This is a genomic window from Bradyrhizobium sp. LTSP885 (assembly GCF_000938305.1).
Lineage (GTDB): Bacteria > Pseudomonadota > Alphaproteobacteria > Rhizobiales > Xanthobacteraceae > Bradyrhizobium.
In genome coordinates this window covers 1-57,671 of record NZ_JYMT01000032.1, presented here as the reverse complement: position 1 = coordinate 57,671, position 57,671 = coordinate 1, and the positions used below count along the sequence as shown (strand labels likewise).

General features: G+C 63.9%; 51 protein-coding genes (1 of these 51 running past the window's edge). 10 read left to right on the top strand and 41 right to left on the bottom strand.

All coding sequences use genetic code 11. From position 1 onward, the window contains the following. The 4 genes from acnA to UP09_RS20100 all read right to left on the bottom strand — a co-directional run. Positions 1–1,635: the 5' portion of an aconitate hydratase AcnA gene (acnA, locus tag UP09_RS20115; RefSeq protein WP_044540019.1), read on the bottom strand. Its footprint begins 1,062 nt before the window's first position; the window shows 1,635 of its 2,697 coding nt (coding positions 1–1,635); the start codon lies at positions 1,633–1,635; its stop codon lies off the left edge, out of view. Between the two features lie 64 nt (positions 1,636–1,699). Next, on the bottom strand, positions 1,700–3,103 hold the full coding sequence (locus UP09_RS20110; RefSeq protein WP_082070211.1) for a 2-hydroxycarboxylate transporter family protein: 1,404 nt from the start codon (positions 3,101–3,103) through the stop codon (positions 1,700–1,702). A 180-nt stretch (positions 3,104–3,283) separates the two neighbouring features. Further along, positions 3,284–4,597 carry an MFS transporter gene (locus tag UP09_RS20105; RefSeq protein ID WP_044540018.1) on the bottom strand — a complete coding sequence of 438 codons (1,314 nt, stop codon included), beginning with the start codon at positions 4,595–4,597 and terminating at the stop codon, positions 3,284–3,286. Positions 4,598–4,695: 98 nt separating this feature from the next. Beyond that, on the bottom strand, positions 4,696–5,823 hold the full coding sequence (locus UP09_RS20100; protein WP_082070210.1) for an ABC transporter substrate-binding protein: 1,128 nt from the start codon (positions 5,821–5,823) through the stop codon (positions 4,696–4,698). Between the two features lie 58 nt (positions 5,824–5,881). On the opposite strand from UP09_RS20100, the gene UP09_RS20095 reads away from it, so the two are divergent. Together UP09_RS20095 and UP09_RS20090 are read left to right on the top strand one after the other, a co-directional pair. Next, positions 5,882–6,547 (top strand): response regulator, encoded by a 666-nt coding sequence (locus tag UP09_RS20095; protein WP_044540017.1) that lies wholly within the window; start codon positions 5,882–5,884, stop codon positions 6,545–6,547. Continuing rightward, positions 6,544–7,959 (top strand): sensor histidine kinase, encoded by a 1,416-nt coding sequence (locus UP09_RS20090; RefSeq protein WP_044540016.1) that lies wholly within the window; start codon positions 6,544–6,546, stop codon positions 7,957–7,959. The genes UP09_RS20095 and UP09_RS20090 overlap by 4 nt, the downstream gene beginning before the upstream one ends. Before the next feature lie 33 nt (positions 7,960–7,992). Here the strand turns inward: UP09_RS20090 and UP09_RS20085 are convergent, their stop codons facing one another. The 10 genes from UP09_RS20085 to UP09_RS20040 all read right to left on the bottom strand — a co-directional run bounded on the left by UP09_RS20085 (position 7,993) and on the right by UP09_RS20040 (position 18,618). Then, positions 7,993–8,991, bottom strand: a complete 999-nt coding sequence (locus tag UP09_RS20085) for an ABC transporter ATP-binding protein (RefSeq protein WP_044540015.1) — start codon at positions 8,989–8,991, stop codon at positions 7,993–7,995. Beyond that, positions 8,988–9,977: an ABC transporter ATP-binding protein gene (locus UP09_RS20080; protein WP_044540014.1), complete on the bottom strand. Its 990-nt coding sequence runs from the start codon at positions 9,975–9,977 to the stop codon at positions 8,988–8,990. Before UP09_RS20080 ends, UP09_RS20085 begins: the two co-directional genes overlap by 4 nt. A gap of 33 nt (positions 9,978–10,010) precedes the next feature. Beyond that, on the bottom strand, positions 10,011–10,934 hold the full coding sequence (locus UP09_RS20075) for an ABC transporter permease (RefSeq protein WP_044540013.1): 924 nt from the start codon (positions 10,932–10,934) through the stop codon (positions 10,011–10,013). Next, a complete protein-coding gene (locus UP09_RS20070; protein ID WP_044540012.1) occupies positions 10,931–11,872 on the bottom strand; it encodes an ABC transporter permease in 942 nt (313 codons plus the stop codon). The genes UP09_RS20075 and UP09_RS20070 overlap by 4 nt, the downstream gene beginning before the upstream one ends. A 17-nt stretch (positions 11,873–11,889) precedes the next feature. Continuing rightward, positions 11,890–13,494: an ABC transporter substrate-binding protein gene (locus UP09_RS20065; RefSeq protein ID WP_044540011.1), complete on the bottom strand. Its 1,605-nt coding sequence runs from the start codon at positions 13,492–13,494 to the stop codon at positions 11,890–11,892. Between the two features lie 282 nt (positions 13,495–13,776). Then, the gene (locus UP09_RS20060; protein ID WP_044540010.1) at positions 13,777–14,817 is read right to left on the bottom strand and encodes a 5-oxoprolinase subunit C family protein; all 1,041 of its coding nucleotides are present in this window, start codon (positions 14,815–14,817) and stop codon (positions 13,777–13,779) included. After that, the gene (locus tag UP09_RS20055) at positions 14,814–15,569 is read right to left on the bottom strand and encodes a 5-oxoprolinase subunit B family protein (protein ID WP_044540009.1); all 756 of its coding nucleotides are present in this window, start codon (positions 15,567–15,569) and stop codon (positions 14,814–14,816) included. The genes UP09_RS20060 and UP09_RS20055 overlap by 4 nt, the downstream gene beginning before the upstream one ends. Then, positions 15,566–16,336: a LamB/YcsF family protein gene (locus UP09_RS20050; RefSeq protein WP_044540008.1), complete on the bottom strand. Its 771-nt coding sequence runs from the start codon at positions 16,334–16,336 to the stop codon at positions 15,566–15,568. The genes UP09_RS20055 and UP09_RS20050 overlap by 4 nt, the downstream gene beginning before the upstream one ends. Before the next feature lie 29 nt (positions 16,337–16,365). Then, positions 16,366–17,625, bottom strand: a complete 1,260-nt coding sequence (locus tag UP09_RS20045) for an ABC transporter substrate-binding protein (protein WP_044540007.1) — start codon at positions 17,623–17,625, stop codon at positions 16,366–16,368. A 69-nt stretch (positions 17,626–17,694) separates the two neighbouring features. Continuing rightward, entirely contained in the window at positions 17,695–18,618 is a 924-nt protein-coding gene (locus UP09_RS20040; RefSeq protein ID WP_044540006.1) for a dihydrodipicolinate synthase family protein, read from the bottom strand. Positions 18,619–18,880: 262 nt separating this feature from the next. Between UP09_RS20040 and UP09_RS20035 the strand changes: the two genes are divergently transcribed. Further along, on the top strand, positions 18,881–19,780 hold the full coding sequence (locus UP09_RS20035; protein ID WP_044540005.1) for a GntR family transcriptional regulator: 900 nt from the start codon (positions 18,881–18,883) through the stop codon (positions 19,778–19,780). A 44-nt stretch (positions 19,781–19,824) separates the two neighbouring features. Here the strand turns inward: UP09_RS20035 and nikE are convergent, their stop codons facing one another. From nikE to hydA, 8 genes are all read right to left on the bottom strand, one after another. Then, on the bottom strand, positions 19,825–21,492 hold the full coding sequence (gene nikE, locus UP09_RS20030; protein WP_044540004.1) for a nickel ABC transporter ATP-binding protein NikE: 1,668 nt from the start codon (positions 21,490–21,492) through the stop codon (positions 19,825–19,827). After that, the gene (locus UP09_RS20025) at positions 21,489–22,337 is read right to left on the bottom strand and encodes an ABC transporter permease (protein WP_044540003.1); all 849 of its coding nucleotides are present in this window, start codon (positions 22,335–22,337) and stop codon (positions 21,489–21,491) included. The genes nikE and UP09_RS20025 overlap by 4 nt, the downstream gene beginning before the upstream one ends. Before the next feature lie 7 nt (positions 22,338–22,344). Next, positions 22,345–23,376 (bottom strand): ABC transporter permease, encoded by a 1,032-nt coding sequence (locus UP09_RS20020; RefSeq protein WP_156164686.1) that lies wholly within the window; start codon positions 23,374–23,376, stop codon positions 22,345–22,347. An 11-nt stretch (positions 23,377–23,387) separates the two neighbouring features. Beyond that, a complete protein-coding gene (locus UP09_RS20015; RefSeq protein WP_044540001.1) occupies positions 23,388–25,004 on the bottom strand; it encodes an ABC transporter substrate-binding protein in 1,617 nt (538 codons plus the stop codon). 121 nt (positions 25,005–25,125) lie between these two features. Next, a complete protein-coding gene (locus tag UP09_RS20010) occupies positions 25,126–26,562 on the bottom strand; it encodes an NAD(P)-binding domain-containing protein (RefSeq protein WP_044540000.1) in 1,437 nt (478 codons plus the stop codon). After that, positions 26,559–27,317, bottom strand: coding sequence for an SDR family oxidoreductase (locus UP09_RS20005; RefSeq protein WP_044539999.1), 759 nt, complete (start codon positions 27,315–27,317; stop codon positions 26,559–26,561). Before UP09_RS20005 ends, UP09_RS20010 begins: the two co-directional genes overlap by 4 nt. Position 27,318: 1 nt before the next feature. Beyond that, positions 27,319–28,296, bottom strand: a complete 978-nt coding sequence (locus tag UP09_RS20000) for an NAD-dependent epimerase/dehydratase family protein (RefSeq protein ID WP_044539998.1) — start codon at positions 28,294–28,296, stop codon at positions 27,319–27,321. Between the two features lie 31 nt (positions 28,297–28,327). Next, complete coding sequence (gene hydA / locus UP09_RS19995; RefSeq protein ID WP_044539997.1) at positions 28,328–29,797, bottom strand: dihydropyrimidinase; 1,470 nt, start codon at positions 29,795–29,797, stop codon at positions 28,328–28,330. A 197-nt stretch (positions 29,798–29,994) separates the two neighbouring features. On the opposite strand from hydA, the gene UP09_RS19990 reads away from it, so the two are divergent. After that, entirely contained in the window at positions 29,995–30,657 is a 663-nt protein-coding gene (locus tag UP09_RS19990) for an aspartate/glutamate racemase family protein (protein WP_197082704.1), read from the top strand. Here UP09_RS19990 and UP09_RS19985 read toward each other — a convergent pair. Genes UP09_RS19985 through UP09_RS19940 form a run of 10 tightly spaced genes read right to left on the bottom strand, consistent with a single transcriptional unit; the run spans position 30,651 to position 40,418 of the window. Continuing rightward, positions 30,651–31,295, bottom strand: a complete 645-nt coding sequence (locus UP09_RS19985; RefSeq protein WP_044539996.1) for a flavin reductase family protein — start codon at positions 31,293–31,295, stop codon at positions 30,651–30,653. The two genes, UP09_RS19990 and UP09_RS19985, sit on opposite strands and share 7 nt — an antisense overlap. Continuing rightward, on the bottom strand, positions 31,295–32,227 hold the full coding sequence (locus UP09_RS19980; protein ID WP_044539995.1) for an N-carbamoyl-D-amino-acid hydrolase: 933 nt from the start codon (positions 32,225–32,227) through the stop codon (positions 31,295–31,297). Before UP09_RS19980 ends, UP09_RS19985 begins: the two co-directional genes overlap by 1 nt. Before the next feature lie 51 nt (positions 32,228–32,278). After that, complete coding sequence (locus UP09_RS19975) at positions 32,279–33,652, bottom strand: amidohydrolase family protein (RefSeq protein WP_044539994.1); 1,374 nt, start codon at positions 33,650–33,652, stop codon at positions 32,279–32,281. After that, entirely contained in the window at positions 33,649–35,232 is a 1,584-nt protein-coding gene (locus tag UP09_RS19970; protein WP_044540029.1) for an ABC transporter substrate-binding protein, read from the bottom strand. Before UP09_RS19970 ends, UP09_RS19975 begins: the two co-directional genes overlap by 4 nt. A gap of 23 nt (positions 35,233–35,255) precedes the next feature. Beyond that, the gene (locus UP09_RS19965; protein ID WP_044539993.1) at positions 35,256–36,167 is read right to left on the bottom strand and encodes a polysaccharide deacetylase family protein; all 912 of its coding nucleotides are present in this window, start codon (positions 36,165–36,167) and stop codon (positions 35,256–35,258) included. Beyond that, the gene (locus tag UP09_RS19960; protein ID WP_044539992.1) at positions 36,154–36,969 is read right to left on the bottom strand and encodes an ABC transporter substrate-binding protein; all 816 of its coding nucleotides are present in this window, start codon (positions 36,967–36,969) and stop codon (positions 36,154–36,156) included. Before UP09_RS19960 ends, UP09_RS19965 begins: the two co-directional genes overlap by 14 nt. 13 nt (positions 36,970–36,982) lie before the next feature. Further along, positions 36,983–37,747: an amino acid ABC transporter ATP-binding protein gene (locus tag UP09_RS19955; protein ID WP_044539991.1), complete on the bottom strand. Its 765-nt coding sequence runs from the start codon at positions 37,745–37,747 to the stop codon at positions 36,983–36,985. Next, the gene (locus UP09_RS19950; RefSeq protein WP_044539990.1) at positions 37,744–38,601 is read right to left on the bottom strand and encodes an amino acid ABC transporter permease; all 858 of its coding nucleotides are present in this window, start codon (positions 38,599–38,601) and stop codon (positions 37,744–37,746) included. Before UP09_RS19950 ends, UP09_RS19955 begins: the two co-directional genes overlap by 4 nt. Then, complete coding sequence (locus UP09_RS19945) at positions 38,598–39,422, bottom strand: ABC transporter substrate-binding protein (protein WP_044539989.1); 825 nt, start codon at positions 39,420–39,422, stop codon at positions 38,598–38,600. Before UP09_RS19945 ends, UP09_RS19950 begins: the two co-directional genes overlap by 4 nt. A gap of 39 nt (positions 39,423–39,461) precedes the next feature. Next, positions 39,462–40,418: an N-carbamoyl-D-amino-acid hydrolase gene (locus UP09_RS19940; protein ID WP_082070209.1), complete on the bottom strand. Its 957-nt coding sequence runs from the start codon at positions 40,416–40,418 to the stop codon at positions 39,462–39,464. 152 nt (positions 40,419–40,570) lie between these two features. Here UP09_RS19940 and UP09_RS19935 point away from each other — a divergent pair, with 152 nt between their 5' ends. Next, positions 40,571–41,488 (top strand): LysR family transcriptional regulator, encoded by a 918-nt coding sequence (locus UP09_RS19935; RefSeq protein ID WP_044539987.1) that lies wholly within the window; start codon positions 40,571–40,573, stop codon positions 41,486–41,488. A gap of 54 nt (positions 41,489–41,542) precedes the next feature. Here the strand turns inward: UP09_RS19935 and UP09_RS19930 are convergent, their stop codons facing one another. Continuing rightward, entirely contained in the window at positions 41,543–43,174 is a 1,632-nt protein-coding gene (locus tag UP09_RS19930; RefSeq protein WP_245302074.1) for an ATP-dependent acyl-CoA ligase, read from the bottom strand. Between the two features lie 170 nt (positions 43,175–43,344). Here UP09_RS19930 and UP09_RS19925 point away from each other — a divergent pair, with 170 nt between their 5' ends. After that, complete coding sequence (locus UP09_RS19925) at positions 43,345–44,979, top strand: AMP-binding protein (RefSeq protein ID WP_044539986.1); 1,635 nt, start codon at positions 43,345–43,347, stop codon at positions 44,977–44,979. A gap of 119 nt (positions 44,980–45,098) precedes the next feature. Here the strand turns inward: UP09_RS19925 and UP09_RS19920 are convergent, their stop codons facing one another. The 7 genes from UP09_RS19920 to UP09_RS19890 form a co-directional block, all read right to left on the bottom strand. Next, positions 45,099–46,256 carry an ABC transporter substrate-binding protein gene (locus tag UP09_RS19920; protein WP_044539985.1) on the bottom strand — a complete coding sequence of 386 codons (1,158 nt, stop codon included), beginning with the start codon at positions 46,254–46,256 and terminating at the stop codon, positions 45,099–45,101. A 27-nt stretch (positions 46,257–46,283) separates the two neighbouring features. Continuing rightward, entirely contained in the window at positions 46,284–47,072 is a 789-nt protein-coding gene (locus UP09_RS19915) for a cyclase family protein (protein ID WP_044539984.1), read from the bottom strand. Positions 47,073–47,101: 29 nt separating this feature from the next. Next, positions 47,102–48,283 carry an SDR family NAD(P)-dependent oxidoreductase gene (locus tag UP09_RS19910; protein WP_349643917.1) on the bottom strand — a complete coding sequence of 394 codons (1,182 nt, stop codon included), beginning with the start codon at positions 48,281–48,283 and terminating at the stop codon, positions 47,102–47,104. Between the two features lie 56 nt (positions 48,284–48,339). Beyond that, positions 48,340–49,518: a thiolase family protein gene (locus UP09_RS19905; RefSeq protein WP_044539982.1), complete on the bottom strand. Its 1,179-nt coding sequence runs from the start codon at positions 49,516–49,518 to the stop codon at positions 48,340–48,342. Positions 49,519–49,548: 30 nt separating this feature from the next. Further along, positions 49,549–49,977, bottom strand: a complete 429-nt coding sequence (locus tag UP09_RS19900) for an organic hydroperoxide resistance protein (RefSeq protein ID WP_044539981.1) — start codon at positions 49,975–49,977, stop codon at positions 49,549–49,551. A gap of 8 nt (positions 49,978–49,985) precedes the next feature. Further along, complete coding sequence (locus tag UP09_RS19895; protein ID WP_044539980.1) at positions 49,986–50,786, bottom strand: aspartate/glutamate racemase family protein; 801 nt, start codon at positions 50,784–50,786, stop codon at positions 49,986–49,988. A gap of 479 nt (positions 50,787–51,265) precedes the next feature. After that, entirely contained in the window at positions 51,266–52,090 is an 825-nt protein-coding gene (locus UP09_RS19890; protein WP_044539979.1) for an alpha/beta fold hydrolase, read from the bottom strand. A 72-nt stretch (positions 52,091–52,162) separates the two neighbouring features. Between UP09_RS19890 and UP09_RS19885 the strand changes: the two genes are divergently transcribed. The 4 genes from UP09_RS19885 to UP09_RS19870 are packed head-to-tail and all read left to right on the top strand — an operon-like array spanning position 52,163 to position 56,859. Beyond that, entirely contained in the window at positions 52,163–53,311 is a 1,149-nt protein-coding gene (locus UP09_RS19885) for an ABC transporter substrate-binding protein (RefSeq protein WP_044539978.1), read from the top strand. A gap of 28 nt (positions 53,312–53,339) precedes the next feature. Further along, on the top strand, positions 53,340–54,383 hold the full coding sequence (locus UP09_RS19880) for a branched-chain amino acid ABC transporter permease (protein ID WP_044539977.1): 1,044 nt from the start codon (positions 53,340–53,342) through the stop codon (positions 54,381–54,383). After that, a complete protein-coding gene (locus UP09_RS19875; protein WP_052833144.1) occupies positions 54,380–56,149 on the top strand; it encodes a branched-chain amino acid ABC transporter ATP-binding protein/permease in 1,770 nt (589 codons plus the stop codon). Before UP09_RS19880 ends, UP09_RS19875 begins: the two co-directional genes overlap by 4 nt. Continuing rightward, complete coding sequence (locus UP09_RS19870; RefSeq protein WP_044539976.1) at positions 56,146–56,859, top strand: ABC transporter ATP-binding protein; 714 nt, start codon at positions 56,146–56,148, stop codon at positions 56,857–56,859. Before UP09_RS19875 ends, UP09_RS19870 begins: the two co-directional genes overlap by 4 nt. A 186-nt stretch (positions 56,860–57,045) precedes the next feature. Here UP09_RS19870 and UP09_RS19865 read toward each other — a convergent pair. Then, positions 57,046–57,671: LysR substrate-binding domain-containing protein (locus UP09_RS19865; protein ID WP_044539975.1), on the bottom strand; the 626-nt coding region annotated here is incomplete at its 5' end.

Here is a 57,671-nt window from a genome sequence, read left to right as displayed (position 1 = left end):
CACGTCGGGCGAGACCCGTCCCTCGAAATTCCGATTGCCGGACAGCACCGCCGCGCCGATCACGCCATTATCGTTGATCGACTTCGAAATCTCGGGCGGCAGTGGCCCCGAATTGCCGATGCAGGTGGTGCAGCCGAAGCCGACAAGATAGAAGCCGAGGGCGTCGAGATCCGTTTGCAAGCCGGACTTTTCAAGATACTCGGCCACGACCTGCGAACCAGGCGCGAGCGATGTCTTGACCCAGGGCTTTGCGGTGAGACCTTTGCGCGCCGCATTCCGGGCCAAAAGGCCGGCGCCAATCAGGACCGACGGATTTGACGTGTTGGTGCACGAGGTAATGGCTGCGATGACGACGTGGCCGTGGCCAAGTTTGAAATCCTTGTCTTCGACGACAAATTGCTTCGCGGCGTGGCCCTGCTTGCCATACTCACTTTCAAGCGCGGCGAGAAAGTTGGTCTTGGCGACATCGAGGCTGACCCGGCCCTCGGGACGCTTCGGGCCGGCGAGCGACGGCACCACGTCATCGAGATTCAATTCAAGCGTATCGGTGAAGACCGGATCCGGCATGCCCGGTGTCCGGAACAGGCCCTGCGCCTTGGCGTAGGCCTCGACCAGCGCGATCCGGTCACTCGAGCGGCCGGAGAGATCGAGATAGTTCAACGTCTCCCGGTCGACCGGGAAAAAGCCGCAGGTTGCGCCATATTCCGGCGCCATGTTGCTGATGGTAGCGCGGTCGGCAAGCGTCATGTGGTCGAGGCCTGGCCCGAAGAATTCGACGAACTTTCCAACCACACCCTTCTTGCGCAGCATCTGGGTGACGGTGAGGACGAGGTCGGTTGCGACAACGCCCTCGCGCAGCTTGCCGGACAGCCTGAAGCCGATGACCTGTGGCACCAGCATCGACAGCGGCTGGCCGAGCATCGCGGCCTCGGCCTCGATGCCGCCGACGCCCCAGCCGAGCACGGCCAGACCATTGGCCATGGTGGTGTGACTGTCAGTACCGACCAGCGTGTCGGGATAGGCGAAGGTCTCGCCGTCGCTTTGCTTGGTCCAGACTGTCTGCGCCAGATATTCGAGATTGACCTGGTGGCAGATGCCGGTGCCCGGCGGCACGACGCGGAAATTAGCGAAGGCGCCCTGCCCCCATTTCAGAAAATCGTACCGCTCGCCATTTTGCTCGTATTCACGGGCGACGTTGTCCCGCAACGCATGCGCATTGCCGAAATGATCAACCACGACGGAGTGGTCGATCACGAGGTCGACCGGCACCAGCGGATTGATCCGCGAGGGATCGCCGCCGAGCCTCGCCATCCCGTCGCGCATCGCGGCAAGATCGACGACTGCAGGGACGCCGGTGAAATCCTGCATCAGGACACGCGCGGGACGAAAGCCGATCTCGGCGCCGGCCGATCCGCGGTCCTCGGTCCATCGCGCCAGCGCCTCGATGTTGGCGCGCGTCACCGAGCCCCCGTCCTCGAACCGTAGCAGGTTCTCCAGCAGAACCCTGAGCGAGAACGGCAGGCGCGAAATGCCCGCCAGACCGTTCTTCTCGGCGTCGGGCAGAGAAAAATAGGTGTAGGCCTGTCCGCCGACGGTCAACGTCTTCCGGCATTTGAAGCTGTCAAGGCTGTTCATGGGGTCAACGATCCTTTCGGGCAGACGATCTTCGACGGGTATTGCGGTGATCCGTGCCACGAGGTCATTTCAGGTAACCCATGATGATGAGGACCAGCGTGATGGTGATCGCGCCGCCGATCCGGGTCGCGATCTGGGCAAACGGCATCAGCTGCATGCGGTTGGCCGCGGTCAGAATGGCGACGTCTCCGGTTCCACCTTGTCCGCTGTGGCAAGCGTTCACGATCGCTGTTTCGATCGGATACAGATTCATAAACTTGCCGACCGCGAATCCGGTCGCCATGATCGTGACCACGGTCGACACGATGGTGATGATGTTGGCGAAATGAAACGCCGCGACCAGCTTGTCCCATGGCGTCAACGCGACACCGATTGCGAACAGCAGCGGATAGGTCATGTTGGTCCGTACGAACTCGTAGACCACCAATCCGCCGCGCTGCAGCTCCGGCGATACTGCGCGGGTCAGCTTGGCCAGCACTGCCAGGAACAGCATCGCGACCGGCGCCGGCAAGCCGATCAAATGATGGCAGAGCACGCCGAGGAGATAGAGCGTGATCGCGGTCAGCCCGGCGGCTGCGATCGTGGTCACGCCGACATGGCCGACACCCTGCTCGGCGCCGCCTTCCTCATGCACCGCCTGGACATCGATGTCACCGTCTTGATGCGGCTGAAGTCGGCCCTCACCGGTGAGGCTCGGATATTTCTTGCCGACGAAATTGAGCGTGCCAGCGAGAATGATCGCCGTTAGGCTCCCCAGCATGACCGGCGGAAGGACCTGCGCAAAGACTTCGCCCTGTGGTACGCCCGTCAGCGCGGCGTACCCGATCGACAGCGGAATCGCACCTTCACCAACGCCACCGGCCATGATGGGGATGACCACGTAGAAGAACGTATGCGAGGCGCCAAGTCCGAGCGCGGTGCCGACCGCGGTCCCGACAATTGCGGCCACGACGGAGCCGACCGCGAGCGGCACGAAGATCTTCAGAAAGCCGCGGATCAGGACATCGCGGTCCATCGCAAAGATGCTGCCGACAATGATGGATGCGATGAAGAGGTAGAGGAAATTGGTCGACTTGGTGAAGTCGATGATGGATGTCTCGACCTGCGCCGGGATCAGGTGATAGAAGGCCAGCGCCGACGGAATGAAGGTGGCGAAGATCGCACCGGCGCCGATGCTGCGCAGCACCGGGATCCGCTTGCCGATCTCGGCGCAGGTGAAGCCACCAAGCACCAGCACCACGATCATTGTCGGCCCGTCCGACTTGATCTCGCCGGTATAGACCAGTGCGGCGACGAGAGCGACGAGCAAGGCATAAATCGGAACCGGGACAATTCCGATCCGGATATCGGTGAGACGCCACCACCCCTCAGGCCAGAAACGGCTGATGACGCCCGTCGAATTCTCACCGACCGACCGCGCCGTGCTCTCGTGATGCGAAGCAATCCCGCCTGCGTCCTGCGAGGCCATGTCCGCTCTCCTCCCGGTATTTTTTGCCAGATATCAACAATCGCCTGTGCCGTGTGGGCCGAGGGGCGAACGCCGTTCCGGTCGTCTTATCGGGCGACAGCCTAGATCACTCAACCTGTCAGCAAGCTGTCACGTCGCGTCGTCTGCGATGGATACCTCGTGGCATACGGAAAACCACGATCAATGCGCGGCGCTCGCGGCCGGTGACCCTGATGGCATCTGCTGCCGGCTGAGCGACACGACCAGTACAAATCCAACGGCCGACAAGCCGGCGAGCGGGAGCAGCCCGAGCGCGAAGCTTCCAGTCGCGTCCTTGATGGTGCCGAGCAGATAGCTTCCGAAGAACCCGCCCAGATTGCCAATCGCATTGATCTGCGCGATCGCTGCGGCTGCGACACCTGCCGACATCCATTCGGTCGACAGCGCCCAGAACGGCCCCTTCATGATGTAGGTCGCCGTTACGGCTACACACAGGATGGCGATCGTCGGCACCAGCGCGCCGGTCAGACCGGCCGCAGCAAGGCTTCCGGCCAGCAGCGCCAGCGGAATGGCCGTGTGCCATTTGCGTTCGCCGGTCCGATCTGAATTGCGCCCCCAGAGCAGCATCAGCACCGACGCGACGCCGAACGGTATCGAGTTCAACAGCCCGGTCTGGATATCGCTCAGACCGAAGGATTTGATGATCTGCGGCTGCCACAGCGACAGACACTGGCTCGCGCCGGAAGCCCCGGCGTAGATCAGGGAAGCGGCCAGGACATATTTGTTGGAGAAGACCTGCCAGAGCGAGAGATGGCCGACCTTCGCTTCCGGCGATGAATTCTCCTGGGCTAGACGGCCCGAGAGCCACTGTCGCTGCTCCTCGCTCAACCATCGCGCCCCCTCAGGCCGATCGACCAGAAAGAAGAACGCGACGATGCCGAGAATGACAGCCGGAACCGCCTCAAGCACGAACATCCACTGCCAGCCGTGAAACCCCAGCAAGCCGTTAAACTGAAGCAAGCTGGCCGAAATCGGCGAGCCGAAGAAGCTCGAGAGAGGGATCGCTACCATGAAGAGCGCGACGATGCGGCCGCGGTATTCTTTAGGGAACCAATATGTCAGGTACAGAATCACGCCCGGAAAGAAGCCGGCCTCCGCGGCGCCGAGGAGGAGGCGGACCGCGAAGAATGAATACGGTCCCACCACAAATGCCATGCAGGCGGAGACTAGTCCCCACGACACCATGATCCGTGCGATCCAGATCTTCGCGCCGACCTTCGCCATCGCAAGATTACTCGGCACCTCGAACAGGACGTAGGTGATGTAGAACAGGCCACCGCCAAGCCCGAACGCTGCCGCCGACAGCCCGATGTCACTATTCATCTGCAAGGCGGCGAAGCCCACATTGACCCGGTCAACGAAGGCAATGAAGTAACAGATCATCAGGAAGGGAATGATGCGCAGCGTAACACGCTTCATCGTCACCGCTTCGAGTTGCGCTTCAGTTGTCGCCATGATCAATGTTCCTCCCGGGAAGTTGTTCTTGCTTGATTTTGGCAAGAGGATAGCCGCCTAACCTGTCAACAAGCTGTCATCCGCTTCGCTTGCGGCGTTCAGCGCGCCTGAAGGGACTCTCTCCAGTCCTTCAGGAATCGCTGACGCTTGGCCTGATCAAGATAGGTCATCAGGTCGATGCTCAACGCGATCGGCCGCAGCGCCTTGGCCGCATCGACATAGCCGGGAATGGCCGGCTTCATATCGTCACGAACGGATCCCAGGGAATGCCCGGCCAACGCGGTCTGGCCACCGCGTGACAGCAAGAAATCGACGAAGCGACGGGCCAGTTCCGGTTGCGGCGCCGACTGCGGAATCAGTGCGATCCGCGACAGCAACAGCATGTAATCGCTCGGAAAGACGACGCCGAGATCTGGATCGTGCTTGGCGCGCTCCAGCGCGTAGGAACCCAGCACATTGTATGCCAGCAGCAGCTCGCCGCTACTGACGCGGTTGATCATCGGGTCCGACGAGGCATAAAGCTTGACCCCTGCCTGTCCCATCGCCGCCACCAGCTTCCAGGTCTGGGTCGTGACGCGCACGTCCTGGGTGATGAACAGCAGACCGGTGCCGCTCAGTTCGGGATCGTAGGTCGCGATCTTGCCGCGGAACACCGCCAGGTGATCCGTCAGCAGGCGTAGCAGGTCGGCATGGTCTTTCGGCACCAGACCGCCCTGCAGCAGGCGCTTGTTGTAGACGATCACCACCGGTTCGGCGGTGACGCCGTAAGCGCGATCTTTCCAACGCGCCCAGTCGAAAATCCCGTCGGCTTCAGGCGAGCGATATTCAGCCGCGTACCCATCATTGGCAAGCTTGATCTGGAGGTCCATGGACGAACTCCAGATCACATCGGCCGTGCCCTTTGTCCCGGAATGCTTCACTGCATCGTCGAACAGGTCCGTCGACAACACCTTTGAATACTGAACCAGAACGTCAGGGTTCCGATTCATGAATTCGGTCAGGAGATCGGCGACTTCGGACCTGTCGGTCGTACCGTGCACTGCAAGATGAACCTGCGGGCGACCGGCGTTGGCGTTGCCGTCGACCAGGGTTTCGGCGCGAGGCGCGGTAGCGCCGAACAGAAGATACAATACAAGCCCACACAGGCCGGCGGCTCGATGGTACGCCGGCAAGCGTGGCGACAAGTTCGCATGGACGATACGCAATCTTTTGACCTCGTGGAGCATCTGAACTTACATTGCCGCGTTTGGCAACGCCCGCGGCCCTGACTCGAGGTTCATCGTCTTGCGTATCCTGGTCGTTGAGGATGACACGTCGCTGGTCGAAGGCCTCAGGAAGGCGTTGGCACCGTCGGGCATCGCCGTCGACCACGAGACGAGCGGATCGGACGCAATCGGGATCGTCCCATCCGAAGCCTACTCGCTGATCGTGCTCGATCTCGGTCTGCCGGACCTGCCGGGCCAGGAGGTGCTTCGCAGGCTGCGCAGCAATGGCTGCGAGGTACCGATCCTCATCCTCACAGCGCTCAGCGACGTGAGGGACAAGGTCAAATGTCTCAACCTTGGAGCCGATGATTACCTTACAAAGCCGTTCGACCTGGATGAATTCGAGGCGAGGGTCAAGGCTTTGGTGCGGCGCGGCAAAGGCCGCCTCGATCCGATCTTGCGATGCGGATCCTTGTTGCTGGACACCTCTTCCGCAACGGCCATCATCGACGACCAGCCATTGTTGCTGCGCCGCCGCGAAGTCACCGTTCTCGAGATCCTGATGTCACATGCCGGCCGGCTGGTGCGCAAGGAGCGGCTGATCTCGGAAATCTTCGGCTTCGACGAAGCGGTCGCGCCGAACGCCATCGAACTCTATATCGGGCGGCTCAGGCATAAACTCGGACCCAGGGGACCCACAATCAAGACGATACGGGGCCTTGGCTATCTGATGGAGAACAAGTGACCGCAAAGCGAGTCCCTTCACTACGCCGCGCGCTGCTTCTCAATCTGCTGGTTCCAACCAGCGCGCTCGCCGTTGCGTTTGGGCTCGCCGGTTTGCTGCTGATCAGCAAAACGATCGAAAGCGCCTATGATCGCGTTCTCGACGGCTCGGTGAAGGCGATCGCTGAAAAGGTCGCCGTCGAAGACGGAGAAATCACGGTCGACCTGCCTCAGGTCGCGCTTGGGATGCTCGAGAGCAGAGCTAACGACAGCGTCTATTATAGTGTATCCCACGGCGAGGTGCTCATCACGGGCTATCAGGATCTGCCACGTTCCGACGCCGCCGCGATCCCGGTCGGGAGCGTCAAGCATTTCGATTCCCTCTATCGGGGAGTTGCGGTCCGCGTCGCGGCGATGACCCAAGCGGCTTACGGCAAACCGCACCCGGTCCTGATCGAGGTCGCGGAGACCATGAACGGACGAACGGCAGTGCAGCGTCAGCTCCTGCTCGCGCTGGCGGCGCTGGAAGTCGCCATCATCGCCACCGCCGCCATCCTGGTCTGGTTTGCTGTCCGGCGGGCGCTTTCGCCGCTGGTCGATCTTGGACGCGAGATCGATACGCGGCAATTGGGAACGGGAGCAAGCCTGGACCGGCTCGAGCTCGAACGCATCCCGATCGAAGCACATCCGCCGGTGCGGGCGATGAACGAGCTGTTCGCCCGTCTCGAGGTCGCGATCGAGGTGATCCGGGACTTCATCGCCGATGCTTCGCACCAGATGAAGACGCCGCTCGCTTCACTGCGCGTCCATCTGGCGCTGCTGCAACGCGACACCAGCCAACTGCCAACCAATGTCGAGACCATCGCCGAGATCGAGAGATCGACCAAACATCTGGATCGGCTGGTCGCCCAGCTCATCGTGATGGCGCGGGTGGAGCAGGCTGCGGTTGCCACGCCAACTGAGGATACGCCTTCCACCGATCTCGTCGCGAGCACAAGCGAGGCCATCGTCACCATGGCGCCCTTCGCGGCCGCGAAGAATGTCGAGCTGGCGTTTGACTGCGAGATCGACAATGCACCGCTCCACGCAGATCCATCGGCGCTGCACGACATTCTGACCAACCTGATCGACAACGCGATCAGGTACAATCGCGAGGGTGGTAGCGTGATTGTCGGTGTCGTCGCTAGCCCTGGCCAGTATGGCGTGAAGATCGCAGACAACGGCCCGGGCATTGCGCGAGAGTACCGCGAGCGAGTATTCGATCGCTTTTACCGCATACCTGCGGCCACCCGTCCTCCCGGCTCCGGGCTCGGGCTCTCCATCGTCCGCGCCTTGGTGGAGCAAAGTGCCGGCACGATAACGCTAACGGAAGGCATCGACGGTCGCGGCCTGACTGTCACACTCAATTTTCCTGCGGACGCCGTGGACGACTGAGCTCACCCGCTCGCATCGCAACGCCGACTTTTATTACCCGGCGGAGGCCGATGCCTCCGGAAGGGTTTCGAGATGACACGCTACCCACTGATTGTCTCCGGCCAACCGAAGCTCCGGCTCCTCTGCTCTGCAACGATCGAACACGAATGGACACCTGGTGTTGAAACGGCAGCCGCTCGGTGGGTTGATCGGGCTCGGCACATCACCCTTCAGGATGATCGGGTTTCTGATAGCGCCAGGCTCCGGCACCGGCACGGCCGAGAGCAAGGCCTTGGTGTAGGGATGCCCCGGCGCGGTGAAGATTTGCTGCCTCGGCGCCATCTCGACGATCTTGCCGAGATACATCACGGCGACCCGGTGCGTCATGTGTTCGACGATAGCCAGGTCATGGCTGATGAAGAGCAGCGCAAGACCGAATTGCTGCTGCAGATCCTGCAGCAAATTGACGATCTGGGCCTTGACCGAGACGTCGAGCGCCGACACCGCCTCGTCACAAACGATCAGGTCGGGCTCCGCCGCAAGCGCGCGGGCGATCCCGATGCGCTGGCGCTGACCGCCGGAGAATTCGTGCGGCCGCCGGTTCAGCGCGTCGCGCGGCAGGCGCACGGTGTCCATCAGCGCGACAACGCGCGCCTCGAGGTCGGCAGAGGATTTGGCAAGTCCAAAATTGCGGATCGGCTCGGCCAGGATATCGCGCACGCGCATCCGCGGATTGAGACTGGAGAACGGATCCTGGAACACCACCTGCACGCGGCGGCGCATGACACGCAGCCCGGCAGGTGAAGCATCGTCGATTCGCTGGCCATCAAGCACCACCTGGCCGGCGGTGATGTCGAACAGACGCAGGATGGCCCGGCCGACCGTCGACTTTCCGCAGCCGGATTCACCGACAAGCGACAGGGTCTCGCCACGTTCGACCTCAAAGGACACGCCATCCACGGCGTGGACCAAACCGGAGCGGCGGCCGAACAGGCCGCCGCGAACCGGGAAGTGCTTCTTGAGGTCGTTGACCTGGAGCAGCGGGACGCTCATGCCGCGGCAGTTTCTTTGGCAGCGTAGTGGCACGCGGCGATGTGGCCGGGGCCCTTCTCTTCGAGACCCGGCGCGACCTCACGGCAGAGATCGGTCACGAGCGCACACCGCCCGGCAAACACGCAGCCCACGATTGCCTTCTTGAGGCTGGGCACTTGTCCGGGGATCTCGGCAAGCCGCCGCGCGGCGCCGCTGAGAGACGAGCCGAGCCTGGGCACCGCACCGAGCAGGCCCTGCGTATAGGGATGGCGGGGGGAGCGGAACAACTCGGCCACCGGCGCTTCCTCAACCTTGCGGCCGGCATACATCACCATGACGCGCTCCGCGATCTCGGCGACCACGCCGAGATCATGGGTAATCAGGACGATCGCCGCACCGACCCGGCGCTTGAGGTCCAGCATCAATTGCAGGATCTGCGCCTGGATCGTGACGTCGAGCGCCGTGGTCGGCTCGTCGGCAATCAGGAGCTTTGGATTGCAGGCCAGCGCCATGGCGATCATCACGCGCTGGCGCATACCCCCCGAGAGCTGATGGGGATACTCGCGCACGCGCCGCGCCGGCTCCGGGATGCCGACCAAATTCAGCATCTCGATAGCGCGTGCCTCCGCGGCCTGCTTGTCCAGCCCTTGATGCATCCGCAACGTCTCGCCGATCTGGCGGCCGACGGTCAGCACCGGGTTGAGGCTCGACATCGGTTCCTGGAAGATCATTGAAATGTCGTTGCCGCGGATGGAGCGCATCTCGCGCTCGGAGAGTTGCAGCAAATCCCTTCCCTGGAAACGGACCACACCCGCGATCTTGCCCGGGGGCTCGGGAATGAGCCGCATCAGCGACATCGAGGTGACCGACTTGCCACAGCCGGATTCGCCGACGATCGCCAGCGTCTCGCCTTCGTCGACCTGGAAGGACACGCCGTCAACCGCGCGGTTGATCCCGTCGGGAGTCCGGAAATGGGTCTGCAGATTCTCGACTTCGAGCAATGCCATTGGATCAAAACCCTCGCCTGGCCTACAGGCTCTCTACAGGCTCTTGGCCATGCGCGGATCGAGCGCATCACGAAGACCGTCGCCGAGCAGGTTGACGGCGAGCACGGTGACAGACAGGAACGCGGAAGGAAAGAACACGATGTAAGGCTTGACCTGCCACAGTGCCCTGCCCTCGGCCATGATGTTGCCCCAGGATGGAATGGTCGGCGGCGTACCCGCGCCGATGAAGGAGAGAATGGACTCCACGATCATGGCACTGGCGCAGATATAGGTGGCCTGGACCAGCATCGGCGCCAGCGTATTGGGCAGGATGTGACGCACGATGATCATCGGCGTTCGCGTTCCGGAGGCGACGGCGGCGTCCACATAAGGCTGCTCGCGCAGCGACAGCACCACGCTGCGCACGAGGCGCGTAACGCGCGGGATCTCGGCGACGGTGATGGCCAGGATGACGTTGCCGACGCTGCCGCGCGTCAAGGCCATCAGCGCAACCGCGAGCAGGATCGGCGGTATCGACATCAACCCGTCGATGAATCGCATCAGGATGCCGTCTGCCCACCGCACGAAGCCCGAGACGAGGCCGATGGCAAGACCTGCGAGCGAGGCCAGGATTGCCACCGAAAGGCCAACGGTGAGCGAGACCCGCGCCCCGTAAAGCACGCGTGAATAGATGTCGCGGCCCAGCATGTCGCTGCCGAACCAGAAGTCCGCGGAAGGCGCGCGTGTCCGCTTGGCAGGCGCAAGCGCCGTCGGGTCGACGGTCCCGAGATAGGGCGCGAAGATCGCGATCAATACCAGGCAGAGCAGCAATGCGCCACCGATCGCAACGGTCGGATGGCTGCGGAGAAAGCCTGATACGCCGTGGCGGATTTTCACCGGCTGCAGCAGATCAGGCAGCTGCGGTGCGATCACGAGGCCGGGCGGCAGGGCTGCGGTGCTGATGCTCGATACGGTCAATAGCGGATCCTCGGGTCGACCAGTGTGTAAATGACGTCAACCATCAGATTGACGATCACGTAGAGGAAGCTGAACAGCAGCACGATGCCCTGGATGACCGGATAGTCGCGGCGCAGGATCGCGTCGATCGTCAGTCGGCCAAGGCCCGGGATCGCGAACACGCTTTCGGTCACGACCGCGCCGCCGATCAGCAGGGCAATGCCGATACCAATCACCGTCACAATCGGGACGGCGGCGTTCTTCAGCGCATGAACGAACAGGATGCTGGGCATGCCAAGGCCCTTGGCGCGGGCGGTGCGGATGTAATCCTGCTGCAGCACTTCAAGCATCGAGGCCCGGGTAATGCGCGCGATCAGCGCGATGTAGACGCAGCCGAGCGCGACCGACGGCAGGATCAGATTCTGCAGCCACGGCCAGAAACCCTCGGCCAGCGGCGTGTAGCCCTGCACGGGAAGCCACTCGAACTTGAGCGCGAACACGTAGGCCAGCATGTATCCGACCACGAAGACGGGAAGCGAGAAGCCGAACACGGCGAACGCCATGATGGTGCGATCGATCCAGCTGCCCGCTTTCCACGCCGCCACCACCCCGAGCGGGACCGCGATAAGGATTGTCAGCAGCAGCGTGAGCACCATCAGCGAGAGCGTCGGCTCGATGCGCTGCGCGATCAATTTCGAGACCGGCAGGCTGGTAAAGATCGAGGTGCCGAGGTCGCCATGAAGGATGTGCCAGAGCCACGAGCCAAACTGCACCAGGAACGGCCGGTCGAGACCGAGGCTCTGGCGAATCCGTTCAACGTCGGCGGGACTGGCCTGATCGCCGGCGATCACCACCGCCGGATCGCCCGGCGCAATGTAGAGCAGACTGAAGACGAACAGCGCGACGATTGCCATCACGGGCAACGTCGAGAGAATGCGCCGCAGGATATACGAGACCATGTCGGTTTACCGTGCCGTCATGCGGTCTTCGACACGCCCCAGAAGAACGGCAGCGGCCCCTTCGTGACACCGGCAACGTTCTTGCGCCACGCTGTGTAGCCGAGGAAGAATCCGGTCGGCGCATAGACCACGTCATCGAGTGCCGCCTTGTTGAGATTATTGATCGCGGCCTTCTCTTCATCGAGATTCTTGGCGTCGAACCATGCCACGACATCCTTCTCCACGGCCTCGCTCGACGGCCAGCCGAACCACGCCTTGTCGCCGTTGGCGCGAATGGCGTTGTAGGGCGCGGGATTGATGCAGTCCGCGCCAGCGTGCCAGGTGTGGAACATACTCCAACCGCCCTGCCCCGGAGGCGTCTTCACGGCGCGGCGGGAGCCGACCGTGCCCCAATCGGTCGCGACGAAATCGACATTCATGCCGAGCTTCTTTAGCAAATCCGCCGTGACGTCGCCCTGCGCCTTGGTGATCGGTTGATCCTGCGCCACCAGGCAGGTGACCGGCTGGCCCGAATAACCGCTCTCGGCCAACAGCTTCTTGGCCGCGTCGAGATCGCGCTTGCCTTTGAGGATCTCGCCGCCCGCCTCCGAATAGAGCGGCGTACCCGGCGTGAAGAAGCCCGGCAGTTCCTTCCAGAGCGAGGTGTCGTCCCCAACCAACGCCCGCATGTAATCTTCCTGGCTCATCGCCATCAGCACGGCACGCCGCGCCCTCACGTCGTTGAAGGGCGGATAGAGGTGGTTCATCCTGAACGAACCGACGTTGCCGAGCGGGTCGGCGATGTCGACATTGATGTTGCGGTTGCTCTTGAGCACCGGCACGAGATCGGTGATCGGGCTCTCCCACCAATCGACCTCGCCGTTCTGCAATGCGGCCGCTGCCGTGGCGGGATCCGGGATGACGACCCATTCCAGGCGATCAATCAAGATCTGCTTGCCGCCGGCGAGCCAGGACGCCTTCTCCTGCCGCGGCACATAGTCGGTGAATTTCTCGAACACCGCCTTGGCGCCAGGGACCCACTCGGCCTTCGCGAACTTCATCGGCCCCGAACCGACATAGTCGGTGATCTGCTTGAACGGGTCGGTCTGCGCGATGCGTTCCGGCATGATGAAGGCGATCGGCGTGTTGTTCTTGCCGAGCGCATAGAGCAGCTTCGGATAAGGCGCCTTCAGCACCAATTTGAAGGTCTTGTCGTCGACGGCGGTCAGTTCCTGCTGGATCGCCTTGATCATCAGCCCCATCGGATCGCGCACCGACCAGCGCGCGATGCTTGCGACGACGTCCTTGCTCCGTACCGGCTCGCCATCGTGGAACTTCAGCCCCGGCCGGAGGCGAAAGGTCCAGGTCAGCCCGTCATCGGTGACTTCCTCGGACTCGACCATCTGGCGCTGCGGCTGCAGCGTCGCGTCGACGCCATAGAGCGTGTCCCACACCAGCGCGGCGGCGTTGCGCACGACATACTGGGTCCCCCAGATCGGATCGAAATTCGCAAGGTTGGCCTGCGGCACGAAGCGCAAGGTGCGCGCCGCAGCATTCTGGGAAAGGGCCGGCATCGAAACACCGCCGGTCGCCGCCAGGCTGCCCACCCCGGCCAATCCTTTCAACAGGGTCCTGCGATCCATGAAACTCTCCAAGCGTCGGGTTGATGTGGCGATTCCGTCCGTTTCAGAGGCCGGGGGTTCGGCGCCAAGTGAGGTGAAACGGACGGTCGGATCGATGATGACTGATTATTTTGCGTGCAAATGGTATGCCAGCGCGGTCCACGGCGCCAGCGGCGGGTTGGCGCGGCGGCAACGACGGGGCAAATTCGATCGGGCGCATTTTCAATGTGATCACATGGGCTTGCGGGCGCCGATGAGGTGCCCACCGACACCTGCGACAAAGGTATGTTGTCGGTCGGGACGTTATCCGGAAGGCTCGACGCTGACGACGCCGTCGATCAGATTGAGGCCGAGCAGGAATTCAGAACTGAAGTCCGTGCGCAACAGCGGCTCGACGACAATGCCGCGCGCCAGCTCCGCGGCCTCGTCGCGACGCGCGGCGACCGCCTGCTCGATCGATACCGCCTCGAAGCGGAACGTCGTTCCCGGCCTCGCCTGCGCCAGCCGGCCAAGATCGGGACCGATGACGGTGGCAATCTTCGGATACCCGCCAGTCGATTGACGATCGGCCATCAGAACGATCGGACGGCCATCTCCCGGCACCTGGATCGCACCCATCGCGATCCCGTCGGAAACGATATTGTAGCCGCGTGCATGCGTCAGTTGGGGTCCGTCGAGAAAGCACGCCATGCGATCGCCCTTGGCCGAGACGGTCCATGGCCCGGCCAGAAACGCAGAGATCTGATCGTCGGCGAAGTAGTCCTGTTGAGGACCAAGCACCACACGAACCGCATCGATCGGGCGGTCGAGCCAGGGCGCGATGATGGCGCCCGGCGACGGCGCTGACGACCCCGACGGTTCGATTCCGAGGCGATCGCCGGCGACGACCGCCCGCCCGTTCACGCCGCCGAAGCCGGTACGGGTGTGGGTGGCGTGCGAGCCAAGCACTTTTGGCACGGCGAAGCGGCCCGCCACCGCCAGATAGCACCACGAGCCGCGACCACCGGCGCGAATTCTCAGCACCGCGCCTTCATCCAGGTTGAGAACCATCGCAGGCGGCAGCGGCCTACCGTCGAGGCTGAGTGAAAATTCGCCGCCGGCAACGGCAACATGGAGCGGCGCGGACTGGGCGGTCACTTCAACACCACCCACGGAGACTTCGAGCGCGGTGGCGCCTGCAGGATTGCCGACGGCCAGATTTGCCGCCGCATGCGCCAACCGATCCATCGGGCCTGCCGCAGTGACGCCAAACCGCAGATAGCCGTGACGGCCGGCATCCTGCAGCGTCACGCCCGGTCCGGCAGAGAGCACGCGAAGGATCGCTTCCGGCGTGACAGCGATCATGCGGCACTCTTGCGGGCGACGATCTCGCCGCTCGCCGCGCGCTGCTCCAGATCCCGAAAGGTCGTCAGATCGATCGGGTCGAAGCGCAGCATATCGCCGGCCTGGATCAGAAAGGCATCCTTGCGCTCGGCTGCGTAAAGACGCTCCGGAGTCCGGCCGATGACGTACCAGCCGGTCGGCATCACGAAAGGCGCGACAACGCAGAGGCCGCCGCCGATCAGCACCGCGCCTGCGGCATGCGGCGGCCTGGGTGTCGGACGGCGCGATATCTTCAGCGCCTCCGGCACACCGCCGAGATAGGGCTGACCGGGCGTGAAGCCGCACATGTAGACCCGATAGGTCGCTTTGTGATGCAACGCGACCGCCCGGTCCCGGGTCAGCTTGAGAAGCTGCGCAGCCTCGTCGAGATCCTCAGCCAAAGCCGGATCGTAGCAGCAAGGCAATGTCCAAATGGTGGCTTGTCCGCGCCCTTCCACGGCGGCTTCCATCGCACGGCGCACGGTGGCAACCAGCGTAGCCCTATCGATCTCCAGTGGATCGTAGTGGATCATCAGCGAGCGGTAGGTCGGCACGAACTCGCGCGTTCCCGCTGGAGGATCGGCGCGCAGCGCCGCATCGAGCGCGAGCACCCTGTCGTTGATCGCGGGATCGACAATCTCGCCGAACTGGACGACCAGCGCGGCTTCTCCCGCATCAAGGAAACGCGGATCGGACAACCCAGGCGCTGGATCGAGATCGGCGTGACGTCTCATGTCGCAACTGGGCGGAACGGCTTCAAGACAATACCGGCCTGTTCCAGACGTTCGCGGACGCAGCGGGCGGTCGCGACCGCATAGTCGGAATCGCCATGGACGCAAATCGAGCGGATCGATGTCGGCAGGCGCTTGCCGCTTGCGGTGATCACCGCCCCGGTTTCGACCATCTCAAGCACGCGCGCGGCAGCCTCCTCCGCGCCTTCGATCATCGCGCCGGGCTGGCCGCGCGCAATCAACTGCCCGGTGTCGGTGTAGCCGCGATCGGCATAGATCTCCTGATAGACTTCGAGACCCGCGCCGTCGGCGGCCGCGACCATCTCCGTCAATGCGATCCCGAGCACGGCGAGGCCGGGATCGACCGCGCGCACCGCCCGCGCCACCGCGTCGGCGACGCCGCGTTCCTCGCAGGCGATGTTACCGAGCGCGCCGTGGGTCTTCACATAGGTAATGCGATGGCCGGCGTAAGCCGCGAGCGCGCTCGCCGCGCCGATTTGATAGGCCACCAGCCTCTCGATCTCACCATTGGAGAACGGAAGACGGCGGCGGCCGAAGCCCCACAGATCCGGGAATCCGGGATGGGCTCCGACCGCAACGCCGCGCTCGCGAGCGATAGCAAAGGTCCGCGCCATCACCTCGGGATCACCGGCATGAAGCCCGCACGCCACATTGGCCGAGGTGACGATGGCGAGCATGGCGTCATCGTCGCCGCAGCGATAGGTCCCAAAGCCTTCGCCAAGATCGGAATTGAGATCGACGGACGGCATGATCGCCTCCTTGAGGTTCTTGACGCCGGTCAGGCGTTCATCGGCCAGAGCGGTTCGGCAAGTGCGACCGCCGCCGGAAAGATCGTGACGAACGCGCCATTAATGTACTGGACCAGCACCGGATCGGCATCCACATTCTGACCGTCAGCTTCGAATTTGACGCGCTTCCACGGCATGATGGTGCGCTCGCCAGGAATGTCGGTAGCCACCAGCGCCTCGCGAATCTCGTCGCCGTCGGTCGATTTGGCGCGATCGATCGCGTCGGCGAGGACGAGCAGCCCCATCAGCTCGCGCGAGGTGCTGTCGTTCAGGTCGCGGCTGGAACGCGCCTTGAACATGTTGTTGACCTTGAGAACGCTCGGCCGTTTCTGGGCCATGTCGAGCGAGAAGCTCGCGCGTGAGATGATGCCGGTTGCCTTGTCGCCAACGGCGTCGAAAAATGCCTTGTCGGAAAAGCCGCTCGCCTGGGCGACGATATTCTTGGGCTTGTAGCCGAGTTCGCCCATCGTCCGCATCAGGAGAATCGCATCGGTGATATAGCTCGACGGCATCAACACGTCGGGATCGGCAGCCTTGATCTGCTGCACTTCAACGCCCAGGGACGGCGAGTTCGATTTGTATTTGATGTCGGCGACAACCTTGTAGCCGCGCTCGGCCGCCAGCTTGCGCTGGGTGTTCGATGAATCGGTCCCGAAGATCGTGTCCTCGAAAAACAGGCCAACAGTCTCGACCTTCTTGCCTTTCGCCTTCTGGGCGTCGAGAAAATCGAACATCGCGGCCGAGAACATTTCGTCCTGTGCGGCCGGACGGAAGAAGAACTTCAGCTCGTGGCGCGCCAGGCTCGGCGATGAGGAATCCGCACACAGGAACGGCAGGCCATAGCGCTCGGCGACCCCACTGACCGTCGAGGAAACGGACGACAGATAGCAGCCGATCAGGGCACAGGCCTTCTCCTGGGTGATCAGGCGCTCGGCCTCCGCGCGGCCCTTTTGCGGATCGGACTGATGGTCGGCGAACACCAGTCTGATCTTGGCATTGCCGAGCCCGGCCAGGCCCGCGTTCTTTGCCGTCGGCAAATCGAGATCGTACGAATTATTGACGATGTCAGCCGCCGTTTCCATTGCATGACGGGCATCGATACCGACTTGCGCGTTCGCACCCGACATCGGGAACAACACCCCGATCACAACGTCCTGACCGGCCTGGGCAATCGCGGGCCCCGCCACACCTGACAGCGCCGCGAAGGACAGTATCGACGCGCCGCTCATCAGCACTTGCCTGCGATTCATCTGATTGCTCCTCTGTGTGGGCTTGCGCCCGTCGGTTTCAATTTCGATGGCTCGGCAGCGGCCGCGTCGTCAGGCCGCGAGAGCAACGCTGGAACGCCGATCCGCGGCGAGCTCTTGCAGCACCTCGGCAACGTCCTCGATCTGGCTGTCCACGAGATTCCGCAACGGTGGGCGTACCGAGCCGCCATCGAAGCCGCGCAGGTTCATGGCGGCCTTGGTGGTCTGCGGCTGCCCGAACTCACGTGCGAGCGCCCGAAACGGGTACCAAAGCCGGTGCAGGTCGCGCGCGGCCCCTGCGTCGCCGGCCTCCAGCGCCCGATAGGCCGCCAGAATCAGTTCCGGCAGCGCGCAGCTGTTGGTCGAGCTGATGCCGTCGAATCCGCACATCATCGGACCGAGGAAGGCCAGGTCGGAAGCGCAGAACAACCGGATTCGTCCGCCGATCCGGTTCGCAATCTGATCGATCGCCGTCGGAGCCAGGTCGCCCTGCTTCACGCCGACAACGCCGGGAATATCGGCAAGCTGCTCCAGTGTCGACGGCGACAGGGTGATGCCGATGCCGGGCGCATTGTAGACCAGCACCCCGGTCCGCGAGCGCGGGACCATGTCGCGAAAGAACGCAACGATCTGCGAATCGGTGACCTCAGAGACGAAAGGCGGGGTCACCATCGGCAAGCCGCCGAGATCGCCGGCGAGCGATGTCAGTTCATTGACGGTACGGACATCGGAGCCGGCGCTGCACAGCATCACCGGAACGCGATCGCCGACAATGTCCATGACACGGAGGAACAGGCCGGCCCGCTCCTCGCCCGACATCGCCGGAAACTCGCCATATGTGCCGCCGATCAGGACGCCATCGAAGCCGAGGCTGATGACCCGTTCGATATTCCGCGCCAGGCCCGCATAGTCGAACGCGCCATCCGCCTTGAAGGGCGTGATCGCGATGTTGAACAAGCCTCGCAATCGCGCGTGGCACTCGGTGACGTCTTTCATGATCGCGGGTCCTTCAAGTGCCGGTGGACCTTGGCAGCGACGAACGGATCAGCCGTCGAGGCTTGCCTGACAGTCAGCCAGTATTGTTTTATTGATGCCTAATGTACAATCGTTGCGGTACCCTTCGTCAAGCGCGATTGGCAGGCAGCCGATGCTCAAGCCTTTTGCACTTCCGTCTTGCCTGGAAACGCACCGGCAGGCGATTGTACTGTCCGTAACCCACGGTACTTTCATGATGACCTCTCGGATATCTCGTTAGCCCATGGCATCTCCCTCCCGTCAGAGCAGCTTCCATCTGGCCAACCAGCTTCTCGACGTCATCCGCGACGCCAGGATGGAGCCGGGCCACCATCTGCGCGAGCAACAGCTCGCCGATCTGATCGGCGTCTCACGCACACCGATCCGCTCGGCGCTGGAGTTGCTTGCCGAGCGCGGCATCGTCGAGACGCGGAAGAACCGCGGATACTTCGTGCGAAAGCCGTTCGACTCGTTGCATCGCATCGAGATCGAGGTTCCTTCGACGGCCGACGAGAGGCTCTACCAGCTTCTGGTTCGCGACCGCCTCGACAACGCTGTTCCGAATTCCATGACCCAAAGCGAAATCGCGCGCCGCTATGGCGTCGACCGGGCCGCGCTGACGCGCACCCTGTCGCGGCTCGCCGAGGACGGTTTGATCGCGAGGAACAAGGGTCACGGATGGACCTTCCTTCCAACGCTCGATTCGGTGGTCTCGCTCAAGGCCAGCTACCAGTTTCGCCTGACGCTCGAACCTGCCGGTTTTCTGCTGCCGACATTCAGGCCGGATCTCGCGGCCATCGAACGGATGCGGCTGCAGCATTTGTATCTGATCTCGCATCCCGACATCGCAACGGTCAGCGGCGCGCAACTGTTCGAGACCGATGCGGCGTTTCACGAAATGTGCGCCGAATTTTGCGGCAATGCCTTCTTCGTCCAGGCGGTCCAGCACCAGAACCGGCTGAGACGACTCTTGGAATTCGGCAGCTACGTCAACAGCCGCCGGGTCCAGGACTGGTGCCGCGAGCACGTGGCGATCATCGAGGCGATAGCGGCAGGGGATTTCGCCCACGCCTCCACCAAAATGCGCATGCACCTTGAACACGCCCTCGCCGCGGCGCCATCTGCGCAAGAGAACGGCAAGTGACGGCCAGCATCGGCACGTAGCCGCGCACATCGCGTTCAACGACATCAATTCACGGCGGCGGCAAATATAGTCTCGATATGCGGCACGGCCTCGACCAACTCCCGCGTGTAATCGGTCTGCGGATTGTCGAACATGGCCCGGCTTGCGCCCTGCTCGACGATACGGCCGTTTCGCAGCACGATGGTACGATCGCACATCATGCGAACGACGTTGAGGTCGTGGCTGACAAAGAGAAATGCGAGGTCGTCCTCGCGCCTCAACCGATCGAGCAATTGCAGCACCACGGCCTGGACCGAGACGTCGAGCGCCGCCGTCGGTTCATCCAGCACCAACAGACGCGGCCGGCACGCGATCGCCCGCGCGATGCCGACGCGCGCCTTCTGGCCGCCGGAGAGCTGATGCGGAAAACGCGTCAGCAACTCGACCGCCAATCCGACGCGATCGGCGCACTGCTCGACCCGCTGCCGCAGCGCGGTACCCGCGCGCATGCCGCCAAGCCGCAGCAGTGGATGAGCAATGCAGTCAAAGGCGGTAAAGCGCGGGTTGAGGCTGTCGTTCGGATCCTGAAAGACGATCTGGATATCCTTGCGAAACGGTGACCGGTGAAAATCGCGGGCCGGGATATGGCCGATCGCTTGGCCCTCGAACGATATCTCTCCCTCGCTCGGATCAATCAGCCGGCAGATCATGCGCGATGTGGTGGTTTTTCCGGAGCCGGATTCGCCGACCAGACCCACACTCTCGCCGGCCCTGATCATCATCGAAAAGTCGGCGACCGCGGCCGCCCCCAGGTCGAAGCGCTTCGCGAGTTTGTGCACCTCAAGCAGCGGCGGCGTGCCCGGCGCTGGCGGCGGTCTGGGTGCGACCTTGATCGCAACGGAGCGTCCGCTCTCCTCGTCCGTCACCAGATCCGCGATCCGGGAACTCGCCGTCGGCGACGCCGCCACCAGGCGCTTGGTATAGGCGTGCTGCGGAGCGTGGAATAGCGTCCTCGGTTCGGCCTCCTCGACCAGGCGGCCCTGCTCCATCACCACGACGCGGCGGCAGTAACGGGCGGCGAGACCCAGATCGTGGGTGATCAGGATGGTCGCCATGCCGCGTTCGGCTGATATCCCGGCCAGCAGATCCATCACCACCTTCTGCGTCGTCACGTCGAGGCCGGTGGTCGGCTCGTCCGCGATCAATAGCGCCGGGTTGCAGGAAATCGCCATCGCGATCATCACGCGCTGGCACATGCCGCCGGAAAGCTCATGCGGATAGGCCGCCATGCGTTTCTCGGGCTCGCGAATCTGCACGGCCCGCAACAGCTTCAGCGCCTCGGCGCGTGCCTCATCGCGCGACATTCGCTTGTGCGCCAGAATGGCGTCGGCAATCTGCTCGCCGACGGCACGGATCGGATTGAGCGCGGCGCGCGGATTCTGGAAGATCATCGCCATCGCGGCGCCGTGCAGGTTGCGGGCGTCGCTTCCCGACATTTTCGTGATGTCCCGGCCACGAAACTGAATGCTGCCCGCCGTGATCCGCCCGGCGGCATCGAGCAGCCCCGTGATCGCAAAGCCGGTGACGGATTTGCCCGAGCCGCTCTCGCCGACGAGGCCGAGCATCTCGCCCTCACCGAGCGACAGCGATACGCCGCGTACCGCCTCGACCAAGCCGCGCCGCGTCGAGAAGGTCACGTGCAGGTCGTTCAATGTCAGCAGCGAATGGATCATGTTCGCATGCGGGGGTCGAGGATATCGCGGATTCCATCGCCGAGCAGGTTGAAGCAGAGCACTGCCAGCATCAACGCGAGGCCGGGAAAGGCGACCAGCCACCACTTGCCGGTCGAAATGAATCGCGCGCCCTCCGCAACCATGATGCCCCACTCCGGCGTCGGCGGCTTGACCCCGAGGCCGATGAAGGACAGCCCGGCGGCGTTGAGGATCGCCCAGCCGAGATTGAGCGACATTTGTACCGCCATCGCCGGCAGCACGTTCGGTAGCAGGAAGCGCAGCACGACCGAGATGTGGCTGTCGCCGCAGGCGCGCGCCGCCTCGACCCAGCCGAGATTGCGGCGGACATTCACCTCGGCCCGGGCAAAGCGGATGTAGAACGGCAGATTGATGATGGCGGTCGCGATGACGATGTTCTCGACCCGGTTACCGAGCGCGGCGACCATCGCCATGGCCAGCACGAACAGCGGAAAGGCCATCAGCACGTCGACGAAACGACCGACGGCACGATCGAGCCGGCCACCGGCATAGCCGCAGATCGCGCCGATCACGGCGCCAAGCGCGAACGAGATTCCGACCGCCGAGACCGCAATCGCAAGGTCGAGCCGGGTCGCCACGATGAGACGGCTAAAGACGTCACGGCCGAGCTGATCCGTGCCGGCGATATGGGCCGCGCTCGGCGGCGACAGCGCCTGCGACACGTTCGAGACAATCGGGTCGTACGGCGCAATCCACGGCCCGAAGATGCCGACGAGTGCAAGCAGCACGACGCCGGCGGCAGCAACCGCCGTGAGCGGATTGCCGCGCAAGATCCAGCCGGCATGGCGAAGCGTCGCGCTGGTCATCCGATCGTCATCCGACTGTCACCCGCGGATCAGCGATGCCGTAGAGAACGTCCACGACCAGATTGACGATCACGAAGACGCTCGCCATCAGCAGCACGAAACCCTGCACCGGCGCATAGTCCGACGAGAGCAGCGCATCGAGCGCATAGGAGGCGACGCCCGGCCAGGAGAACACCTTCTCCACCAGCACATTGGCGCCGAGCATGGTCGAGAACACGATGCCGGTGATGGTGATGACCGGCAGGATGGCGTTGCGCAACGCATAGGTGACGACGACGCGCCACCAGGGAAGGCCGACCGAACGCGCGGTACGGATAAAGTCGCTGCCAAGCGAGACCAGCATCGAGGCGCGGGTGATGCGCGCCAGCGGCGCGATCACGAACAGCGCCATGCTCAGCGCCGGCAGGATCAGTTGCCTGAAGGCGGCCCACCATCCATCGATATCGCCGGCGAGCAGGAAGTCGATCAGCAGAAAGCCGGTCCGCGACGGCGGCAGCGACGCGAAGATATCGACCCGGCCGGTCGGGTCAGGCGCAACGCCGAGCAGGTAATAGAACACGTAGATCAGTAGCAGGCCGGAAACGAAGGTCGGCACGCAGACGCCGAGCGCGCAGAACAATCGCACCCCGTGGTCGATGATCGAGCCCGGCCTCAGCGCTGCGAGCACGCCGAGCGGTACCGCCGAAACCAGTGCGATCAACAATGCCGCGAAGGTGAGCTCGAGCGAGGCCGGCAGCCGCGCGCGCAGATCGGTCGTGACCGGCTGTCCGGTCGTCATCGACCGGCCGAGGTTGCCGCGACCGACATCGTAGAGATAGAGCATCAGCTGCTCGGGCACCGGCTTGTCGAGGCCCATCTGCTTGCGGATGACCTCGATCTCCTCCTTGCCGGCATTCGGCCCGGAGGCGAAGAACACCGCCGGATCGCCCGGCAGCACGCGCATCAGCAGGAACGTGAAAACGAGCACGCCGAGCAGCACCGGGAGCGAGGACAGGAAACGCTTTCCTGCCCTGGCCATGGTTACGCCGAAAGCTGCCATCCCGCCGGCCATTACTTGCGACTAAGATCGCGGTAATCGACCTGGCGGTGGAACTGATAGGTGTATCCTTCGATCGAGGGCGCCATCACGGCGTCCTGGTTGGGCTGCCAGAGCGGTATCTGCGGAATCTCATTGAAATGGATGGCGTTGAGCTTCCTGCCGTCTTCCTCGTATTTGGCCTTGTCGGGTTCGAAACGGGCTTCCTGCGCAATCGCCACCAGCTCGGGATTGTCGATCGACGAGTAGTTCCAGCGCTGATTGCCGGTATAAAAATTGCGGTAAAAATAATCCGTCGAGGGCAACCAGGCGACGATGCCCTCGGTGAAGAAGGGAAGCTTCTTCTCATTGATCTGCGTCGACATCTGCGCATCCGGCAGCTTCTGGATATCGACCTTGATGCCAATTTTGGCCAGCGATTCCTTGATCAGCGCAGCCATCGGCTCGGCCGTCGACGCCTGACCGACGTTGAAGCTGAACGTGGTCGAGAACCCGTCCGGCAAGCCCGCCGCCTTGAGATAGTCCCTGGCCTTTTCAAGATCGAGCTTCACCGGTTGTGGAATTGGGTAAGCACCGCTCGCAGGCCTTCCATCCGCCCAGGTCGCGCCGAACAGCGGCGCACCGCGCCCGAACAGTGCTGCCTTGAACATGTCATCATAAGGCAGTGCGAAAGCGACCGCGCGGCGCACATTGACGTTGTCGAACGGTGGAATCAGATTGTTCATCGAAACGAACGTGACCGCATTATATTGCGGCGTCGAGATCACTTTCAGCTTGCCCTTGGCCTCGAGCGACTGGACGTCGCTGGCCTGCAGATCGATGACGATATCGGCATCGCCACGCTCGACCAGATTGGCGCGGGTCGCCGGCTCCGGCACCGATTGCACGATGATCCGCTTGAAGGACGCCGACTTGTCGGTCGTGCCGCGGTTCCAGGTGTCATTGCGGGTCATGATCACCTGTTCGCCCGGCTTGAACATGTCGATCCGATAGGCGCCGCTGCCGGCGGTGTGCTCCTTCAGCCACGCCGTCGCCCAGGGATCGTCGGCGGTGGCATGCTCCTTGGCGACCTTGGCGTTGATGATGATCGGATAGACGGTGGCGAGATTGGGCAATGCGAGCTTGTCCGGTTTCGGCAGCGTCACCTCGAACGTCAGGGGATCGACCACCTTGAATTGATCGGGTGACGTCATCGACCCCGTAAGCAATTGCGCCTTGCCGAGGACCGGCGCTGTGACGGCACGGTCAAGCGACCATTTCACGTCTTCGGCGGAGACCGGCGTGCCGTCCTGGAACTTGGCGTCCTTGCGCAGGTGAAACGTCAGCTTCAGTCCGTCCGGGCTGACGTCAAAGGATTCGGCCAATTCACCCGTGATCGTGTCGAGATCGAACACCCATTTGCCATTGAGCTGCTTGCGGCCGAAGGACACCAGCCGGTCGTAAGTGGAAAGGCTGACCGCAAAGGCTTCACGGGTCGAACCCGGAATATTCGGGTCCAGCGTATTGACCGTTGCGCCGGTCACATAGCGCAGCGTTTCGGCCCGGGTTTGCGCCTGCGCCGATCCGGCCAGCAGCGAAAACACGGCAAAGGCAACCACCGAAAGCAGACGTTTCGATCCGGTAACGCTCATCGATCGTATCCCTGTTTTTTACGACTGTTTTCGGAGGTGGGCGCCGAATATTTAAGCAAGGGGTATGCCAACCGGCATGCCCGCGATGGTGGTCCGAGCATGTCGCCGTCGACGATAGCCTTCATCGCTTTTCGCCCGTGGATCGCGTTTGTCGTGCGACGGTCGCCTGCGGCACGTCATATGCCCTGAACGACGCCCAGTGACGCTCGATGTCCGCGCAAAACAGGCCACGTGTCAGCCCATGCACGAGCTTCGGCACCGCCGTGGTCATCGCATTGATCGACGAGCCCGACGCGCCGAAGCTCATGGTCGATGCGATCGCAAACACATGCACGTCCGCGATCCACGGTGTTGCGCCAGTGACGCGCTCGGTCAGCGCGTAGTCGTCGGCGAGATAGGGAAAGCGGCCGAGACGCGAATTGCGCTCGTCGGGTGGCGGCTGGTAGCGATCGGCCCAAGTCGCGATGTTGGCGGCACAGTTTCGCAACTCGGGCCGGCCCGCAAAGTTCATGTCGATGCCGGTGCCGCAAATCACGAAGTCGGCCAGGAATGCACCATTCGGCGTCTGCAGTTCGACGCCATGATCCTTCGCTCTCGCAGCCTCGATCGGTGCGCCTTCACGCAATCGAAAGTTGGCGTGGCGCGCGCAACGATCGTAAGTCGCTTGCGGAAAACCTTCGCGCATCTCGAGGACGGCGCGCATGAAACGCCAGCGCCAGTCATCACCCAGATCAGAGAAATGCCGCAGGAAGCCGCGGAAGGTGAGCCAGCGGTAGGGCTGGATCACCTGGATCTCCGCCCGGCGACAAAGCAAATCCACCTCCGCCGCTCCTGCCTCCAGCGCGGTTGCGGCATTGTCGAAGGCGGAAGCGCCGGCGCCGATCACCGCAACGCGTTTGCCGCGCAGCGTCGTGAAGTCGATTGCATCGGCCGCGTGCGCGCACAGCGAAGACGGCAGATGGCGCAGCGGCTCCGGGATGGTCCAGTCGCCCATGCCCTCCTGTCCCGTCGCCAGCACAATCTTGCGCGCAAGGATGATGTCGATGCCGTCAGCGCTCTCAACCTTCGCCGCAAGCAATCCGCCTGCGGCAGGTCCGATCTCGACGACCTCGCAGCCATTGCGCACGGGAATATCCACGATGCGTCTGAACCAGAGCAGGTATTCGGCCCAGAGATCGCGAGGAATGAGATCGAGTTCTTGCCAGGCGTCCTCTCCGAACCGTGCTTCATGCCAGGACTGGTAGGTCAGGCTCGGAATATCGAGGTCGGGGCCGGTGAAGTGCTTCGGACTGCGCAGCGTGTGCATGCGGGCATAGGTGAGCCACGGCCCTTCCTGCCCCGCGGCGGATTTATCGAGGACGAGGATGTTGGTCACCTGCGATCGCAGCAGCCCAAAGGCCGTGGCGAGGCCCGATTGGCCAGCGCCGATCACGAGCACGTCCAGCGCCGGCCTGCCGTCCGGCCCCGGTCTCGGCGTCAACCATGCGGCATCCGGATGCGCGATCCTGGCAAGATCGGTGCGAACGCGGGCTTCGAGGGCGACAAGGGCGCTGTTCATGCTGCGAGCCAACCGCCGTCCACCGCCATCACCGTGCCGGTCGTAAAGGAAGACGCATCGCTGGCGAGGTGGAGCGCGGCCTCGGCCACCTCCTCCGCTTTGCCAAATCGCCGCATCGGATGGCGGTTGCGCGACGCTTCGCGCACCGGCTCGGGATCGGCATGACGGGCAAAACTTCGCCGCAGCATCGGCGTATCGATGGCGCCGGGCGCGATCGCATTGACGCGGATGCCGTCGGTTGCGAAGTCCAACGCCATCGTCCGCGTCAGGCTGATGATCGCGCCCTTGGCGGCGATATAGGCGCTGTTGTTCCGGCCGCCGGCGATCGCAAGCTGCGAGGCGAGCGTGATGATCGAACCGCTGCCCTGGCGTTGCATCGCAGGCACCGCGGCGCGCGACCAAAGCCGGGTTCCGCCGACATTGGTGCGGAACACGGCGTCCCAATCGGCCGGATCGGTCGTCAGCACCGTCCCGCCACAGGAAAAGCCGGCAGCGGTCATCAGCACATCGAGCCGGCCGCGGCGCGCCATGACATCGCCGACGACCGTTCGCGCAAAATCGGCCTCGCCGACGTCGCCGACGTGCATCGAGGTCTTGCTATCCGCGTCCTCGATCGCCTCCAAGGTCTCCTGCACGGCGCTGTCGCGATCGACCAGTTCGACCCATGCACCTTCTCTCGCGAACAGCACCGCGCTGGCCCGGCCAATGCCGGACCCGGCTCCCGTGATAATCGCGATCCGCCCCGCCAGTCTCATGTCAGGTCTCTCCCCGATGTGCGGTCCACCAGCGGCTCAGATCGGCCGCGGACTCGGCGCATCCGAACCGTGCGCGCCAGCCGAATTCCTGCTCAAGGCGCGCGATCGAAAGCGGTGCACGGTCGGTTGGACTATGCAGGTCAACCGTCGGCGCTTCATCGCCGTCCGCCAGTCGGCAAATGAAGCCGGGATGCAAAGCCGCCAGCGCCTGTCCCCACTTCAACGCCGCCCATTCCACACCGGTCGAAATGTTATAAAGCCGGTGCTTTGGCTTTGCCGTCTCGACCAGCACGGTTATGGCTTCCGCGACATCCAGCGCGTAAATCCAGTCCCTGACGCCTGGACGCAGCAGAACGGCTTCGCGCCCCTCTTGCATCGCGGCCAGAATCTGCACTTGCGGGCTCGGCGTATCGCGGGCGTCGTTGATCCGCTCCCACGGCCCGAACACCGCACTGAGCCGCACGCTGATGATCACGCACTCCCAGAGCGCAGCCATCCGCGCCGCAATCTTCTCGGACGCGAACTTGGTGATGGCGTAGAGCGTGACAGGATCGCAGGCCGTCTCTTCATCGAGCGGCAAGTTGCGAAACGCGCTCGTGCCATAGGCAGCGGCGGATGAGAGATTGATGATGCGCGCAACGCCGCTACGCCGCGCCGCCTTCAGGACAGGTATCTGAGCCAACAGGTTGACCCGGAGAATGGTCTCGGGATCCGCCGCTTCGCGCTCCGGGCCGGCGGTGATAGCGGCTCCGAGAATGATCGCCTCGTGGCCCGCGGCGATCACCTGCTCAACGAGCTCACGATTGGTAATGTCGCCGCGAATGGTCGTCAGCCGACCCGCATGGCGCGCAAAATCCCTCTCCGCAGCGGCCGGCAAACCAGCGCGATCAAATAGCGTCACCGTATGGCCGCGCGCCAGCAGCGCGGCCGCGATATTGAGCCCCACGAAGCCGGTGCCGCCGAACAGAAGACTTCTCATCGTTCAATCCGGGCACATGGCCGAAGCCCAATCACAGTAATCTCGCCCCGAAATTCTGCTCGGGATCCATGTCCGGCATCAGCCGCCCGGTCGGCTTCGCCGCTTCACCGCCGCTGCGTGCAAGGAAGCGGCCGGAGCCGGCTTCGACCGAACGTTTGCCGTCGCTCACGATCACCCGGCCGCGCGACAGCACGGTGACCGGCCAGCCACGCAGCTTGCGGCCGGCGAACGGCGTGTAGCCGGCGAGATCATGCATCATTGCGTCGCTCAGGGTGACCTCGCGCTGCGGGTCCCAGATGCCGATGTCGGCATCGGCGCCGATTGCAATCGAGCCTTTGCGCGGATGCAGATTGTAGATCTTGGCCGGTGCGGTCGCCGTCAACTCGACGAATTTCCCGAGCCCGAGGCGCCCCCTGGAAACCATGGCGTCGAACAGCAAGGGCAGGCGCACCTCCAGTCCCGGCAAGCCGTTCGCGACCTGCTTGAAATTGGGATTGGGGCCCGCCCGCAGCTTGCCGGTCTCATCGAATCGATACGGCGCATGATCGGACGAAACGGTCTGGAGATCGCCGAGCGCCAGCGCCTGCCACAGCGCTTCCTGATCGGACGCACGCCGTGGCGGCGGGCTGCACATCCATTTCGCGCCTTCCACGCCTGGCTTGTCGAGATCGTCGGCGGTGAGGAAGAGATATTGCGGACAGGTTTCCGCGAATACCTTCAGCCCCTGCCCGCGCGCATCGCGGATCACCTTGGCGCCCTCGGCCGTCGACACGTGAAAGATCATGATCGGCTGATCGATCAGGGCGGCCATGCCGATCAGGCGATTGAAAGCCTCGGCTTCCGAGACGCGCGCATGGCTGATGGCGTGATATTTCGGATCGGTGTAGCCGCGCGCGAGCAGCCGCTTCACCATCCAGGAAATGATCCCGTGATTTTCGGCATGGGCGCACAGCATCGCGCCGCCGTCACGCGCCGCCAGCAGAATGTCCAGCAGTGGCTCATCATCAATCTTCAGGAGATCGTAGGTCATGAAGATCTTGATCGAGCCATGCCCCTGCTTGATCAGATGAGGCAGATCGGTTTCCAGTGTCTCCCGGGTCGGATCGGCGATGATCATGTGAAAGGCATAGTCGATGACGGCGCCCTTTCTGGCCAGCGCGTGGTAGTCCTCGAGCACCTGGGGCAGCTTCATGCCGACATGCTGAGCCGCGAACGGGATCACGGTGGTGGTGCCACCGAACGCGGCCGAGACGGTCGCACTCTCGAATGTGTCGGCGTTGACGATTCCCGCGGCCGAAAGCTGCTCGATGTGAGCGTGGCTGTCGACGCCGCCGGGAAGAACCAGCTTGCCGCGTGCGTCGATCTCGCGCCGCCCAACCGCCAATCCACGTCCGATCGCCGCGATCGTCTCACCGGAAATGGCGACATCAGCCTCGAACACGTCACTCGCAGTCGCAACGCGTCCACCGCGAATTACGAGGTCATAAACGGGCTCGGTCATGGCAAACTCCTGAATTCTGGCTCTTACGTCCGGCATCAACCCAGTGAAGGCACAGATCGTGCCGCCATGCCGCCTCGCGCTGTCGCAGCAGACAGCTGACCACGCATTACTGATGGCACATCGATTGCTTCAATCGTAACCGCGTTATACCTTTGTCTCACGGCATCTCGCGAAGTGTCGTCCTGCAGGAAAACATGATGTCCCGGCCAAGCATCCTCGTGATCAATCCCAATTCCAACCAGCTCGTGACCCGGGGCCTCGAGGACGCCTTGAAGCCGCTTGGCTTCGCAGGCGGACCCGAGATCATCTGCAAGACGCTGGCTGAGGGCCCTTACGGGATCGAGAGCCAGGCGGATGCCGAAAGCGTCACGATGCCGCTGCGCCGAATGGTGGAGAGCGACAACAGCTCGGCGGCCTTCATCATTGCCTGCTACAGCGATCCTGGACTGCATGTCTGCCGCGAGGCAACGGACCGGCCGGTGTTCGGTATCGCCGAGTGCGGCGTGCTGACGGCGCTGGCGCGCGCCGACACGTTCGGCGTTATCGCGATCGCGCAACGCTCGATCCGGCGTCATATGCGCTACCTCCGCCAGATGGGCCTGATGGATCGCCTGTCCGGCGAGCGGCCGCTCAACATGAGCGTGGCGGAGACGGCATCGGGCGAAGGAACGCTGGCGCGGATGATCGAGGTCGGGCGCACGCTGAAGGACGAGGACGGTGCCGGCGCCATCGTGATGGGCTGCGCCGGCATGGCGCGCCACCGCCGATCGCTGGAAGAGGCGCTCGGGATTCCCGTGATCGACCCGACGCAGGCCGCCGTGACGATGGCGTTGGGCACGGTGCAGTTCGCCCATCACTGATCCCCATTCTCGACGCGTGCAAGCCACTGCGCATGGCTTTCGCGCGTTAGCGCGAATGTATCCCGCTGATTGGCGTAGAGATTGCCGAACAGGCGTCCGATCGGACGGTAGGCGTCGAAATCGACATGCATCCTGGCATGGTCGATCAGACCATCCCGTGCGTGCAGGCGCAGCACCTCGCCGACCAGCAGCTCGCGCCCCGGCCCGAACGCGAGCGCGACCTGTTGTCGGCACTCCAGTGCAAAGGGCGCCGCTGCCAGTCGAGGCACGGCAACGTCGATCGACGGCAGCGTGGCCAAGCCCGCTGCCTCCACTTCGCTGCTTCCGGCGGGAAAATCCACCGCGCATTCGTTCATGGCGGCCGCGAGTGCCTCATCCACCATGTGCACGACGAACTGTCCGCTGCGACGGATGTTGCGCGTGGTGTCCTTCGGACTGAGATCGGCCTTGTGCTGCAGGCCGAGCACCACGAGCGGGGGATCTTCCGAGAACACGTTGAAGAAGCTGAAGGGCGCGGCATTGACCTTGCCGTTCTCATCGAGCGTCGTGACGAGCGCGATCGGCCGTGGCACGACGACCCCACACAACAGCTTGTATCGGGTGTGCGGATCGAGCTCGTTGAAGGCGATGCCGGACATTAGTTTTCCGGAGGCGGCTGCGCGCCGGTACGGCTGGTGATCAGTCCATAATGCTCGATACGGCGGTGCTGAGCAAAATTGAAGATCGTGTCCTTGCCGAACGCGGTGGCGTCGAGATCGCAGGGATGAACCAGCAGTTCGTCCTCCTCGGTCTTGGCTTCGACGACGATCTCACCGTCGGGATTGACGATCAGGGTGCCCCCGATCAGGGGGTGACCATCCTCGACGCCGGCCTTGGCCACGCACACGACCCATGTCGAGTTCTGGTAGGCGCCGGCCTGCGCGGAGAGCCGGTTGTGGAACAACCGCTTCGCGGGTCCCTCCTCGCTCTTCTCGGCGTTCACCGACGGCGTGTTGTAACCGATCATCACCATCTCGACGCCCTGCAGGCCCATCACGCGATAGGTTTCCGGCCAACGCCGGTCGTTGCAGATCGCCATGCCGAGGATACCGCCAAGCGCGCGCCAGACGCTGAAGCCGAGATCGCCGGGTTCGAAGTAGCGCTTCTCCAGGTGCTGGAAGGCGCGTTCGGTATCGAACTCCGAATGACCGGGCAGATGGATTTTGCGGTACTTGCCGACGATCCGCCCGGATTTGTCAGTCAGGATGCTGGTGTTGAAATGGTGTCCGTCTGGCGTCAGCTCGGCATAGCCGAAGTTCATGCCGATCTGGTGATGCGCGGCGCGCTCGAATAGCGGCATGGTCGCCGCATTCGGCATCTCGCGTTCGAACCAGGCATCGACCTCGGCCTGATCCGTCATGTACCAGCGCGGAAAGAACGTGGTGAGCGCCAGCTCCGGATAGACGATCAGATCGGCCCCCCCAGCCTTGGCTTGATCCATCAGCGCGATCATGCGCTTGACGACCGCTTCGCGGCTGTCGGCTTTCTGGATCGGGCCCATCTGGGCGGCGGCAACATTGATGACGCGCATGAGTTTTCCTGATTGCTTTATTTGGTGTTGCGTTGGAGCATCGTCGAGCCGTCAGCCATTGAAGGCTGCCTGTGCTTCCGGCAGATCCCAGATCTTGCCGATCGCCGCCGTTCCCGCCGAAATGATCGCCGCCTCGTCGCGGTGGATGTAGCGGCCGGCGTCGATCAGCACGCGTCCATCGACGACGACCTGGTCGATATTGGCGCGGTTCGCGAGCGCGATCAGTCCGCGGCGCGGATCGAACAGCGGCTGCAGATGCGGATGCGTCAGGTCGACGACGGTAAGGTCGGCGGTCGCGCCCGGCGTGATCGTTCCGAGGTCCGGCCGCTTGATCAGCGCCGCGGCAGTTGCGGTCACCGCCTCGATCAGCTCGGGCGCGTTGGCTACGTCGGCGCGACCGGACGCGATCTTCGAGATCATCGAGGCGGCGTTGAGTTCGCCGAGAAAGTCCATGTTGTAGCCGTCGGTTCCGATCACCGTGCTGACGCCGTGGGCGGCAAAGCGGCTGAACGCCGCCGTGACGCCGGCGCGCGCGAATACGCGCGGGCAGTTCAGCACCGTGGCACCTCGCGCCGCCATCAGCTTCAGATCGCTGTCAGTACTGGCGATGCAGTGTGCGGCGAGCAGGTCTGGCGCGAGCAAGCCGAGCCAGTCGAGATATTCGGCGGGCGTGCGACCGCCGTAGCGGGCGCCTATCGTGGCGACCTCGGCCTGGCTCTGCGCCAGATGGGTCGTGATCGGAACATCCAGTTCACGGGCCCGCGCGGCGCATGCGCGCAGCAAATCAGGCCCGCATGTGTCGGTCGCGTGCGGGCTCATCGCAAGGCCGATCCGGCCGTCGCCGCGCCCATTCCAGCGCTCATATAGCGCGTTCCAGGTGTCCATATCGGCATGGCCATCATCGCCGGCATAGCGCACGACGCCATCCGGACCGGCCTTGGCGTCCGAGGTCGAGAACAGATAGGGCGCGCCGTAGAAACGGATGCCCATCTCCTCGGCCGCATCGAACATCTCGGGGATCGTGTTGCGGAAAGGCTCCATCACCGTGGTGGCGCCGCCCTTCAGCAGTTGCAGGATCCCGAGCCGCGCGATCGCGAGCCGTTCGGCCGGCGACAGCATTTCGGCGCCACGCTTGGTCAGCGGCAGCAGCACGGTGTAGACGATGCTCTGGTTGTTGCGGCGGCCATTGCCGTCCTCGGTATGGGTCCGGGCAACGGCTTCGCTGAAGCAGTGGTTGTGCAGGTTCATCAGGCCGGGCAACACGAAGCGGCCCGGCCGATCGAAGACCTCGGCGGCGGACGGCCGGTCGGGCGTGACGGCAGCGATCCGCTTGCCTTCAAGCAACACCCAATGATCGCGCAGCACGTGCTGCGCACCATCCTTGCGGGACAAGACATAACTGCCAAAGATTGCGATCGTGCTCATGTCGGGCGCACATTCCAGAAGACGGCCGTGCCGTCGAGGATACCGGTAATGCTGGTGCGGTACGCGGTCGGCTGCTTGTATTGGCCGATCGGCAGATATGGAATCTCCTCGAACGACAACGCCTGAATATCACGGCAGATGCGCTGCTGCTCGGCAAGATTGGGGGCGGCGAGCCACTGGCCGCGCAACGCCTGCATCTTCTCGCTGCTGTACCAGCCGGCAGCCTTGCCATCGCCGCGCAGATTGGTGTTGCCGGCCGGATTGAGCCAGTCGATCCCCTGCCAATTGCCGACGCCGGCGCTCCATCCGCCCTGGGCGATCGGATCCTTCTTCAACTGTCGCTGCAACACCGCGCCGAACTCCATTCCGGCATAGTCCACATTGATGCCGCACTGCTGCAGCATGTCGGCGGCCACATCGCCAAGCGGCTTCTGTGCCTGCGAGTTGGTGGGAACCAGCAGCACCACCTTCTCGCCATTGTAGCCGGCCGCCTTCAGATCGGCCTTGACCTTCGCCATGTCGCGTGGCCCCCGGAACACATCCAGGCCGACATCGCTCGCCATCGGCGTATCCGGCGCGAAGAAGCCGATCGGCGAGGTCTGATGGGCGGGATCCTCACCCGCCACCGCCGTCATGAAGGCGGACTGATCGATCGCGCCCAAGAGCGCCCGGCGGATCGCCGGATTGTCGAACGGCGGCTGCAGGTGATTGAGCCGCATCATGCAGGTGTAGCCGCGCGGGTCGAGAATCCGGGTGGCGACCTTGGCGACCCGCGTCAGGATCGGCAAAAGATCGTGTGGCGTCGTTTCCTGCCAATCCTGCTCGCCGGTCTGCAGTGCGGCGACGCCGGTCGCCGCATCCGGCATCGTGGTCCAGACCACGCGATCGTAATGCACGAGCTTGGGGCCGGCCGTCCAGTCCGGCTTGCCGTCCTCGCGGGGACGATAGCGATCGAAGCGAGCGTAGACGTTGCGGGCGCCCTGCACGCGCTCGTCCGCGACGTAGCGGAAAGGACCGCTGCCGATTGCTTCAGCGAGCGGCTTGAACGCATCCTGGCTCGCCAGCCGCTCCGGCATCATGAACGCCGCCTGGACCGCGGACTTGCCGAGCGCCGCGGGCAACAAGGGGAACGGCCGCTTCAAGCGAAAGCGGACGGTGCGATCATCCGGCGCCGACAATTCGTCGGTCGCCGCCATCAGTTCGGCGCCAAACCCGTCGCGGGCCGCCCACCGGCGTATGCTCGCGACACAATCGCGCGCCAGCACGCGCTCGCCGTCATGCCATAGCAGGCCGTCGCGCAAGCTGAGGTCCCATTGTCGATCGTCGTTGGAGACGACATGGCCGGACACCATCTGCGGCGAGATCTCGAGGGCGGAGTTCATGCCGTAGAGCGTGTCATAGACCATGAAACCATGGTTTCGCGACACCTGCGCGGTGGAATAAATCGGATCGATGAAACTCAGATCGATCACCGGGATGAATCGAAGCGTGGTCTGCTGCTCGGCGCGCAGGACGCCCGGCAACGCAAGCGCCGGCGCGACGGCTGCGGCCCGCAACAGCGAACGGCGGGAAACAAGCATCTTTGGCGGCATGACGGAGCTGCTCATCGGGACAAGCGATCGGCCTCGTTCTCGGAAACGGCGGCTTCATGCTTGCGGAAATTCGCCGCGATGGCCTCGCCGGTCGTGATCCAAAGGTCGGGGCAGGATTTCGCGTAGGTGAGAAACTCCCGCAGCAGGCGAAGCCGCATCGGACGGCCGCTGCATTGCGGATGCAACACAGTGGTGACCAGCGCGCCCCAGTCCCTGGTCTCGTCGAGCTCGTCCTTCCAGATCGAGAGCACATGCTCCTTGGGAAAGATCGGCCGCGGGCTGAATCGGGCGGACAGTCCGTGCATCCAGTCGTCGTAGCTGGCCGTCACCGGAAGTTCGATCGTGCCCGGCCGGCCGTCAGCGAGGCGATGGCGATAGGGCCGCACGTCGTCGCGAAATGACGAGGTATAGACGATGCCGTGGCGCACCAATGCCACGCGCAACTGCTCGGTAAACTCACCGTAAGGCGCGCGATAGCCGATCGGCCTGACGCCGAGCCGACGCTTGAGCGCCTCGAAACCACGCTCCAGCTCCTCCTCGATCCACGGATCGCCCGGATCCGGCAGCAGATGGTGGTAGCCGTGATGGCCGATCTCGTGACCGGCCTTGAGGATGGACTCGACCATGGCCGGATGCGCATCGACCGACCAGCCGGTGACGAAGAACGTCGCCTTGAGATCAAGCTGATCGAGCAGCTCCAGAAGCTTCGGCGTACCGACGCGCGCTTCGAAGCCGCCGTAACTCATGGTGATCAGGCGCTGCGCATGCAGCGCATCCTTGCTGGTCCAGGCACTCTCCGCATCCACGTCAAACGACAGGAACATCGCGGACGTATAGGGCTCGGGCCAGGGATAATGCGGGGCCGGCGGCGCCGTATTCGCCGGAACCAGGGGAATGCTCGCAAGCGCCTTACTGTCCAGCATTGATGGTCGCCTTCTCTATTCCGTTGTCGTTCAACTTCCACTTGGCAAGCAGGATGCGATAGGTGCCGTCCGCGATCAGCGCATCCACCGCTTCCACCATCGCCTGCTGAAGCGCCTTTTCCTTGACCGGCAGCGCAATCGCCGTAAACCCGGGCGTGAAGGTCTCGCCGACCGGCGTGTAGGCGCCAGGCTCGAGATCCATGATGTAGGGCAGCGTCTCGCTGCCCTGAACGGCGGCGTCGATGCGCCCCTGCTTGAGCTGGGTGCGGGCATCGGCCGAACCGTCGGTGCCGACGAACTGGATCGGATTGCTGACGCAATGCGCTTCGCTCCAGGCGGCGACCTGCGCGGGGAACGAGGTGCGGCGGCTGGCCCCGACCTTCTTGCCGCAGAGCGCGGCCGCGTCCTTGAACTCCGCCGCCCGCGATTGCTGCACGAAGAAATGAGGCCCGCTGCGCAAATAGTCGACGAAGGTCGCGGCCTCGTGCCGGCTCGCATAGTCGGTCATGCCGGACAGAATGGCGTCCACACGGCCCGTCGCGATCGACGGCATGAACTGGTCGAAGCTGGTTTCCTGCCAGACGATCTTAATGCCGAGCTTGCGGCCGAGCGCCTCGCCAAGCTCGACGTCGAAGCCCGTCAACGCACTGGTGGCCGGATCGCGGAACTCCATCGGCGGATAGTTCGGCACGATGGCGACCTTGATGCTGCCCTGCTTGGCGATGTCGGGCGGCAGTTCCACCGCCCCGACCGTAACAGTCGCAGCACCGATCAGCGCTGCCGCGAGAAGGAGCTTCATCATGAAGGTCGCCTCATCAAATCACCGCCGAGAGAAAGGATTGGGTGCGCACTTCCCGCGGCCTGCCGAGCACCTCTGCCGCGGGCCCGGATTCCACGATGGCACCCTGGTCCATATAGACGACCGTATCCGCGACCTCGCGTGCGAAGCCGAGCTCGTGGGTCACCACCATCATGGTCATTCCGCTGCGGGCGAGTTCCTTCATCACCGAGAGCACCTCTCCGACCAGTTCCGGATCGAGCGCGCTGGTCGGTTCATCGAACAGCATCAGCATCGGCTTCATCGCCAGTGCCCGGGCGATCGCCACCCGCTGCTGTTGTCCACCCGAGAGCTGCGACGGGTAGGCATCGGCTTTTGCCGCCAGTCCGACGCGCCGCAGCAGCTCGATGGCCTCCGCCCGCGCGTCGTCCCGCTTGCGGCCCTGGACCTGCACCGGACCTTCGGTGATATTTTCCAGCGCCGTCTTGTGCGGGAACAGGTTGAAGCGCTGGAATACCATCCCGGTCTTCAGGCGCTGCTGCGCGATCTGCCCGGCGGTGAGGCGGTGCAATCGTCCGCCCTGCTCGCGTAAGCCAAGCAGCTCGCCATTCAGCCAGATGCCGCCGCTGTCGACGGAAGTCAGCTGATTGATACAGCGCAGCAACGTCGTCTTGCCCGATCCCGACGCCCCGATCAGGCAAAGCACCTCGCCCGCCCTGACGTCCAGCGAGACACCGTTGAGAGCCTGAAACTCGCCGAAGTTCTTGCTGACCGAACGGATCGCGACGAGGGGATGGGTCATCGGGCCATCTGCGATGAGCCGCGGGCAAAGCGTCGCTCCAGCAGCATCTGCAACGGCGTCAAGACCGAGACGACGAGCAGGTACCAGAAGCCGGCGACGATCAGAAGTTCGATCACGCGCGAGTTCGCGTAATAGATATTCTCGGCGTTGTGCAGCACCTCCGGATACTGGATGACGCTAGCAAGCGAGGTCGCCTTGACCATGCCGATGAATTCATTGCCGAGCGGCGGGATCACAACCCGCATCGCCTGCGGCAGGATGATCCGGCGCAGCGCGCGCAGCCGTCCCATGCCGATCGCCTGCGCGGCTTCATATTGCCCGATGTCGACCGACAACATGCCCGCCCGCATCACTTCCGACGTGTAGGCGCCCTGGTTGATGCCGAGGCCGAGCAGCGCGGACAGGAACGGCGTCATGACGTCGACGGCACGCGCCGACCACAGGCCGGGAATACCGATCGTCGGAAACACCAGCGCGAGGTTGAACCACAACAGCAATTGCAGAATTAACGGAGTGCCTCGGAACAGCCATGTATAACCGGCGGCCACGGACCTGAGCACCGGATTGGGCGAGAGCCTCATGATGGCGGCGACGACGCCCAAAGCGATGCCGAGCACCATCGCGAGTATCGCCATCACCATGGTGTTGACGATGCCCTCGAGGATCACCTTCGCGGTCAGGAAGCGGCTGACATAACTCCATTCGATCTGGCCGTTGACGAAAGCACGCCCGATTGCGGCCAGGATGACGACAATCGCGGCCGCCGCAAGCCATCGCCCCCAGTGAACCCGCCGCGCGACCGACATCCCTGAAATGTCGGGAAAGCCTTCGGCGAGAACAGGTGCCACCCTCATTGCGTGGCCGCGTTCAACATGGGCTGCGGCACCGCGTTCGCACCCAATCCGTATTTGGCGAGAATGGCCTTGTAGGAACCGTCGGCTATCATTGCCGCAAGGTGTTGCGTCACGACCTCGCGGAGGGCAGCGTCGTCCTTCCGGAACATGATGCCCTGGTAACCCGTGGAGAACGGCTCTCCGACCACGCGGTATTTCCCGGCTTCCTGCTGCTGGGCGTAGGGCAGCGTCTCGCTGCCCTGCACGGCCGCATCGATGCGGCCCTGCTTGAGCTGGTTGCGGACGTCGATGCTGTTCTCGCCCGGAACAAATTGAATGGCCGGCTTGCCGCCGGCCTCGCAGTTCTGCTTGCTCCATTTTTCGATCTCGGCCGGGAAGCTGGTGCTGCGCGTCGTTCCGACCTTCTTGCCGCAGAGATCGACGGCCGACGTCGCCGCACTCTCCGCCAGAACAAAAAACTGCGGACCTGTGGTCAGGTAGTCGACGAAGTCAGCTGTTTCGCGCCGCGAACTGCGGTCCGAAATGCCGCTGATGACGAAATCGGCCCGCCGGGTCTGCAGCGAGGGAATGAGCTCGGCGAACGGCGTTTCGCTCCACACGATCTTGGTGCCCAGCCGCTTCGCAAGTTCGTCGGCGAGATCAATGTCGAGTCCGACGAGCTGGTTCGTCGTCGGATCGCGATACTCCATCGGAGCGTAGGTCGAATTGACGGTCAGCCGCAATTCACCCGCTTTCACGATCGCCTCAGGCAATTCACCGGCCTGAGCCGCCGCGACGGTGACAAGGGCAGCGAAACCGACGGAGAACAAAAAGCGCATCATCTCTCCTCCTTCCAGAACGCCACGATCGGCTTGGTCAAGTCAAACCGCATCGAGCGCAGCCGGTTCGACAACACCGGCGCGTTCAGTGATGACGGCGTACTGCTCGGGCCGCCGATGAGCGCCAAAATTGAACATCTTGTCCTTGCCCTGGCGGCAGAGGTCGAGATCGAGGTCGGCGACGACGACCTCATCCCCCAGCGTCTCGGCCTCGGCGACGATGCGGCCATTGGGATCGACGATGCAGGAGCCGCCGATCAGTCCGGAACCGTCCTCGTCCCCCGCCTTGGCGACCGCGATCGCCCAGGTCGCGTTCATATAGGCGTTGGCCTGCGTCACCAGCGTTGAATGGAAGGTCCGCAGCGCGGCGTCTTCCGTGGCGCCGCCGTTGGGGTCGTAGGCGGCCGAATTGTAACCGACGCAGACCAGTTCGACACCCTGCAGGCCCAGAACGCGCCAGGACTCGGGCCAGCGGCGGTCGTTGCAGATCATCATACCCATGATCGCGTGACCCCAATCGGGTCCGGCGCGAAACGCAGGAAATCCGAGGTCGCCATAGCCGAAATAGCGCTTTTCCAGCTGCTGGTAGCGCGCGCCGGCGCGCGGTTCGACCGAACCCGGCAGATGCACCTTGCGATAGCGCCCGAGGATCTCGCCGTCACGGTCGACCAGGATCGAGCAGTTGTAGCGTCGGCCGTCCGGGGTCTGTTCGGCGTAACCGACATAAAATCCGACGCGAAGCGCGCGTGCGCGATCGAACAGGCGCTGCACCGCCGGATTGGGCATGCCGCGCTCGAAATATTGATCGAGCGCATCGCCTTCGAGGTACCATCGCGGGAAAAAGGTCGTGAAGGCGAGTTCGGGAAACACGACCAGGCTCGCGCCGCGCGTGGCAGCCGTTTCCAGAAGCTCGAGCATCCGGCCAAGCGTATGCTCTCGCGAATCCGCTTTCTGCGTCGGGCCCATCTGGGCGACGGCGGCGCGGAGTATGCGTACCAAGTTTGCCTCCAACCTGTGCGGATTGCCTAGGCAAGAGGCGAATGCCCCCGCTCCGTCAGCGCTCCGGTGCGCCGCCCATTACGCGAAAACGGCCCGCTAATTGCAATCACCCGTGCTATGATATTTCGGGCGAGACAATAACCGGCAGTGATATGAACCTTCGCCAGTTGGAGATTTTGCGTGCGGTCATCCGCCACCGGACCACGGTCGCGGCCGCGGACGAACTGGCCCTGTCGCAGCCCGCGATCAGCAATGCGCTCAAGGCAATGGAAGCGCAGGCCGGCTTTGCATTGTTCGAACGTGTCAACAACCGGCTGTTCCCGACATCGGAGGCGATGGCGCTTTACAAGGAGAGCGAGGCGATCTTTGCGCTCCACGCCAAGCTTGAAAACCGCGTGCGCGATTTGCGGGAGTGTCGCTCGGGACTGTTGTCGATCGTCGCGACCCCGCCGCTGGCCTACAGCATCATTCCGCCCGCGCTGTCGGATTTCCTGCGTCACCGGCAGCAGACCCGGGTCTTCTTCGACGTTCGTCGCTATGAAGGAATCATCGAAGGGGTGACGAGCCGGGTCGCCGAACTGGGCTTCGTGCTCGGCCTGTCGCATCATCCAGGCATCGCCCATGAGGTGGTCCACACCGGCGAAATGGTCTGCGTCCTGCCGCCGAAGCATCCGCTGGCTGAGCGTCCCGTCATTTCCGCCTCCGACCTTGTCGGCTTGCCTTTCATCGGGCTCGAGCGCGGAACGCGATTGGGCGAAGCCGTGCGCGAGAGTTTTGCCCAGGCCGGTGCACCGTTCCAGCCGACCGTGGAGGTGCGATACTGCAATACGGCCTGTGTGCTCGCAGCCGCCGGCGTCGGCGCCGCAGTCGTCGATCCGTTTTCGCCGCGCCAAGGCGGCAACCACGACCTGGTTATCCGGCCCTTTACACCGAGAACACCGGCTGTCGCCCACATGCTTTGGTCGGAGGCAGAACCTCTGTCGCGCCTGGCCAAGGCGTTCCTGGACGAAGTCCGGCAGGCAAGCCGCGCTCTGGGCCCGGCCGGCGCGGGGCGTCCGCAGATCACTTGACCTGCGACTGCTCTTGAACTCTGGCTCCAATCCATCACAGGGAATTTAAGCTGGCTAGCGGCGCAGCTTGTATCCGGCGGCATCGCGATCCCAGGTGTCGGGTGTCATGCCGGCTTCGCGCAGCGCAACCTTTCGAATCTTGCCGTTCTCGGTGAGTGGCATTGCGGCGACGATCCGGACAAAGCGGGGAACGGCGAAGTAGGCCATCCGTCCCTCGCAGTGCCTGACCACGTCGACGGCATCGAGCGCATGGCCACCTTCGAGCTGAATGGCGGCGGCAACTTCGTCCTCGCCGAGTTCGGACGGTAACGGATAGACGGCACAGGCGGCGATCGCCGGATGCTTCAGCAGGACCTGCTCCACTTCCCAGGACGAAACGTTCTCGCCGCGCCGGCGGATCGAATCCTTCATTCGATCGACGAAACGGTAGTGGCCGTCCGCGTCGCGCACGACCCTGTCGCCAGTGTGAAACCAGAGATTCCGCCAGGCCTCGACCGTCTTGTCAGGCATCCCGAAATAGCCCGTCGCAAACGCGAATGGCTCGCGCGCGCGAAGCAGCAATTCGCCGGCCACACCGTCAGGCAAAGCCGCATCGTCGGGATCGGCGATACATGCGTCCACGCCGTCGGCGAGGTAGCCCATGGTGCCGGGGCGGTCGGACGGGATCGAGCTTGCGAATACGAAATTGGTCTCCGTCGAACCGTAGCCGTCGAGCAGCGGCACGCCGAAGCGCGCGAGAAACGGTGCGTGAAACTGGCCGGGGACGCCGCCGCCGAGCGCAACGCGAAGGCGGTGCGCTTCGTCATCGGCGGACGGCGGCTGCGCGAGCAGCATCACGGCCATCGCGCCCAGCAGATAGCCGACGGTCGCCTGGTGCCGTCGCGCCGCGGCCCAAAAGCCGGACGCAGAGAATTTCGGCTCTAGCACATAAGTGCAGCCGTTGAGGAGCGCCTGATAGAACGCATTCAACGCGTTGGTGTGGAACAGCGGCAGCGTCGTGAACAGGATATCGCCCTCAACGATGCCGAGCGCGCGCGCCGAATAGACGCCCCACCAGAACATCTGCGCCTGCGGGCAGCAGACGCCCTTGGAGGGACCCGTTGTGCCCGACGTGTAGAGGATCGCGACGGTGTCGCCGGGCCGCGCCTGCGCAGGCGGTGCGCCCTCCCCGAGCGTTGGCGGTGGCGCAACCAATTGCGGCAAGGCGCCGCCTCCGAGCGTCCAGATCACATCCGGCGGTGCGACATCGCTCTCCAGCGTTGCCAGGGCCGGCCTGAAGACCACGTCGATCACCAGCAACTTCGGCCTGGAGTTGCGCAGGATGTGGCTCAACTGAATGCCGCGCAATGCCGTGTTGATCGGCACGCTGACGGCCCCCATCCAGGCACAGCCGAGATAGACCTCGAGGAATTCAGGCCGGTTCGAGCACATCAACGCGACACGATCGCCGGCGCGAATTCCGGCCCGCATCAACCGCGCGGCCGACGCGGCGGCAATCTCGGCCGTCTCGGCATAGCTCCATCTGACTTCGCCAAAGACGAGAAGCGTGCGGTCGCCGTATTGCGCGGCCTGCCGCGTCAGAATGGTCGAGAGGATCCGGTCCGCCGGCGGAAAGCGTTCTGCTGCCTGCGGCCAGATCGGTCGGCCCGGCCGTTGCCCGGCCGCACTGCTGTCACCTGCCTGCACATGCGCCTCCACCGATTTGCTGCGCCGATCCGCTGAGATCACTACTGGCCAGCGAGATAGTTTAGGCTTAAAGTATTCACCAAAGCTGCCGCCACAGCAAGCGCTGCGTGCGGGTTCCGGCCGCCGTCCGGCGCGGCAGGCTGGAGGCATCAACAGGAGCTATGCCCGCAATGAGTCGCGACATTCTCGATCGCTTGCCCTATCGATCGCCATCCGACGCCTTCGCGGCCAGCGCTGCCAGACGGCCGGACGCGCCGTTCCTGCTGGCACCTGCAAGCGCGGGACTGCCTTACGCACCGGACGGATTCACGATTGCGTACGGACCGTTCAAGACGGAGGTCGATCGTCTCTGCGCGGAATACGCCGCTGCCGGCTATGGACGCGGTGCGCGGGTCGCCTTGCTGCTCGAAAATCGCCCGGTCTTTTTCCAGCATTGGCTCGCGCTCAATGCGCTCGGGGTTTCGATCGTCCCAATCAACCCCGACGTCCGCCCCGATGAGCTATCGTTCCAGCTCGAGCTGTCGCAGGCCGACCTGCTGGTGGCGGCGACGGATCGCATGCAGGTGACCAAGGGTGCCGCACTCGGGCGCGCCCGCCTGATCGACACCGACAGCCGCATCCCGTCCTGCGAGAGCGAAGTCGCGGCCCAGGATCCCGACTTCAACGGCGAATGCGCCTTGCTGTTCACGTCAGGCAGCACCGGCAAGCCGAAAGGGTGCATGCTCTCGAACCGCTATTTTCTCGGGGTTGCCGACTGGTATCTCGCGCAGGGCGGTGTGGCCGAGCTGCAGCCGGGCAGCGAGATCAACCTGACGCCATTGCCGATGTTCCACATGAACGCACTCGGCTGCAGCGCCGTCGGGATGATGGTGCTCGGTGGCGCGGTGGTGCCGCTCGACCGCTTTCATGCCAACCGCTGGTGGCAATGCGTCGCCGACAGCGGCGCGACCGTCGTGCATTGTCTCGGCGTGATCCCGGCCATCCTGCTGCAACTGCCGGTGACCGAGGTTGAAAGGCAGCATCGCGTGCGTTTCGCCTTTGCGCCTGGGGTTGATGTCCGCCACCGTGCCACCTTCGAAGAGCGTTATCGCATTCCGATCGTCGAAGCCTGGGCGATGACGGAGACCGGAGGTGCCGCGGCCACGACCACGGCGCGCGAGCCGGCCGGGTTTGGCGCGCGCTGCGTCGGCCGGCCATCCGAAGGCATGGAGTATCGGCTCGTTGACGATCAGGGCGCCGATGTCGCGCCTGGAAAACCCGGCGAATTGCTGGTCCGCGCCAAGGGCGACGACGCGAGGGCCGGATTCTTCAGCGGCTACCTGAAGGACGAGGAAGCGACCGAAACAGCCTGGCAAGGCGGCTGGTTTCACACCGGGGACCTCGTCTTCGCCGACGAAGACAGGCTGATGTATTTCTTCGACCGCAAGAAGACCATCGTGCGGCGCAGCGGCGAGAATATCGGCGTGCTCGAGGTCGAAAGCGCGCTCTACATGGACACCCGCATCGGCGGCTGCGCGGTGACGCCCGTTCCTGACGACATCCGCGGCGAAGAGGTTTTCGTCTTCATCGTTCCGAACGCGGAGGTCGACGACATAACCGCGCTCGCGACCTCGATCGTCAAGACCTGCGCCGAGCGCCTCGCCTATCACAAGGTGCCCGGCTATGTCGCAATCGTCGACGAGTTGCCGCTGTCGTCGACGCGCAAACTCGCCCGGGGCGAGATCAAGACGCTCGCGGCCGCGGCCGTCAGCGCCAACCGCGCGATCGATCTGCGCGCGCTCAAGGCCAAGCTCCGGCACACCTGAGCAGCAGGCTGCTGCCCTCGAGCATGATCCGGAAAAGTGGGAACCGGTTTTCCGAGCAGATCATGCTCAAAACAAAAGAGATAAAGCGAGATGAGGCTTCGAAGAAGCACCATCTCGCTTTATTGCAGCAGCTTGTACTTTCCGTTTTCGATCTGGACCAGGATCCGTGCGCGCTCGTCGACCCCGTAACGGTCGGCCGGCGTGTAGGTGTAGATGCCGTGCGTGCCGACCACATCCTTCGTCGTGAACAGCGCCTCGCGCAGCGCGATGCGAAATGCCGGCGTGCCCGGCATCGCACCTGTCGCCTTTGCGCGTTTGGCCGCATCCATGAACACCAGCCAGCCATCGAAGGCATAGGGCGAAAACGCGTCGGCTGGCGGTTCGCCGTTGGCCTTCTCATAGGCCGCGCGGAACGCAAGCGCGACTTTGCGGATCGGATTGCTCTCGGGAAGTTGCTCGGCTGCCGTCACTGGTCCGGTTGGGCAAATGATGCCCTCTGCCGACTTGCCGGCAAGCCGCAGGAAGTCGGCGCTGATCATGCCGTGATTGCCGTAGAGCGGGCCTTTATAGCCACGCTCGGACAGCGCAATCACGGGCAGCGCGCCGGGCGTTCCGGTACCACCCAGCATGACCGCATCAGGGCGTGCGGACAGCGCGCGCAGCACCTGCGCGGTGACCGAGTTGTCGGAACGCGCATAGCGCTCGTTCGCGATCACCTTGATCCCGGCCTTCTCGGCGCTTTGCAGCAGCGAATTGTACAAGAGGTCGCCGAACGCGTCGGAGAAGCCGATGAACGCCACGGTCTTCACACCGCGGCTCGTCATGTGATCGACGATGCCCTGGACGAGAAGCGACGTCGGCTGCGGTGTTTGTACAACCCACGGCCCGCCCTCCCCGGCCGGCACCGGCGCGATCGGCGAGATCGCCACCATCGGCACCTTCATTTCGATCGCCGCAGTCGCCATCGCCAACGTCTGCGGCGCGCCTGACGTCCCGATCAGGAAGTCGACCTTTTCCTGTTCGACCAGCTTGCGCGCGTTGCGCGTCGACGCCGCCGGATCCGAGCCATCGTCGAGCTGGATGACGCGAACCTTCTCGCCGTCGACCTCGCCGATATACGCCTGGCCCGCCGCCAGCCCCTTGGCGTTCGGCACGCCGATCGACGACACCGGTCCGCTCAGGCCGGTGACGAAGCCGACCAGGATTTCAGCGCGTGCCGGCGCCATGAAGCCGAGCAGGAGCGCAGCGCCAACCAGCAAAGTCTTCTTCTTGTTCATCATGTCACTCAAAGTGGGCGGAAAGGCTCAAGCCTGCCCGACGGGCAGCAGCGCGAGCACGCGCAGCGGACTGCCGGAGCCGTTCTGGATCTTCAGCGGCGCGGCAACGATCACCGCGCCGGTCGGAGGAAGCTGATCGAGATTGCACAGGCACTGCAGACCGTAGCGCCCGCCGCCGTGCAGGAAATGGTGTGCCGGATAGGGCGGATCGAGATGACCGGCCTGACCGGCATCGGTCCCGATCGTCTCGGTGCCGAGGCCGATGATGCCGCGCTCCTCGACGAGCCACCGCATCACGGCAGCATCCGGCCCCGGCGTGTGTGCGCCATCGTCCTTCAGATTGGCATAGTCGCGCCAGCCCTTCTTCGACCAGTCGGTGCGCAGCAGCACCCAGTGACGCGGCGGAATCCGACCGTGGCTCTTCTCCCAGGCCTCGACGACGGGAATCGTCAGCAAGAAATCCGGGTCTTGCGCGGCCTCGGCCGAACAATCGATCACGCAGGCCGGCGCGATCATGTCGCTGACCGGCAGCGTGTCGACTGAATTGTTCGGCAGATCCTTGCCGGTGAACCAGTGGATCGGCGCGTCGAAATGCGTGCCGGTATGCTCGCCGAAGGTCAGGTTATTCCAGTACCAGGCAGGACCAGCCGCATCGTATTGCGAAATCCGCTGGATGCGCACCGGCGCGGCCTGGCCGAACTCCGGCGGCAGCACGATGACCGGGAAGTCCGGACTGAGAGTGAAGGTCAGATCGACGACGCGCACCGCGCCCGATGCAACGGCATCGGCAAACTGCATGAGATTGTTGCTGTCCATAGCGCTTCTCCCGTTTTCGACAATTCCGTCTATGACCCGAGCTCGCGCTCGAGGGCCTTGGGGTTGGCCGCAAGGCGCTGGCGAATATCCTCGGCGACATCGCCCACGAACACATCCTCCAGTCCGCGCTTGAGCGCCGACACGATCGAGGTCGCGACCATTCGGGGAGCGACCTTCGGCGGCGGCACCGTCTGGAACCACTCGGTATCGAGCGGGCCTGTGAACACATTCACCACCTTAACGCCGCCGGGCCGCAGCTCCGCGCGCAGGCAGTGCGACAGCGAGAGTGAGGCCGCCTGCGACGCCGAATACGCGCCGAACACCGGCCAGTTCGCCAACGCATAGACCGACAGGATATTGACCCATGCGGCGGCGCTGTTGACTCCGTCGGAGCCCCGCATCCGCATCGCCGGCCCGAACGCCTGCGCCAGGTGCACGAAGCCGAGATAGGTCTGGTCGATCTCGTCACGTACGACGCTAGTGCCCTGGCGATCGAGCAGCCCGCCGACGCGGACATGCTCTGATGTGTTGACGAGGATATCCACCTTGCCGCCGATATCGGCCGCCAGATCCGCGACCGACTTCTCGTCGCCGATGTCGAGTGGTACGATCTGGACGCCCTCGAGCGCGCGCAATGTTTCCTCACCGCGGAACGGCTTCCACGGTTCGGCGACACCAACGAACACAATCGACGCACCGGCCGCCTTCAGCGCGGTCACCACCTCCTGACCCACGATGCTCCGCCCGTTCGTCACCAGGACGCGCCGGAACTTCGGATCGGCGGTCATCTCCCGCCACTGCCTGTCATCAGTCATGTTGGGGGTCTCACGTTCGGGGTGCGCAAAGGCCACGGCCTGCCCGCTCTTGTCCAATTGAAACGACATCGTGACCGGCCGCCCCTCTTCGCAGTCGGCGTGCAGATGCGCGACCAGTTTCGGCCCGCAGTCCATCGCGACCAGGCCGACGCGCCACGGCGCGCGTTCGCGGAAATACACGTCGGCAGGGACGTGCAAGGTGGTTTCGCTCAACAGCATGCCGCGCCGCGGTGCATCGACAAAGACGAGATCGGCGGACAGACACGAAGGGCACGCATCGCGCGCGGGATAACAAAAGGTGCTGCAGGCACCGCAGCACTGCAGCACGAAGCGCCCCTCGGCGGCAGCGCGCGTGAAGCCGTGCGACGCACGGCTGCGGGCGCGCGGTGGCGACATCGGCAGCCGCGTCCGCGAGAGCGGGTTCTTCCGGCGCGGTTTTGCGATCGGTTCGATCATATACCCGGTCCCGCGAGGATCGCCGCGCCCGAGGCGAGGCCGCGATCATAATTGATCATTCCGAAGCCCGACGCCAACCCGATGCGCGCATCCTTGACCTGCGTCGGACCGGCGAGCCCAAGCACCTGGCGCATCGCCTCGACCACCCCGAGATAGGCACCGCCAGCGCCGGCCTGCCCGACCGACAATTGACCGCCGGAGGTGTTATGCGGGAAGGTGCCGTCGATTGTCAGGTCATGCTGCCGCACAAAATCCGGCCCTTCGCCCTTGCGGCAGAAGCCGAGATCCTCGAACTGCATCATCGAGATCACAGGGTAATCATCATAGGTCTCGACGAAATCAAGGTCGTCCGGCTTGACGCCGGCCATCGCGTAGAGCTCGTCGACATCCATCGCCCAGCCGCCACGCACCTGAACAGGGTCATCGCCGAACGCATTGTGCCGCTCGATCGTGGCGAGAATTTTGGCGGCAGGCAACTTCAGCGACGCCGCGACATCCTCCCCCATCACGAGGAATGCCTCCGCGCCAGCGCACGGCATCACGCAGTCGAACAGATGGATCGGGTCGGCAATCGGCCGTGCCGCCATGTATTGCTCGATGGTCAGCGGCGTTTTCATCAGGGCGTGGGGATTGCGAAGCGCGTTTGCGCGCTGCGCGACGGCGATCTTGCCGAAATCTTCGCGCTGCGCGCCGAATTTGCGCATGTAATTGCGCGCGATCAGCGCAAAGCTCGCATTGGCGCCGCCGGCGCCGTAGGGATAGACCGCGTCCTGGTTGAAGCGCGAGAAGTTCTCCAGCGTGAAGCGGAACGAATCGACGTGGTTGGTGTCGCCGGCCACGCAGGCCACGATGCGGGCATCGCCTGCCTGCACGGCCCGCGCGGCACGCCGTAGCGCGGCAATCGCGCTGGCGCCGCCAAGCGGAATGGTGTCGAGCCATCGCACGCACAGGCCGAAATGCTGGGTCAGGCTGATCCCGCTATCGAGCCCTGCCGTGAAGCTCGACACACAGAACCCGTCGATGTCGCGCGGCGTGATCCCGGCACCATCGACCAGCGATTTCAGGGCCCGGCCGATCCACCATTGCGCGCTCTCGATCGAGTAGCGCACATAGGGGATCGTCACCGGAACCGCCATCACGACCCGGTCATAAGGTGTGCGGATGGAGTTCTGCATCGGATTGCCGGATTCCTGTCGTGAGGCTGCTCAGAGTACGGTCAGCGTGACGTCGATGTTGCCGCGCGTCGCATTCGAATAGGGACAGCGTTCGTGGGCGCCGGCAACGACCTCCTCGGCGACGGATTTCTCCACCCCGGGGATCAGCACCTTGAGTTCGACGGTCAGCGCATAGCCGATTGCGACCGGACCCATGCCGACCCTGGCGGTGACGGTCGGTTCTGCCGACGGCATGACCTTGCGAGTGCGCGCGACGAGCTTTACCGCGCCGAGAAAGCACGCCGCATAGCCGGCAGCAAAGAGCTGCTCTGGATTGGTCCCCGGCCCGCCCGGGCCGCCCAGCGATTTCGGCAGCGACAGCGACACCGCGAGAAGCCCGTCGTCGCTCACGGCCTTGCCGTCGCGTCCGCCGGTTGCCATCACCTCGGCTTCATACAGGATCTTGTCAGGCCGCAGCATGGTTGTCCTCAGCGTATCTTGGAGTCGGTAGCTTGCGTGCGCGCCACGAGTGCGCGAAAATCCTGGCGCGCCCGGTCATTGGCGAGCGCAAAGCTCGGCCCCCGGCTCGGTTCGGTGCCGTTAAGGCGCTGCAACTGCACCCACATTTCGGCGCTCTTCAGCGCAACCGCCGCGCAGTTGACCACCGGCGCATGACCAATCTTGAATCCCTGTTCGCTCGCAATCAGCAGGCCGGGCAACACACCGGCCGGAATGATGACGTCGGCGCCGCGATCGACCAGCGGCTGCGCGCAGGCCGCAAAGTCGTTCAGCATACGCGCTTTCGCAGCCGCATCGCCGGCAAACGCGGCGCTGAAATCCTCCGGCCGGCAGCCCATGCCGGTGACGTGCACCACACGGCCGCTCAGACCATAGCGATCGGCCTGCTCGTAATGCCAAACCTCGAAAGCTTGATCGAGCGTGATAAGGCCAAGCCGCCGTCCAAGCTGCGACGCCGCCAGCAGCGTCGCCTCGCCGGCGCCGACCACCGGCACAGTCAGCGCCGAGCGCAGCTCGTACAATCCGGGATCCTGGAAGTGGCCCATGACATAGGCGTCGAAGCCGCGCTCCTGTGCCGCGAGCCCATTGTCGACCGCCTGGATCGCGCAACGGAATTCGCTCAAGCGGCCGAAATCGCGATCGGCTGGCGTGATGCCCTCGACATGGACTGACGTGCCGGGCGCGGCGATCTCATTCAGATAAGTCGCCAGCCGCGCCATGTAGGGCGCGCTCGTGGCCTGGTCGACGAAGCTCTGCCAGAAGATGCGCACAGCGGATATCCTGTTCACAGGCAACCGTGCCGATGCTCGAACCGCCGAAGTGGGGGCTGACGACACACGCATGCCTGTCATTGTGAACGCGTGCCGTAGCGATGGCACCGTCCCGTCGACCGAATTATTTCAACCACAAAACAATTTTGGCGTCAATTGAACGGCACGATCACGCACGCCGCGCATGGCGGCAACGGTTTGCCGAAACGACAGGCAGATCGCGCCTTTCCCTTTTGCATAAGCGAATTCGGCTTTCGTGACAGCACCTGCCGCGACCAACTTTTCCGCAAAGGGTGTATTGACGTTCGGCCGACAGATACTTTAGACTTCAAATAATTGACAGGGCCGACGCCGCGTGGGCGCACGCCGCGTCGTCAGGGACGTCGATCAGGGGTTTCTCCAGCGTGGCTGAGATCATCGACCTCGGAACAACAGGTGCTGCCGGCGGGGTCCCCCTCGCCCGACGCGGCCGCGTCGTGTCAGGGTTTGGCGACGTGAGCAGCCACGAAGTCTCGCACCAAGCCGGCGAATGCCTCCGGCATCTGATCGGGAAGCGGCACCATGCCTCCTGAGAGCTCGCGCAGGATGCTGCCGTCGATCGCACCGGCGACCTTCGGAGCCACCGGATGAACGTGTGGATCGCCCGTCGGAGCAATGACCAGCGTGGGGCACCGGATGAGTCCCAGACGGTCCTCCATCCGATAGCGATTCACCACCCGGTGGCCCTCGGCCGCCATCTCGCCAGACCGCAGCGCGTCGATGATGAAGCGCTGCAACAGATCGGTATCGCCGGCCGGATAAAATGGCTGACGGCGCGCCCAGAGCTCCGTGAGATGAGCGCCGTCGCTCCGCGTCTCGACATCGTCGATGACCCGCATGCCCTGGTGCTTGGCGCGGCGCGCCGCATCGACGAAGGGACAGGCCGAAAGCACCAGCGCGCTCACCCGCGCCGGTGCCGAAGCGGCCATTTCCACAGCGATGACAGCGCCGGTGTGATGTCCGACGATCGCGGCGCGCGGCAATTCAAGCGCGTCGAGCAGCGCCAGCGCGGTCTGCGCCCAGGCTTCGATCGAAGGTTCGCCGGTCGGCCGGTCGGAATCCCCGAAACCGGGCGTGTCCATCGCAATCGCGCGAAAATCGTGGCCGAGCAACGGCAGCACGTCGCGATACTCGTCCCACGAACGCGGCGTCTGGTGCAGCAGCAAGACGGGAAACCCATTTCCCGTCATGGCCACGTGAATGCGGCCAAGCTGCGTCGTGACGAAGCGGCGTTCGACGTGAGAGCCGGCTTTGCTCGTGGTCATTTCATAGCTCCTACTTCGATCCAACCTTACATTTCGCTCAGCTAGCGGCTGTTTTCAACCAAGGGGAACGCAATGCGCAAGATCTTGAGTTTGGCTGCACTGTTCGGCGGCCTCGTCGCGGCCTCGACCGCACAGGCCGACATCACGGTCGGGTTCGTGACCTCGCTCAGTGGACCCGGCGCCTCGATCGGCATCCCCTATGGGCGGGGTATCCAGGCCGCGCTCGAATACAAGGGCGAGGTCAACGGTGAGAAGATCCGGCTGATCCAACTCGACGACGGCTCCGATCCCTCCGCCGCGAGCCGCGCCGCCCGCAAGCTCATCGAAGAAGAGAAGGTCGATCTGTTGATCGGCACCGCGACCGCGCCCTCGACCATCGCCATGATGGCGGTCGCGACCGAGCTGAAGGTGCCGATGATCGCCGTCTCCCCGATCATCGGACTGCCGGACCCGGCCGATCAATGGGGCATCTGCGTTCCGCAGCCCGCCTCGTTGCTGGTCAAGGTCGTCGCCGACCGCATGAAGCGCGATGGTATGAAGAACATCGGCTATATCGGCTTCTCCGACGCCTGGGGCGATCTCGTCTATAACGGCGCCAAGGCGGTCGAAGCCGATGACGGCATCAAGGTGCTGACCAACGAACGCTATGCACGCGTCGATACCTCGGTCACCGGCCAGATCCTCAAGGTGCTCGCGACCCGTCCCGATGCCGTCCTGGACGGCGGGTCGGGCACGCAGGGCGCGCTGCCGCTATTGGCGCTTGCCGACCGTGGCTTCAAGGGCAAGACCTACGGTACGGTGGCGCTGGTCAATCCCGATTTCGTGCGCGTCGGCGGCAAGGCCGCCGACGGAATTCAGGTTTCCGCAGGTCCCGTCATCGTGGCCGAGCAGCTTCCAGACACTCATTTCGCCAAGAAGCTGGCGCTCGAGTTCCGTGCGGCCTACCAGAAGGCCAACAACCTGCCGTCGACGGACGGTTTTTCAGCCTATTCCTTCGACGGCTGGAAGATCTTCACAGAAGCCGCGGCGCGCGCGTTGAAGACCGCGAAGCCCGGCACTGCCGAATTCCACAAGGCGCTGCGCGACGAGATCCTGAACACCAAGGAAATGCCGGGCGTGCATGCGATCTACAACTTCAAGCCCGGCGCCTATCACGGTGTCGACGAACGCGCGCTGGTGATTGTCCGCCTGGTCAATGGCGCCTGGACCTACGAGCCCTGAGCGAGAGCACCAAAGGACGATCAAAGGCATGACGGCAGACATCGCAGCGATCCTCGCGGTCGATGGAATAGCGACCGGGGCAATCTATGCCCTGGTCGCGATCGGAACCGTGCTGATCTTCACCGTCACGCGGGTGATCTTCATCCCATTCGGCGACATCGCGGCCTTCACCGCGCTGACGCTGGCTGCGCTCGACGCCAAGCAGCTGCCCGGGACGGTCGGGCTGGTCGTCGTGCTGGCCTGCATGGCCTGCCTGATGGAGGTGACGTCGCTGGCGCGCGCGGGCGAGCTTCGCGCGATGCCGAAGGCCGTGCTCGGCTATCTCGTGCTTCCCCTGGTCGCGGTCGGGATCGTCTGGCTGGCGATGCGCTTCAACCCACCGATGCAGATCCGGATCGTGCTGGCTCTGCTGCTCATCCTGCCGGTCGCGCCGCTGCTGGACCGGATCGTATTTCGCCCGATCGCGGACGCGTCGGTTCTGCTGCTGCTGACGGTCTCGGTCGCCCTGCATTTCGCGCTGGTCGGACTGGGGCTGATGTTCTTCGGCCCCGAAGGCGTCAGGACCGAGCCGCTGACCTCGCTTGCGCTTGATATCGGCGACGTTCACGTTCCCGGACAAACCGTGCTGATCCTGACGGCGGCGCTGGTGTTCAGCGGCCTGCTATTCCTGTTCTTCGATTTCACCCTCCTCGGCAAGGCGCTGCGCGCCACCGCCTTCAATCGGACCGGCGCGCGGCTGATGGGCATCAGGCCGGCGCGCGCCGGAACCATCGCCTATCTGTTGGGATCGCTGATGGCGGGCGTCTCCGGCATCCTGATCGCGCCGGTCAACACGATCTTCTACGACTCCGGATTCCTGATCGGGCTGAAGGCCTTTGTCGGCGCCATCGTCGGCGGCCTGGTCAGCTACCCCGGAGCCGCGCTCGGGGCGTTCGGCGTCGGCATTCTCGAAAGCTTCGCTTCATTCGAAAGCAGCACCCTGAAGGACGTCATCGTGTTCTCGCTGCTGATCCCCGTCCTGCTCTGGCGCTCACTCGCCACGCAGCATTCCGAAGAGGAGATCGAGGAATGACCCGGCTGCAAATCCGCCTCATCATTGCAGCAGTGGTCGCCTGTCTCATCGCGGCGCCCTTCGTGCTCAATCCGTTCAGCATCACATTGCTGAACTACGTCGGCATCTATGCGCTCGCAGCGATCGGGCTTGCGCTGTTGACCGGGGTCGGCGGCATCGTGTCATTCGGCCAGGCCGCTTTCGTCGGCATTGCAGCCTATTCCACGGCGTGGGTGACGGCGCTGAACGGCTATTCGCCCTGGCTCGGACTGCTGTTGGCAGTTGTCCTGACCTGCAGCATCGCAGCGATGCTGGGCCTCGTGACGCTGCGCCTGCAGGGCCATTTCCTGTCGCTGAGCACGGTCGCGTGGGGGCTGGCGATCGCATTCCTGTTCGGCAACATCGACGGGCTTGGCGAACATAACGGCATTTCGGGCCTTCCCCCGATCTCGATCGGCCCGGTTGCCCTGGTCCAGAGCTGGCAGATCTATTTCCTGATCTGGGCGATCGTCGCTGCGGTCCTTCTGCTTTGCTACAACCTCTTGGACTCCCGCATCGGCCGCGCGATGCGGGCACTTCGTGGCGGCAATACGCTCGTGGAAAGCCTCGGAATCAGTGCATTCCAGATCAGGCTCCTGACGTTCGTCATCGCCGCTTTCTGTGGCGCGCTGTCCGGATGGCTCTACGCCCATCTCGGCCGCTTCGTCAGTCCCGGACCGTTTGATGCCAGCATGGGCATCGAATATCTGATGATGGCGATGGTTGGCGGCGCCGGCAGCGTTTTGGGCGGTGTGGTCGGCGCTGCGATCGTCACGCTGCTGAAGAACTCCGTGCAGGACTACCTTCCGCTGATCGCGAAAGGTGCCTCGGGTCAGCTCGAGATCGTGGCATTCTCGGCGCTGTTCATCTTGTTCCTGCAACGCGCGCGGCAAGGCATCGTCCCCTTCATTTCCGGCCTGCTGCCGGATCTGAAATTGTCCCGCCCGGAGCAGGCCGCCCCGTTGCCGCGCCGCGAGCAGCCGGCACCCGGCACCCCGCTTCTCAAGGTCAGCAGCGTGCAACGCCGGTTCGGCGGCCTGGTCGCCGTCAACAATGTCAGCTTCGAGGTGCGGTCCGGCGAGATCCTCGGCCTGATCGGCCCGAATGGTGCCGGCAAGAGCACGATGTTCAACCTGCTCACCGGTGCGCTTCGCGCCAACAGCGGCGAGATCAAATTCGCTGATCGATCGATCACCCGCGACCCGCAATTCCGTATCGCGCGGTCCGGGATCTCCCGCACCTTCCAACACGTCAAGCTGCGCCCGCACATGACGCTGCTCGACAACGTGCTGCTCGGCACCTACTCGCGCACCAGGACCGGCCTGCTCGCCGGCGCCCTGCGCCTGAATCAGGCGGAAGAAGCCAGCGCGCGCTACGAGGCGTTGCAGCAACTCGAACGGGTCGGGCTCGGCGACAAGCCGTTCGAGTTCGCCGGCAACCTGCCGCTCGGCAATCAGCGCGTGCTTGAAATCGCCCGCGCGCTCGCAGCCGATCCGACGCTGCTCGTACTCGACGAGCCCGCGGCCGGGCTGCGCCGTCAGGAGAAGCAGAAGCTCGCCGAATTGCTGCGCTCGCTGCGATCGGACCATCTGACGATCCTGCTGGTCGAGCACGACATGGAATTCGTCATGTCGCTGGTCGATCGCATCGTCGTGCTCGATTTCGGTTCAAAGCTCTGCGAGGGCGGACCGGCGGCGATCCGCAGCGACGCCCGGGTCCAGGAAGCCTATCTCGGAGGGGTCGCATGACGCAGATGCTCTCGATCGAGAATGTGTCCGTCGCTTACGGCAAGGTGGAGGCGGTGCGCAACGTCTCGCTGTCCGTCGAGCAGGGACAAATTGTGACCGTGATCGGCCCGAACGGCGCCGGCAAGACCACGCTGCTGATGGCGGCGATCGGCTTGCTGCGGTCCACAGGACGGATGCTGTTCCAGGGCGCCAATCTGGCGAAGATCGATGTCGAGGGCCGCGTCGAGCGCGGCCTCTGCTTGGTCCCTGAGAAGCGCGAGCTGTTCGCCGACATGTCGGTCGCCGACAATCTGTTGCTCGGCACCTACAGCCTGCGCGATCGCTCGACGACACGGAAGAGCCTCGACGACGTCTTCGACCGCTTCCCGCGGCTCAAGGAGCGCAGCAAGCAGGCCGCCGGCACGTTGTCGGGCGGCGAGCGGCAAATGCTCGCGCTCGGCCGCGCGCTGATGGCGAAGCCGAAACTGCTCGTGCTCGATGAACCCAGCCTTGGGCTGGCGCCGCTCATCGTGCGCGAGATCTTCCGCACCATCGCCTCGCTGCGCAGCCTCGGCGTATCGGTCCTGCTGGTCGAGCAGAACGCGCGGGCTGCGCTGGAGACCGCCGACTACGGCTATGTGCTGGAAACCGGCGAGATCATCCAGTCAGGGCCCGCGGACACCCTGATCCACGACCCGAAGCTGATCGCGGCCTATCTCGGCGGGCATTAGAGACCAAGAGCGGGACTAAAAACTGCGAAAACAACCCCATGCAAAGTAGGAGTGGGGCCTCGCATGATCGGGACACACTAGGTCGTGTACCTATAAACCCGACGGCGTCGTGTGATTGGTGACTACGTCCGCTTCGCTCCTCTTCAAACGTTGATTTTCGAGGACCGGACGAAGATGTTCGTCTCGCTATTCCAGATACGGCGTCAGCACATTTTCGATCCATTTCATGAACGCGCGGACTCGGCGCGACAGATTGCTTCGATGTGCTACGACGAGGGACACAGCGAGCGCCCGGCGACGAAAATCGGGTATGATCTCCACAAGCGCTCCACTCTCCAGGTATCGGCCAATCCCCAAGAGTGGCGCCTGAATCAGGCCAAGGCCGGCGAGGGCAGCGGCTTCGTAGGTCTGCGCACTGTTAACGTGTAGCGCACCTGGCAACTGAAGCGTCGCGTAGCCGTCGCCGTCCGGATATTCCCATCCATAGGGTCTTGCGGCCAGCATCGTCGAAAAATGAATTGCCCGATGCTCCTGACGCTGGAGATCTTCTAGCGATCGGGGGACGCCATAGCGCGCTAGATAGGCGGGACTGGCAGCGTTGACCATACGCAACCGGCCCAGCGGGCGGGCGATCAGCGTCTCGTCCCTTATGGATCCAAGCCGCAATACACAGTCGAACCCCTCTTGAACCAGATCGACCTGCCGATCCGTACTCGACACCTCCAGCTCCAACTCTGGATGAGCCGCCATGAAATCCGGTAAGGCCGGCACGATCGTTGTCCGTGCCACCTCGGTCGGAAGATCGACGCGTA

What these genes read in the sequence shown, in the direction of transcription:
- UP09_RS20110 (WP_082070211.1), bottom strand. Translation starts at nt 3,103, where the DNA reads ATGGCCTCGCAGGACGCAGGCGGGATTGCTTCGCATCACGAGAGCACG.
- UP09_RS20105 (WP_044540018.1), bottom strand. Translation starts at nt 4,597, where the DNA reads ATGGCGACAACTGAAGCGCAACTCGAAGCGGTGACGATGAAGCGTGTT.
- UP09_RS20100 (WP_082070210.1), bottom strand. Translation starts at nt 5,823, where the DNA reads ATGCTCCACGAGGTCAAAAGATTGCGTATCGTCCATGCGAACTTGTCG.
- UP09_RS20085 (WP_044540015.1), bottom strand. Translation starts at nt 8,991, where the DNA reads ATGAGCGTCCCGCTGCTCCAGGTCAACGACCTCAAGAAGCACTTCCCG.
- UP09_RS20080 (WP_044540014.1), bottom strand. Translation starts at nt 9,977, where the DNA reads ATGGCATTGCTCGAAGTCGAGAATCTGCAGACCCATTTCCGGACTCCC.
- UP09_RS20070 (WP_044540012.1), bottom strand. Translation starts at nt 11,872, where the DNA reads ATGGTCTCGTATATCCTGCGGCGCATTCTCTCGACGTTGCCCGTGATG.
- UP09_RS20065 (WP_044540011.1), bottom strand. Translation starts at nt 13,494, where the DNA reads ATGGATCGCAGGACCCTGTTGAAAGGATTGGCCGGGGTGGGCAGCCTG.
- UP09_RS20060 (WP_044540010.1), bottom strand. Translation starts at nt 14,817, where the DNA reads ATGATCGCTGTCACGCCGGAAGCGATCCTTCGCGTGCTCTCTGCCGGA.
- UP09_RS20055 (WP_044540009.1), bottom strand. Translation starts at nt 15,569, where the DNA reads ATGAGACGTCACGCCGATCTCGATCCAGCGCCTGGGTTGTCCGATCCG.
- UP09_RS20050 (WP_044540008.1), bottom strand. Translation starts at nt 16,336, where the DNA reads ATGCCGTCCGTCGATCTCAATTCCGATCTTGGCGAAGGCTTTGGGACC.
- UP09_RS20045 (WP_044540007.1), bottom strand. Translation starts at nt 17,625, where the DNA reads ATGAATCGCAGGCAAGTGCTGATGAGCGGCGCGTCGATACTGTCCTTC.
- UP09_RS20040 (WP_044540006.1), bottom strand. Translation starts at nt 18,618, where the DNA reads ATGAAAGACGTCACCGAGTGCCACGCGCGATTGCGAGGCTTGTTCAAC.
- UP09_RS20035 (WP_044540005.1), top strand. Translation starts at nt 18,881, where the DNA reads ATGGCATCTCCCTCCCGTCAGAGCAGCTTCCATCTGGCCAACCAGCTT.
- nikE (WP_044540004.1), bottom strand. Translation starts at nt 21,492, where the DNA reads ATGATCCATTCGCTGCTGACATTGAACGACCTGCACGTGACCTTCTCG.
- UP09_RS20025 (WP_044540003.1), bottom strand. Translation starts at nt 22,337, where the DNA reads ATGACCAGCGCGACGCTTCGCCATGCCGGCTGGATCTTGCGCGGCAAT.
- UP09_RS20020 (WP_156164686.1), bottom strand. Translation starts at nt 23,376, where the DNA reads ATGGCAGCTTTCGGCGTAACCATGGCCAGGGCAGGAAAGCGTTTCCTG.
- UP09_RS20015 (WP_044540001.1), bottom strand. Translation starts at nt 25,004, where the DNA reads ATGAGCGTTACCGGATCGAAACGTCTGCTTTCGGTGGTTGCCTTTGCC.
- UP09_RS20010 (WP_044540000.1), bottom strand. Translation starts at nt 26,562, where the DNA reads ATGAACAGCGCCCTTGTCGCCCTCGAAGCCCGCGTTCGCACCGATCTT.
- UP09_RS20005 (WP_044539999.1), bottom strand. Translation starts at nt 27,317, where the DNA reads ATGAGACTGGCGGGGCGGATCGCGATTATCACGGGAGCCGGGTCCGGC.
- UP09_RS20000 (WP_044539998.1), bottom strand. Translation starts at nt 28,296, where the DNA reads ATGAGAAGTCTTCTGTTCGGCGGCACCGGCTTCGTGGGGCTCAATATC.
- hydA (WP_044539997.1), bottom strand. Translation starts at nt 29,797, where the DNA reads ATGACCGAGCCCGTTTATGACCTCGTAATTCGCGGTGGACGCGTTGCG.
- UP09_RS19990 (WP_197082704.1), top strand. Translation starts at nt 29,995, where the DNA reads ATGTCCCGGCCAAGCATCCTCGTGATCAATCCCAATTCCAACCAGCTC.
- UP09_RS19985 (WP_044539996.1), bottom strand. Translation starts at nt 31,295, where the DNA reads ATGTCCGGCATCGCCTTCAACGAGCTCGATCCGCACACCCGATACAAG.
- UP09_RS19980 (WP_044539995.1), bottom strand. Translation starts at nt 32,227, where the DNA reads ATGCGCGTCATCAATGTTGCCGCCGCCCAGATGGGCCCGATCCAGAAA.
- UP09_RS19975 (WP_044539994.1), bottom strand. Translation starts at nt 33,652, where the DNA reads ATGAGCACGATCGCAATCTTTGGCAGTTATGTCTTGTCCCGCAAGGAT.
- UP09_RS19970 (WP_044540029.1), bottom strand. Translation starts at nt 35,232, where the DNA reads ATGCTTGTTTCCCGCCGTTCGCTGTTGCGGGCCGCAGCCGTCGCGCCG.
- UP09_RS19965 (WP_044539993.1), bottom strand. Translation starts at nt 36,167, where the DNA reads ATGCTGGACAGTAAGGCGCTTGCGAGCATTCCCCTGGTTCCGGCGAAT.
- UP09_RS19960 (WP_044539992.1), bottom strand. Translation starts at nt 36,969, where the DNA reads ATGATGAAGCTCCTTCTCGCGGCAGCGCTGATCGGTGCTGCGACTGTT.
- UP09_RS19955 (WP_044539991.1), bottom strand. Translation starts at nt 37,747, where the DNA reads ATGACCCATCCCCTCGTCGCGATCCGTTCGGTCAGCAAGAACTTCGGC.
- UP09_RS19950 (WP_044539990.1), bottom strand. Translation starts at nt 38,601, where the DNA reads ATGAGGGTGGCACCTGTTCTCGCCGAAGGCTTTCCCGACATTTCAGGG.
- UP09_RS19945 (WP_044539989.1), bottom strand. Translation starts at nt 39,422, where the DNA reads ATGATGCGCTTTTTGTTCTCCGTCGGTTTCGCTGCCCTTGTCACCGTC.
- UP09_RS19935 (WP_044539987.1), top strand. Translation starts at nt 40,571, where the DNA reads ATGAACCTTCGCCAGTTGGAGATTTTGCGTGCGGTCATCCGCCACCGG.
- UP09_RS19925 (WP_044539986.1), top strand. Translation starts at nt 43,345, where the DNA reads ATGAGTCGCGACATTCTCGATCGCTTGCCCTATCGATCGCCATCCGAC.
- UP09_RS19920 (WP_044539985.1), bottom strand. Translation starts at nt 46,256, where the DNA reads ATGAACAAGAAGAAGACTTTGCTGGTTGGCGCTGCGCTCCTGCTCGGC.
- UP09_RS19915 (WP_044539984.1), bottom strand. Translation starts at nt 47,072, where the DNA reads ATGGACAGCAACAATCTCATGCAGTTTGCCGATGCCGTTGCATCGGGC.
- UP09_RS19910 (WP_349643917.1), bottom strand. Translation starts at nt 48,283, where the DNA reads ATGTCGCCACCGCGCGCCCGCAGCCGTGCGTCGCACGGCTTCACGCGC.
- UP09_RS19905 (WP_044539982.1), bottom strand. Translation starts at nt 49,518, where the DNA reads ATGCAGAACTCCATCCGCACACCTTATGACCGGGTCGTGATGGCGGTT.
- UP09_RS19900 (WP_044539981.1), bottom strand. Translation starts at nt 49,977, where the DNA reads ATGCTGCGGCCTGACAAGATCCTGTATGAAGCCGAGGTGATGGCAACC.
- UP09_RS19890 (WP_044539979.1), bottom strand. Translation starts at nt 52,090, where the DNA reads ATGACCACGAGCAAAGCCGGCTCTCACGTCGAACGCCGCTTCGTCACG.
- UP09_RS19885 (WP_044539978.1), top strand. Translation starts at nt 52,163, where the DNA reads ATGCGCAAGATCTTGAGTTTGGCTGCACTGTTCGGCGGCCTCGTCGCG.
- UP09_RS19880 (WP_044539977.1), top strand. Translation starts at nt 53,340, where the DNA reads ATGACGGCAGACATCGCAGCGATCCTCGCGGTCGATGGAATAGCGACC.
- UP09_RS19875 (WP_052833144.1), top strand. Translation starts at nt 54,380, where the DNA reads ATGACCCGGCTGCAAATCCGCCTCATCATTGCAGCAGTGGTCGCCTGT.
- UP09_RS19870 (WP_044539976.1), top strand. Translation starts at nt 56,146, where the DNA reads ATGACGCAGATGCTCTCGATCGAGAATGTGTCCGTCGCTTACGGCAAG.